The following is a 54,944-nucleotide window of genomic DNA, read 5'->3' on the forward strand; positions in this document are numbered from 1 at the left end:
CGTCCGGGCCGGTCCAGGTGTAGGCGGGGTGCGTGGGGGCGTGCGTCAGGGCGCTGTAGTGGAACTCGTGGCCGCGCACGTCGGTGCCCGCCGGGGCCAGCGGGGAGCCGGTCACCGCGCGGGCCTCCCGGTACCCGAGGGTGAGGCGCGGCTGCATGCGCGTGCGGTAGGGAATCACGCCGCACATCTCGTGCTGAGTGCCGTCCAGGTCTTCGAGGGTGTCACCCAGGTACATCAGGCCGCCGCACTCGCCGATCACCGGCCGGCCCGACGCCGCGAAGGCCCGCAGGCCCTCCCTCAGGCCGGTGTTGGCGCTGAGCTGGGCGGCGTGCACTTCGGGGTAGCCGCCGCCCAGCAGCACGCCCCGGGCACCTGCGGGCAGGCCAGCTTCCCGCAGGGGGCTGAAGGGCACGAGCTCCGCGCCGCACAGGCGCAGTTCGTCCAGCGCGTCCGGGTAGTAGAAGTGGAACGCCTCGTCCAGCGCGTACGCGATCCGCACCCGCTCCGCCGGGGCGGGCGAGGTGGTGGGCGGCGCCGGCAGGGGCGGGGCCTCGGCGGCGTCCAGCAGGGCGTCCAGCCGCAGGTGCGCGGCCGCGCGGAGGGCCGCGGCTGGGTCCCAGGCGGTCTGCTCGGCCTGCACCAGCCCCAGGTGCCGTTCCGGGAGGTCCAGCGCGGCGTCTTTGGGCACGAAGCCCAGCACCGGCAGCCCCACCTGACCCAGGGCCACCTCGCACAGGTCGGCGTGGCGGGCGCTGCCCACGCGGTTCAGGATCACGCCCGCGACGTTCAGGTCGGGCCCGAAGTCGCGCAGGCCGGCGGCGACGGCGGCGGCCGTGCGCGCCATGCCGGACGCGTCGATCACCAGCACCACCGGCGCCCCGAGCAGCCGGGCGAGGTCGGCGGTGCTGTGCTCGTCGGTGGTGGGGGTGCGGCCGTCGTAGAGGCCCATCACGCCCTCGATCACACTGATGTCAGCGGGCGCGGCGCTGCGCGCGAACAGGTCCCGGGTGCGCGCGGGGGAGAGCAGGAACGTGTCCAGGTTCCGGGCGTCCCGGCCGGCAGCGCGGGTCAGGTGCGTGGGGTCCAGGTAGTCGGGACCCAGTTTGAACGGCTGGACGCTCAGCCCGCGGTCCCGCAGGGCGAGGCACAGCAGCGACGCCACCGTGGTCTTGCCACTGCCGGACCCGGCGGCGGCCAGCACCAGCCGTTTAATACTCGATCCCCTGCTGCCCGCCGATGCCCTGCTCGTAGGCGTGCTTCACCGGCTGGATCTCGCTGACGGTGTCAGCGAGGGCCACCAGTTCCGGTATGGCGTCCCGGCCGGTGATCACCACGTGCATGCGGGAATCGCGGGCCTTCAGGACGGCCTCCACGTCCGGCCACGCCACCCACCCGTATTTGAGGGGATAGGTGAACTCGTCCAGCACGATCAGGTCGTACTCGCCGCCCTCGATGGCCTCCCTGGCCAGCGCCCAGCCGTGCGCGGCCATCTCGGCGGAGTTTTCCAGGTCCTTGCTGCGCCACGTCCAGCCGTCCCCGAGGCCCTGGTAGGGGATTTCCAGCATGTCCAGCGTGCGGTGCTCGCCGAACTTGGCGGTGTCGTGCTTCAGGAACTGGAACATCTTGACCTTCAGGCCGCGGCCGTGGGCGCGCAGCATCAGGCCCAGCGCGGCAGTGGTCTTGCCCTTGCCCTTGCCGGTGTTCACGATCAGCAGCCCGCGCCGGCCCTTGCTGATGCCTTCTTTCTTGCGGTAGTTGTCGCGCTGCTCGGTGAGTTCGCGCATGGCGGCCTCGCGGCGCTGGCGGGTCAGGTCGTCGGTCATTTCAGGGCCTCCGGGTGAATCATGCGGATCAGGGCGCGCAGGGCGACCGCCAGGCGCGGGCCGGGGCGGCTCAGGGCGTCCCGCTCCTCGTCGGTGGGTTTGTACACGCGCGCGGCGCTCACGGCGCGCAGGCCGGCCCAGCCGGGCCGGGCGCGGGCGTCCGTGAGCGGCAGGCCGATCATGACCTGCGGGTTGGCCTTCACGATCAGCTCCGGGTCGAGTTTCGGGAAGTCGCCCAGGCTGGCGGGCACGACCGTCTGCCCGCCGGCCTTGCCGATCAGCACGCCGATGAAACTGTTCGGGCCCACGCTGTACGGGGCGGGGTCCACCTCGTAGTACACGCTGACCTTGGGCCGGCGGGCCACGCTGGCCTGCAGGGCGTTCAGGTCGGCGCGCATGCCGGTCACCAGCCGGGTCGCCCCGGCCTCGCGGTTGGTGAGGCGGCCCAGCACGGCGATCTTCTCGAACACTTCGTTGTACGTCTGCCCGGTCCCGCCGTACACGGTGAGCCCGGCCCCGGCGAGCTTCTCCGTCAGGCGGCTGCTGGTGGACTCGTCGGCCAGCACCAGGTCCGGTTTCAGGGCCAGGATCGCCTCCAGGTTCGGCTGGAAGGCGCTGCCGACCTTCGGCAGGGCGTCCACCACGGCCTTCGGGAAGTTGCTGAAGCGGTCCACGGCCACCAGTTTGCTTCCGGCGCCGATGGCGACCAGCGTCTCGGTGTGGCTGGGCAGCATGGAGATGATGCGTTTCGGCTCCTGGCGCAGCGTGACCGTGCGGCCCAGGTCGTCCGTGAGGGTCAGGGGGTACTTCGTGGCGTGGGCGTGGGCGCTCAGCAGCAGCGCGCTCAGGGTCAGCAGGGTGCGGGTCATGTCGGTCTCCGGCGTGCGGGGCGGGAAGTGCGGCCGGAACGGGAGCGACGCAGAAAAAACGCCCGGTCCGGGCCGGGGGCCGGAGACGGGCGGGCAGGTTCAGGGGAACGGCTGGCAGCACGGTCGGACATGGCCCTCTGGCGGCGAGAGGTGCAGGCTGCGCGGCAGGGCGCGGGCGCTGCGTCCCTGAGAGGCATTCGGACTGATGGGCCAGGGCCCCATTACCGCTGCGCGACAGTGCCGGACTCTCACCGGACTTCCCCCGACTCAGGTGCCGCAAGCGTAGCAGAGGCCACGATTCCCCGCGCCGGGTGCCACGCCGCCTGCCGCAACCGGAACGGAGACAGGGCCGGGCAGCCCCGACCCTGTCCGCCGTCAGCCGCCCCTACAGCCCGATCAGGCCCTTATACCAGCCGACCAGGGCCGGGCCCCACAGCAGCGCCACGACCGCCCCGATCGCCAGGTACGGCCCAAACTTCAGGCGGTTGCTGCTGTGCAGCGCCATCTGAATCACGCCCAGCACCGCCCCGGCGAACACCGCCACGACCAGCGCCACCAGCAGCAGTTCCCAGCCCAGGAACGCGCCGATCACCGCGGCCAGCTTCACGTCCCCGAAGCCCATCGCCTGCGCGTCCACCGGTTCGTCCGTGTCGGCGGCGCCGTCGTCCTCGCGGTGGCGGCGCCAGTGCAGCCACCAGTACACGCCGCACACCAGGGCCACCGCGCCCGCCGCGCCCAGCGCGCCCACGACCATGGCCCCCAGGTCCCGGCCCAGGCCGCTGCCGCCCAGCATGACGCTGACCAGGAACCCGCCCAGCGTGAGCAGTTCGGGAATGCGAATCACCTTTTTCGCCAGGGCGTTCACCAGCGCAGAGAGCAGAGCCACGCCCGCGCCCCACCACGGGCCCAGCCACGCGCCGGCCAGCAGGCCCAGGCTGATCTGCTGGTACCCCAGCGGGAATTCCGGCCAGGACCGCTCCCGGAAGCGCCGCAGCACCCAGGCGCCCACGTTGTTGATCGTGACCAGCAGACCGGCGCCCAGCAATGCCCCCTGCACCGCCTCCGGGAAGGTGGGCAGGCCGCTGCCCTGGGCGTTCGCCAGGGCGAACAGCAGGCCCAGCCCCACGCCCGGCAGGGTCAGCTCGTCCGGGATGGTGTAGGTGTCCAGGTCGATGGCGCTGCCCACCAGCAGAATCGTGAACAGCACCATCAGGCCCAGCGCGCCCAGCCCGAACGTCAGCGGCGGGAACAGCCACGCGATCAGCCCGTATCCCAGGCCCGTCAGCGCCTCCACGACCGGGTAGCGCGCCTTGATGGGCGCGCGGCAGTAGCGGCACTTCCCGCCCAGCGCCAGCCAGGACCCCAGCGGCACCAGGTCCTGGACGCCCAGACGGTGGTCGCAGTGCGGGCAGTGGCTGGGCGGGAAGGCGATGTTCTCCCCGCGCGGCAGCCGCCAGATCAGGACGTTCGAGAACGACCCGACCAGCAACCCCAGGATGACGGCGAACACCACGAGCAAGGCGTCAGGACTCACCCACGAAGTGTAAGCGGTCTCACCTGACAGCCCGCTTTCGCCGGGCCGCTCACCCCGTTCATGGGTGTTGCACCGCGTTCAGACTCACGTCCCGTCAGGCGGGCAGGCGCGACACTGAACACTGCCCCCTTTCATCCTCTCCTGCGCACCCCCGGGGCCCGGCCATTCCCTTCCGCCACCCATCTTCACTGCTTCCCCGATCACACCGGCCTCCCCGCAGGCCCTGGAATCTGCACCATGACCACACCTTCAGACCCCCAACCCACCCCCGCCCCCGTGCCCGCCGTGCCCGTCACCCCGCAGCCGCAGATCATCCAGGGCGGCATGGGCGTGGCGATCAGCGACTGGAAACTCGCCCGCGCCGTGTCCCTGCAGGGGCAGCTGGGCGTGGTGTCCGGCACCGGCATCGACAACCTGCTCGTGCGCCGCCTGCAGGACGGCGACCCCGACACCCTGCGCGCCCTGGCGCACTTCCCCGACCAGACCCGCGCGCAGAAGATCATCGCCGACTACTTCATTCAGGGCGGCAAGCCTGCGGGCCAGCCTTACAAGCGCGTGCCGCTGCCCACCCTGACCAGACAGGACCCCGCCTGGGGCCTGGCCATCGTGGGCGCGTTCGTGGAAGTGTGGCTGGCGCGCGAGGGCCACGACCACCCGGTCGGCCTGAACCTCCTCACCAAGCTGCAGCTGCACACCATGCCCGCCATGTACGGCGCGATGCTGGCCGGAGTGGACACCGTGATCATGGGCGCCGGCATTCCCCGCGAGGTGCCCGGCGCGCTGGACGCCTTCTCCCACGGCCTGCCGTACACCTTCCGCGTGGACGTCAAAGGTGATGGCCCCGCCACCGCGCCCCTCACCCTGGACCCCGCCGACTACGGCTTCGGGGGCGTGGCGCTGCAACGCCCGAAGTTCTACCCGATCATCTCCAGCCACGTGCTGGCCGGCGTGCTGACCCGCAAGGCGACCGGCAGCATCCAGGGCTTCGTGATCGAGGGCCCCACCGCCGGCGGGCACAACGCGCCCCCGCGCGGACAGGTGACGTACGACGCGTCCGGGCAGCCCATCTACACCGAGCGGGACGTGGCTGACCTCGCGGAGATGCGCAAGATCGGCCTGCCGTTCTGGCTGGCGGGCGGCTCCGGCAGCCCCGAGGCGCTGCAATCGGCGCTCGCCGAGGGCGCGGCCGGCATTCAGGTGGGCACGCTCTTCGCGTACTGCGCCGAGAGCGGCATGCGCGACGAGACCAAGCAGCGCGCCCTGGCCGCCGTGCGGGACGGGCAGGCGGAGGTGTTCACCGATCCGCTGGCGTCCCCGACCGGGTTCCCGTTCAAGGTGGTGCAGCTCGAAGGCACGCTGAGCGAACCGGAACTGTACGCGCAGCGGCGCCGCATCTGCGACGTGGGCTACCTGCGCGAGTTCTACTGGGCGGGCGAGGGCAAGACCGGCCTGCGCTGCGCGGCCGAGCCGGTCGAGGACTACGTGCGTAAGGGCGGCACGCTGGAGGACACGGTGGGCCGCAAGTGCCTGTGTAACGCCCTGCTGGCCGACGCCGGGTACCCGCAGATGCAGAAGTGGGGCGACCTGGAGCAGCCCCTGATCACCAGCGGGGACGACGTGGTGAAGCTGTCCCACTGGAAGCCCGGGTACACGGCCGCGGACGTGATCGCGTACCTGCGCGGTGAGGCTGCCCCGCAGTAAGGGCGGCGTGCCGGGGCCCGGCCTGTCCCGTGTGGGGCGGCCGGGCCCGGCCTTTGCTCACAATTGTTTGACATAGAATCAATCGGTTGATAATTTAAAGCAGTCACCGGCGCCCTCCACCCCACTCCCCAAGGAGAACCACCATGACCACCACCGGCAACCCCCGCATCGGCATCATCATCAGCAGCACCCGCCCCACCCGCATCGCCGACCAGCCCACCCAGTGGTTCTACGACATCGCCCGGCAACGCACCGACCTCGACTTCGAGATCGTCGACCTGCGCGACCACCCCATGCCCTTCTTCGACGAGGTCGCCAGCAACGCCTGGGCCCCCAGCCAGAACCCCGAAGTCGTCCGCTGGCAGCAGCGCGTCGCCCAGTTCGACGGCTACGTCATCATCACCGCCGAATACAACCACGCCCCCACCGGCGTCCTCAAAAACGCCCTGGACAACGCCTACGTCGAATGGGTCCGCAAACCCGTCGCGTACGTCGGCTACGGCAGCGTGGGCGCCGCCCGCGCCATCGAACAGCTGCGTCTGATCGCCGCCGAACTCCAGCAGGTCAGCGTGCGCACCAGCGTGCACATCCAGGGCGCCGACTTCTTCGGCCTGATGCAGGGCCAGAAGACCATGAACGACATGCCCTACCTCAACGACGGCGCCCAGAACCTCCTGAACGACCTCGCCTGGTGGACCCGCGCCCTCAAGACCGCCCGCGACACCCAGAGCTGAAACAAATATAAATAGTGAAAGGCAGAGCTTTGAGGCTCTGCCTTTCACTATTCAATACCGTCCCGCCATTAAATGATCATAGGTCTATAGTTTTTTCAGGCGCTTGAAGAAGCAGTTTTCTGTATAAATCACCTCTTCCTTAAGTTGGACACTGCTCTTGTTACAACTGACGAGTTCCCAGCCGTTCTTCCCGAGAATGTTGAACAGGCTGATATAGCCTAACTCCGATTTATATTCCTGCTGCATCTTCAACTTTTTGATGAGATTGATCAGGCTTGAAGCGGAATATGACCCTTCCGGCGTGGTGATGCCTAGGATCACTCCCAGATCACCGGACGAGGAACCATCGTTGTTTATCGTCTCTACTGCGGAATACTGCGTGTATTCCCAGACCGGGCCTGTGGCGGTCTGTGCTTCTGCAAAAGATAGGGCAGTTGTAATACAAGCCAGGGGAATTACTCGTTTCATTACTCCCTGATTATATTCAACAACACCAAGACCGTTGCCTCAGTGCTTCGGGAAGTGGCCCAGCTGCGGCACGTTCGGTGCCCACACGGGCCGCTCCACAACCTCACCGAACAGGTCGTACTCGTCACTGTCCTCAATGCGGACGCGCACGATGTCCCCGATCTTCACCTGACCCGCGAACTCACCGGCGTACACGTACACCTGCCCGTCAATCCCGGGCGCGTCGCCCTTCGTCCGGCCGATCAGGCGCGTGCCGGGCTGGTCATCCTCGTCATCGTTGAACTCGTCGATGATCACCTCCATCACGCCGCCCACCTTCTCGCCCAGCTTCTCGGTGCTGATCCGCTGCGCGACCTCCATGAACCGCGCCAGGCGCGCCTGCTTCACGTCGTCCGGCACCGCGCCGGGCAAGCGGTTCGCGTCCGCTTCCTCCACGTCGCTGTACGCGAACGCCCCCACGCGGTCCAGACGCGCCTCCTCCAGGAACGTCAGCAGCTCCTGGAAGTCCTCCTCCGTCTCGCCGGGGAACCCCACGATGAACGTGCTGCGGATCACCAGCTCAGGACAGATCTCCCGCCAGCGGCGGATCGTCTCCAGCTGCTTGCCCGCCCCGGGCCGCCGCATCAGCTTCAGGATGCGCGGGCTGGCGTGCTGCAGCGGCACGTCCAGGTACGGCAGGATCTTGCCCTGCGCCATCAGCTCCACGATCCGGTCCACGTGCGGGTACGGGTACACGTAATGCATCCGCACCCACGCGCCCATCTCGCCCAGCTTCACCGCCAGGTCCGTCAGATGCGCCCGCACCTGCTCGCCCTGAAACTCGCTCTCGCGGTACCGCATGTCCACGCCGTACGCGGAAGTGTCCTGCGCGATGATCATCAGTTCCTTCGTGCCGCCCGCGACAAGGCGGAACGCCTCGTACAGCACCGCCCCGGCATCCCGCGACACCTGCAAGCCCCGCAGCTTCGGAATGATGCAGAACGCACACGTGTGATTGCAGCCCTCCGCCACCTTCACGTACGCGTAATGCCGCGGCGTGAGCTTCACGGTCGGCGCGAACACGTCCCCATGCTTCGTCACTTCACGCGCCGGCACGTCCGCCCGCATCCCCGGCGCCGCCACCGGCAGCAGGCCCGTGAACGCATCCTGCTCCATGGGCAGCAGCTCCCGCACGTGCCCCATCACGTCATCCACCGCCTCCGACCCCGTGATCGCCGCCACCTTCGGGTGCCGCTCCATGATCTTCTCCGGCCGCTCCCCCAGGCACCCCGTCACGATCACCTTCCCGGTCGCGTCCAGCGCCTCCCCGATCGCACTCAGGGACTCCTCGATCGCCGGCGTGATGAACCCGCACGTGTTCACGATCACCGCGTCCGCCCCCTCGTAACTCGCGGCGACCTCGTACCCCTCCACGCGCAGCTGCGTCAGAATCCGCTCGCTGTCCACCAGCGCCTTCGGGCACCCCAGACTGATGAACCCCACCTTTTTCACGCCGCTCTGCACGGCGGCCACCTCATTCGTCATACCCACTCCCCGGCCCACAAGAGCGGGGCCTCACGCACACACGCCCACCAGCTGGCAGCGCGGTTCACAGCCGGGCAGTCTAGCAGGGCAGAGCGAGGGAAATGGAGTGCTCGTTTCCGGGCTCGGCGGCCCACCCCCCATCCCTCCGGGATGGGGGGTGGGCCGCCGAGGATGTCGATGAGGTCGGGGCTCAGCTGGCCCAGCGTGGTGGTGTGCGGTGACCTGGGCTGTGGGTGCGAAGGGTCCGGGTTCGGTTTCTATGCCTTGACGCTGCGCGTCAAATGGCCGGCATCGCATCTGCCGTCCGGGGCAGGGTGGGCTGTTTAAAGAGCTGGGGCTGAATGCCAGTCTGAAGAATTCGATCTTCCGTTCCCATCAAGACTCCCGGCCCATTTATCGGCATGGCAACCCGGCCGTCGTGCGCGCAGAGCGCGGGCCCTCCATCGAACCCGGAGCATGGCGGCGAGGCCGGACCCGTGCCCGCCCAGCCACAAGTCCATCACATTGCTGATCTCTCTTGCCCAGTGCAACGCAAGCTCCCCCCGTCCCAGAGGGATGGGGGGCTGGGGGGTGGGCCGCCATAACGTCAGGACAGTCTGTTACAGCCGGCTTTCGATGGCCCGGGCGTGGGCTTCCAGCCCTTCGGCGCGGGCGAGCGTGGCGCCGGCCGGTCCGATGCGCCGCAGGGTGTCTTCGTTCAGGCCGACGACGCTGATGATGTTCTGGAAGTCGCGGACGTTGACGGGGCTCATGAAGCGGGCGGTGCCGCCGGTGGGCATGACGTGGCTGGGGCCGGCGACGTAGTCGCCGAGGGCTTCCATGCTGTGTTCGCCGATGAAGACGCCGCCGGCGCGTTGGACGTGGCCGAGGAGGGGCCAGGGGTCGCGGGTGAGGAGGCAGAGGTGTTCGGGGGCGTAGAGGTTGGCGAGGTCGAGGGCTTCTTGCAGGTCGCCAGCGAGGACGGTTTTCATGCGGGTCTGGATGCTGTCGCGGGCCCAGGTCCGGTTGGGTTCGGGGAGGGCGGTGAGTTGCCGGTCGAGTTCCTCGTTGACGCGGTTCAGGAGGTCGGGGCTGGTGGAGACGAGGACGGGTTCGGCGCCGTTGTGTTCGGCCTGGGCGAGGAGGTCGGCGGCGACGAAGCGGGGGTCGGCGCTGTCGTCGGCGACGACGAGGGTTTCGGTGGGGCCGGGGAGGCTTTCGATGCCGGTCTGGCCGTACACGAGGCGTTTGGCGATGACGACGAAGAGGTTGCCGGGGCCGGCGATCTTGTCGACGCTGGGGACGCTGGCGGTGCCGTAGGCGAGCGCGGCGATGGCCTGCGCGCCGCCCGCGCGGTAGACGTGCGTGATGCCGAGTTCGCGGGCGGCGACGAGGATGGCAGGGTGAACCGTGCCGTCCCGGGCGGGAGGGGTGGTGACGATGAGCTCGGGCACGCCCGCCACCTGGGCGGGCACGGCGGTGTGGATCAGGGTGCTGATCAGGGGGGCGAGGCCGCCGGGCACGTATACGCCGACCCGGCCCAGGGGCCGCACGAGCTGCCCGAGGGCGCCGTCGGGGCCGTGGTTCAGGAAGCCGTGGGCGGGCTGCTGCTGGTAGAAGGCGCGGACGCGGTGAATGGCGGTGCGGATGGCGTCGTGCAGGCCGGCGTCGATGCTGGCGGCGGCGATGTCGGCTTCGCTGACGCGCAGGTCGGTGGGTCGGTGGCCGTCGAGCCGTTCGGTCCAGTCGCGCAGGGCGTCGTCTCCGCGTTCGCGGACGTCGGCGATGATGCGTTCGACGACCTGCGTGGGCGTGAGCGCCTCGCCGAAGGTCTCATGGATGCGGGTGAGGACCGCGTCGGGGACGGGCGCGTCGTTGAAGCTGCGGGTCAGGGCGGCGCGGGCTTCGGGCCCCTGGAGCACTTGCATGCGTCCGAGCATAGGCGCGCCGCGCCCGGCGCGTCACGGGTCGTCTCGACCGTGATTCCGGGTGGGCCTGCCTAGCGCCGGCGGCGGCGTTCCCGGTCGGGCCGCGGCCGAGCGGCCTGCGTGCTGAGGTTCGCCTCGATGGGCCCGAAGTCGGTGGGCTGGATCAGGCGCAGCAGGGCGTGGGGCGGGGCGCTGTCCAGGTACACGTAGGCGTTCCCGGGCCGCAGGAAGTACCCGCAGGCGGGCGTGCCGGCCACGTCCACGTCCGGGAGACGCTGGATCAGCACGCGGCCGCCGGTGAGGTGGACGTGCTGCCGTTCGGGCAGCTGGTCCTGCCCGACGCCCTCGGCGCAGCGGGCGCGCAGCCACAGCAGCAGGCTGACCGGGTCGTGATGGTCGGTGGTGAGGGGCTGGGTGGCTTCCTCGCGGCCCTGGCGCAGGGTGATCAGGCCGGCGCGGCGGTCGAAGGTCGTCTCGAAGTGCGCGCGGCCCCGGCCGTCCCCCTCGCTGTACGACTGACTGGTGAGCCAGCGCGGGTGCATGCGGCTGGTCTGCACGCGCCGCACCGGGGGCAGCACCCCGCCGAAATCGGTCTGAACGCGGGCGACCAGCGAGCCGCGTTCCAGGTGCAGCGTCCAGTCCTGCGTGCCGGCGAAGCGGCCCCCCAGGGTCAGGGTGAACGCGAAGGTGTCCGGGGCAGGCACGGCGTAGGCCGCCCGCGTCCCCTCGGCGCCCGCGGGAGGCGCCCCGTCCGGAAGCGTCTCGTCCGCGCTGCCGGCGGGGTGGCCCGCCAGGGGATCTAGTTCAGCGGCGTCCAGAAGCTCTCACCCGGCCCTTCCCAGGTGGCGCCGAGCGCCTCGGCGACGGTCGCGCCGACGTCCGCGAAGGTCTCTCGGTCGCCCAGGCTCACGGGGGTCAGGCCGGGGCGGTAGGCGAGCAGCAGGCCGTGCTCGCGGGTGTGGTCGCTGCCGTGCCAGGTGGGGTCGTTGCCGTGATCGGAGAGGATCAGCAGCACGCCGTCCTGCGGCACGGCGGCCAGCAGCTCCGGCAGGGCGCGGTCGAACTCGGCCAGGGTGCGGCTGTACCCCTCGGGGTCGCGGCGGTGCCCGAACTTGCTGTCGAAGTCCACGAGGTTCGTGAAGATCAGCCCGCGGGTGCCGTCCTGCGCGGCCTGCCGCATGCGGGCCAGGGTCTTGCGGATGCCGTCGGCGTTGTCATCGGTGTGGATGCTCTCGGTGAAGCCCTGGTTGGCGTAGATGTCCGGGATCTTCCCGATGCCGATCACGGCCTGCCCGGTGGCCTTCACGGCGTCCAGCACGGTGGGGGGCGGGGTGAGGCTGAAGTCCTTGCGGTGCTCGTTGGCCCGCTCGAACGGGAATTCGCCCCGGAACGGCCGGGCGATCACGCGGGCCACGGCGTACTCGCCCTGCAGGATCTCGCGGGCGGCGCGGCACCACTCGTACAGCGTCTCCAGCGGCACGACGTCCTCGTGCGCGGCGATCTGGAAGACGCTGTCGGCGCTGGTGTACACGATGGGCGCCCCGGTCTTGAGGTGCTCCGGCCCGAAGTCGCGGATCACGTCCGTGCCGCTGTAGGGCCGGTTGCACAGGTGCCCCCGGCCGGTCGCGGCGTCGAAGCGGTCCATCACGGCGGGCGGGAAGCCGTCCGGGAACACCTGGAAGGGGTGCTCGAGCTGCACGCCCATGAACTCCCAGTGGCCGGTGCTGGTGTCCTTGCCGGGGCTGACCTCGCGCATGCGGCCGTAGGCGCCCTGCAGGTCGCTGGTGGGCACGGCGGGAATATGCGCGTCGCCGGTGTTCACGGTTGGCAGGTGCCCCAGGCCCAGCCGGGCGAGGTTCGGGAGCGGCACCGGGTGGCGTTCCAGCGTGTGGTTGATGGTGTGCGCGCCCCGGTCCCCGAACTTCTCGGCGTCCGGCAGTTCACCCATGCCCACGGAGTCCAGCACGATGATCGTTAGCAGCATCCTCCCAGTGTAGCCGGGCGGGGCAGCGCCTCCCAGGGACGCCGGACCGCGCGCCCGCAGCTCAGGGGCTTTGACGCGGTGCCGTCCGGGCGGGCGATGCCGCACCGGCTCACAGCGCGCCAAGGAACGCGTGCTACGCTGCTTTTCGTGACCGCGCCCACCACGGAAAACCCGACCCACACGGCCCCCGCCACGGCTGGCCTGCCGGCCGCCGTGACCGGTGCGGGCCGCCCGCACCTGACCGCGGAGCACCTGGGCAAGACCTACGGGCGCCGCGCGGTCGTGCGGGACGCGAGCTTCACCGTGAAACCCGGGGAGATCGTGGCCCTGTTCGGCCCGAACGGCGCGGGCAAGACCACCACCTTCTACATGCTGGTGGGCTTCGTGCGCCCCGGAGTTGGCCGCATCATGCTGGGCGACCGGGACGTGACCCGGCTCCCCATGCACGAACGCGCCCGGCTGGGCCTGGGGTATCTGCCGCAGGAACCCAGTGCCTTTCGCAAGCTCACCGCGCGCGACAACCTGCTCGCCATCCTGGAGTACCAGAAGCTCTCCCGCGCCGAGCAGGAAGCCCGCGCGGACGCGCTGCTCGCCGAGTTCGGGCTGACGCACCTGGCCGGCAGCTTCGCGTACCAGCTGTCCGGCGGGGAGCGCCGCCGCCTGGAACTTGCCCGGGCCCTGACCACCGACCCCGACTACCTGCTGTTGGACGAACCGTTCACGGGCGTGGACCCCAAGAGCATCCGGGAGATCCAGCGCCTGATTCACGAACTCCGTGACCGGCGCGGCATCGGCGTGTTCATCACCGACCACAACGTCCGCGAGACCATCGCCCTGACCGACCGCGTGTACCTGATGTACGACGGTGAGGTGAAGTTCGAGGGCACCCCGCGCGAATTCGCGCAGGACGACGACGCCCGCCGCCACTACCTCGGCGACGACTTCGAGCTGTAAGGCCAAGGGAGCGACTGACCCGGTGCTGTGGCTGTTCCTGCCGTTCGTGGTGATCCTGTCGGGCGTGGTCGCCTACGCCGCCGACACGGTCGCCAAGAAGGCCGGCCGCGCGCACTTGCGCTGGTTCGGGCTGCGGCCCAAGCAGACCGCCCTGATCGTGGCGGTCCTGGCCGGCATGGGCATCAGCGCCGCCAGCCTCGCGGCCTTCCTGTGGCTGAACAGCAGCGCCGTGAACACCATCGCGCAGGCCGACCAGCTGCGCCCCCAGATCGAGGCCCTGAAGGCCGACCTGAAAGGCGTGCAGGCCCAGCTGACCGCCACCAACCGCGAGCGTGACCAGGCCCAGCAGGAAGCCGCCCGCGCCCGCGCGCAGCAGCAGGAAGCGCAGCAGGATTACCGCGCGGCCGCCACGCAGCTCCGGGCCGCGCAGGCCGCCGAGGCCCGCCTGAAGGCCGAGTCCGGCACGCTGCAGCGCACCGTGACCACCCTGCAGGGCCGCGCGCAGGAAAGCCGCCGCAAGCTCGCCGCCAGCGAGGCCGCCCTGAAGGCCAGCCAGGCCCGCTCCCAGGCGCTGGACGCCCGCGTGCTGGACCTGCAGGGCCAGACCGCCCTGGCGCAGCAGGAGGTCAAGCTCGCCGAGACCGGCGCCGCCCGCGCCCGGCAGGCCGTGCAGGACGCCGAACTCGCCTCGCAGAAGGCCCGACGGGTCGCCCGCGACGCCGAGGCGAAGGCCGCGCAGGCCCAGCAGGCGGCGCAGGCCGCCCAGGACCGGGCCCGGACCGTGCAGGCCCAGGCGGCGCAGGCGCAGCAGAAAGTCACGGCCCTGAGCGCGCAGCTCAAACAGATCGAGGCGAGCCGCCAGCAGGCCGCGGCCGCCCTGAAGGCCGCGCAGCAGGCTCGCACGACCGCCGAGACGCAGCGGCAGGTCGCCACCACCGCCCTGAAGCAGCTCACGCAGGAGAAAGCCGCCCTGAGCGCCGAACGGGACCGCCTGGCCGCAGAGCGCAGCAAACTGGCCGCCGAACGTGACCGGGTGCAGCGGGACCTGAGCGCCCTGCGCACCCAGCAGGCGCAACTGCGGGCCAGCAACACCACCCTCAGCAACGACCTGGCCTCCAAGACCACCGAACTGCTCGCCACGCAGGCCCGCGTGAGCCAGCTGCAGGACGAGTACAGCAGCGCCCGCACCGAACTGAGCGTGAGCCGCAACAGCGACCTCGCCTACCCGAAGAACGAACTGGTGTACGCGGACGTGGTGCCCAGCGTGCGCAACCTGGACGCCTTCCTGAACGCCGCCTCGCGCGCCGCGCAGGCCCGCGGCGCCGCGGCGCGGGGCGCGGCGCGGGCGGTGGTGCTGCCGGCCTCGGCCCGCGCGAACCTGGAGACGAAACTCCGGGCGCTGAACTCCAGCACGTTCATGTTCTGCCGCGCCGCGCAGAACTCCGCGGTGGGCTTCCCGGTGGACCTCACCTGTGACGTCCGCCCGAACGTGACGCTGTACCGCGCGGGCGAGACGATCCGCAAGGCGACCGTGAACCCCCGCACGGACTCCCGCGTGTTGCAGCAGCAGATCAGCGACCTGGTGAAGGACGCGGTGCTGGACCTGAACGTGCGCGGCGTGCTGGCCGAGAACGTGACGAACCCGGGCCTGGACGTCACGGAGTTCGTCTCGCTGATCACGAAGCTGGGCAGCCTGCCGGGTCCGTCGGCGGTGGTGGTGATCGCCGCGCGCGAGGACGTGCGGCCAGGCACCCGCGTGAACCTGTACGCCCGCGTGCAGTGACGCCGGCCCGACCCTGAGGGGCGCGTGAACGGACGCCGGGCCCGGCGTCAAACGGCCGTCACATCCGCCCGGTACACTCCGCCGTATGCGTTTCCTTGCCCTGACCCTTCCCGCCCTGCTGCTCGCCGGGGCCGCGCACGCGCAGGCGCCCGTGAAGATCGAGTTCTGGCACGCCATGAACGGCGTGAAGGACCAGGTGGCCGGGTACGCCCGGGACTTCAACCGCTCGCAGAGCAGGTACGAGATCGTGCCCAGCGTGCAGGGCAACTACCGCGAACTGCTGCCGAAACTGCAGGCGGCGATCAAGGCCGGGAACCCCCCGGCGCTGGCACAGCTGGAATTCACGCAGGTGCCCGACGTGGCCGCGTCCGGCGGCCTGACCGACCTGAGCGGCTTCGTGGACGACCTGCCCGACGCCTTTCGGAATGACTTCGTGCCCGCCGCGTGGAAGGCCGGGGTGGTCGCCGGGAAGAACTACGGCCTGCCCTGGAACCTCAGCGTGCCGGCCCTGCTGTACAACGCCAACGTCCTGAAAAGCAGTCCGGAAGGCTGGACCTGGACGCAGATGGAAGCCGCCACCCGCAAGCTCGCCACCGGGGGCCGCAAGCCGCTGGTGGTGACGGCCGAAGCCTGGACCTTCGAGGCGAACGTGCTGTCCCGCGGCGGATCGCTGGTGGACGGGGGCAAGCCCGCCCTGAACAGCCCGGAGGCGGTGGAGGCCCTCACGCAGCTGACCCGCATGAGCGCGCAGGGCCTCGCGCAGCCGCGCGGCCTGAACGACGTGGCGGGCGGCGTGTTCGACTTCGCCCGCGGCAAGAACCTGTTCATCATGGCGAGCGTCGCCAACTGGATCGACGCCCGGCGCATCCCGCTGGTGAAGGTGGGGCTGGCGTCCTTCCCGTGCGAGAAGGCGGCCTCCTGCACCGTTCCGCTGGGCGGCGGGGCGCTGGTCGTCCCGAAGGGTGCCACGGCCACCGAACGGGCCGGCGCGCAGGCCTTCTGGCAGTACCTGATGGCGCCTGAACGTCTGGCCGACTGGGTGGAGGCCACCGCCTACGCCCCCCCGCGCCGCAGCGTGACGCAGCTGCTGGGCAAGTGGTACGGCCAGAACCCGCAGATCCGGGCGGTGCACGCGCAGATGAATCGCGCCGTGCCGCGCCCCACCCTGCCGCAGTACGCCGACTGGATTCCCCTGATCGAGAAGGCCATCGAGCAGGCTACCACCGGCAAACTCAGCGCCCAGGCCGCCCTGGACGCCGCGCAGAAGGCCGCGTTGAAGTGAGGCCGGGGCCGGGCGGTACACTCCGGCCGTGAGCGCCCTGCCGTCCCTGTACACCCTGCTGGCCCTGCTGTTCACCGCGGCGCTGCTGCTGCTGCTGTGGCGGCCCGGACTGGCCCGCCCGGTGACCGTGTGGGCCCTGGCGGCCGGCCTGCCGGTGCTGGCGGCGGTCGCGGCGGCCCTGACCGGGCAGGCGCGGGCCGACCGGGTCACCGCCGGGTACCTGCCGGTGCCGGTCACGGTGACCGTGAACGCCCTGGGCCGCACACGGACCCTGCAACTGACCGCGCAGGACGCCGCGTGCCTGACCCGCGCACGCATGAACGGCACCGATCAGACCCTGGTGCTGCCCGCCCCGGAAGCGCCGCTGCGCCTGCCGAAAGGCGCGGAGATCACGGGCGCGCTGCCCGCAGAACGGATAGTGCAGGCGCTGACGGTGCAGGGCCGGCTGCTGTGCCGGAACCTGCGCGTGGCGACCGAACGGGAAAAGGAAGACGCCGCGGCCCTGACCGACTGACGGCCGGAGCTCAGTCGCCGAGGTAGCGGCGCAGCTCGTCCAGGCTGTGGCTGGTGCCCACCACCACGAGCTTGTCGTGGCTGCGGATGTCGTGCTCGGCGCGGGGGCTGACCTCGACCTTCCCGGCGCGGCTCACGGCGATCACCTGCACCGCGAAGCGGCCGGTGAGATTCAGGTCGCGCAGGGTGCCCTTCAGGCGGTCGTTCGCCTCGATTTCCACGATGGCGTAGTCCCCGCCGAGGTCCAGGGTGTCCACGATGTTCGGCGTGGCGATCTGCCGGGCGAGGCGCACGCCCATGTCGTGCTCGGGCCGGATCACGAGGTCCGCGCCGATGCGTTCGAGCACGCGGCGGGCCATCTCGTCCACGGCCTTGCTGACCACGTAGGGGGCGCCCAGGCTCTTGGCGTTCATGGTCGCCATGATGTTCGCCTGGATGTCCGTGCCGATGGCGACGACCACCACGTCGAACTCGCCGGCGCCGATGGCCCGCAGGGCGCGTTCGTCGGCGGCGTCCACGATGGCGGCGTGCGTGACGAGGTTCATCACGCGCTCCACGTTCTCCTCGTTCTGGTCGATGGCGACGACCTCGTGGCCCATCTCGTACAGGGTGGTGGCGACCGCGGTTCCGAAGCGGCCCAGGCCGATCACGAGGCATTGTTTGGTCTTCATAGGAATTCCTCTGTGGGAGTGTACGTGACGGCGGCGCGCCCGGCCCGGGTCAGCCGACCAGGATGTCCGGTTCGGCCGGGTACTTGATCACGCCGCGCTTGACCTGCCGCTGGTTGAGCGCCAGGGCGAACGTGACCGGCCCGATGCGGCCCAGGTACATCAGGACCGTCAGGATGATCAGCCCGGCGTCGTTGAGTTTCGGGGTGGTGTTCATGCTCAGGCCCACCGTGGCGGCGGCGCTGACCGTCTCGAACAGCAGGTGCGTGAACCCCAGCTGCGGGTTGCTGACGACCAGCGCGAAGAACGCGCTGCCCACCAGCAGGGTGTAGATGGTCGTGACCGTGCCCGCCCGCACGACCGTGGAGGTGGGGATGCGGCGCTTGAAGGCGATCAGTTCCGTGCGGCCGCTGATCAGGTTCCAGGCGCTGCCCAGCAGGATCGCGAAGGTGCTGGTCTTGATGCCGCCGCCGGTGGAACCGCTGTTGGCGCCCACGAACATCAGCGCGGTCATCACGAACAGGCTGCCGTTGGTGAGCCGCTCCATATCCACCGTGGAAAAGCCCCCGCTGCGCGGCACCACACTCTGGAAGAACGCCGCCAGCACCCGCCCGGGCTCACTGAACGCCCCGAAGGTGCGGGCGTTGCCCCATTCCAGCGCCAGCAGCAGCACGAAGCCCAGCACCAGCAGCCCGGCGGTGGTGAGCAGCGTGAGCTTGCTGTAGGTCAGGAGCCGGTTGCGCCGCGGCCGCAGCAGGTGCGTCAGCACGTTCAGCTGCACCAGGAACCCCAGGCCCCCCAGGATGATCTGCACCGCGATCACCCCGCACACCAGCGGGTCCTCGGCGTAGGGGCCCATGCCGCGGGGCAGCACCACGAAGCCCGCGTTGTTGTACGCGCTGACCGAGTGGTACGCGGCCTGGTACAGCCCCTCCCTCCAGCCGAAGTCCGGCACGAACCGCAGCGCCAGCAGCCCAGCACCGACCGCCTCGGCCACCAGGGTGTACAGGAAGATGATCCGCAGCAGCGACAGCACGCTGCCCACGTTCAGGGCGTTCAGCTGCTCGGCGAGGTGCTGGCGCTCGGTGAAGTTCACCCGCCGGCCCGCCAGCACCGCGAACAGCGTCCCGAACGCGATGATGCCCAGCCCCCCGATCTGGAACAGCAGCAGCAGGATCAGCTGCCCCTGCCGCGTGAACGCCTCGGCCGTGTCCGCCACGACCAGCCCCGTGATGCACAGCGCACTGGTGGCCGTGAACAGCAGGTCCACGCTGCTGAGGTCCGCGCCCGGCGCCTGCACGCCCGGCAGGTGCAGCGCCGCGGTGCCCAGCAGGATGCCCAGCACGTACACCAGCGCGATCAGCTGCGGCGGCTCCACGCGGTCCAGCAGCTGCCGCCGCACCCGCGGCCGGGCTTCCGGGACCAGTTTCAGCAACCGGCGCGCCATGTTCGGGTCGCGGCTCATCCGATCAGGATGTCCCGTTCAGCGGGGTAGCGCACCAGGTCCCGGTGGTCCGGGCGGCTGAACGCCACAGCGAAGGTCAGCGGCCCGATGCGGCCCAGGTACATCAGCAGGATCAGGACCACGTGCTGGTCCGGGTGCAGCAGCGGCGTGGCGTTCATGCTCAGGCCCACCGTCGCGAACGCGCTGATCGCCTCGAACAGCAGATGGATGAACTGCACCTCCGGGTGCCCGGTGTTCAGCAGCAGCAGCAGGAAGAACATGCCGGCGATCAGCCCCAGGCTCAGCAGCGAGACCGTCATGGCCCGCAGGATGGTGTCCATGTCGATCCGCCGGCCGTACAGGTTCACGCTGCGCCGCCCCAGCACCATGCTCCAGGCGGACACCACGATCACGTAGAAGGTGCTGGTCTTGATCCCGCCGCCCGTGGAGCCCGGGTTCGCGCCGATGAACATCAGGATCAGGGTCACGAACAGGGTGGGCAGCGTCATCGCGCCGTAGTCCAGGGTGTTGAACCCGGCGGTGCGGGTCGTCACCGACTGAAAGAAACTCGCCAGCAGCTTCTCCCCGAACCCCAGCGGCCCCAGCGTCCGGGGGTTCGACCACTCCAGCGCCAGGTACGCCAGGGTGCCCACCGCCAGCAGGGCCGCCATGACGCTCAGCACCAGGCGGCTGTGCAGCATCAGCCGGTGCCGCCGCGGGTTGAGCAGGTGCGCCACGACGTTCAGCTGCACCAGGAACCCCGTGCCGCCCAGGATGATCAGCAGCGCGATCACGCCGCTCACCAGCGGGTCTCCCACGAAGCCCATCAGGTTGTCGCTGTACAGCGCGAACCCCGCGTTGTTAAAGGCACTCACCGCGTGGAACACAGCGTAGTACAGGCCCAGCCCCAGGCCGTGCCGGGGCACGAACGCGAACGCCAGCAGCAGCGCGCCCACGCCCTCGATCACGAAGGTGTACAGGAAGATGTTGCGGATCAGGCTCCGCACGTCCCCGATGTTCAGGGCGCTCACCTGCTGCGCCACCTGCACCCGCTCCGTGAACGCCATGCGCCGGCGCGTAATCAGCGCGAACGCCGTGCCGAACGTGATGATTCCCAGGCCCCCCACCTGAATGAGCAGCATGATCACCACCTGTCCCAGCCGGTTGAAGTCCCGGCTGGGGTCCAGGACGTTCAGGCCCGTCACGCACAGCGCACTGGTCGCCGTGAACAGCGCCTGCAGGAAATTCACCGGCCGGACCGTGCCGTCCGCGTTCACGCCGTGCATGACCGGCAGCCACAGCAGCAGCCCCCCCACCAGGATCGCCAGCGCAAACGACAGCGCGATCAGCTGCGGCGGACTGAACCGCGCCAGCAGCGGCAGCCGCACCCGGCGGCCCCCGCCCTCCGGCCGCCCACCCCCCTCGGCGGACGCTGAGGACGGAATCGGGCGCGCCGGAAGCGGGGTGCGGGGCATAACCGCCGGGATTCTAGCACCGCCCCACCGGCCCTCCAGGCCGCTATACTGCCCTGCTATGCCGCCCCGCACCCCGCGCTCCGACCGTCCCGGACGACCCAGTTCCGGGCGCAACGCTGCCTTCCCGGGCCGGGGCAAGAGCAGCCGCCCCAAGACCGACTACCGCACCCGCGCGCCCGCTCACGAGTACGAACTCGACGCCCTGCCCGGCCTGGAACACGTGGCCGCCACCGAACTCCAGGGTGTGCCGCTCGCCCGCGACGTGCGCGGCCTGCGCTTCTGGTACCCCGGCGACCCGGAACGCCTCACGCGCCTGCGGTCCGTCGTGGCCGCCTACCGCGTGCAGGCCTGGGACGTGCCCCGCCCCCGCGGCCTGCTCGGCAACCAGCAGCTCGGGGAACTCACCGACTGGCTGCGTGACGTCGCGGCCGTCGGCGGGCACACGTCCTTCCGCCTCAGCGCCGCCGGGAAGGACTCCAGCGTCATGCAGCGCCTCGCCGAGGAACTCCAGGGCAGTCTGGGCCTCCCGCACCAGCCCGAGGACGGCGAACTCCTCATCCGCCTGCGGCCCAGCGAGGTCGGCCCCGGCTGGGAAGTCCTGGCCCGCATCACCCCCCGGCCCCTCAGCGCCCGCGCGTGGCGGGTGTGCAACATGGGCGGCGGCCTGAACGCCACCATCGCCTACGCCACCCACAAACTCGCCGGGCAGCGCGACGTGGACCGCATCTTCAACCCCATGAGCGGCAGCGGCACCCTGCTCGTCGAACGCGCCCTGATGGGCCCCTCCGACGCGCTCGTCGGCGTGGACATCGACCCGGCCGCCGTCGCCTGCGCCCGGCAGAACCTCCAGGCCGCCAAGAAACAGGTCGAGGTCGCCTGCCTCGACGCGCTGCACACCGACCTGCCCGCCCGCAGCTTCGACCTGATCACCGCCGACCTTCCCTGGGGCGACGCCATCGGCGACCACCGCAGCAACGAGACCCTGTACCCCGCCTTCCTGCAGGAGATGCACCGCCTGAGCAGCAAACACGGCCGTCTGGCCGTCATCACGCACGAGATCAAGCTGTTCGAACGCGTCCTGGCCGGGCAGCAGAAATGGGAAGGGCACGAACTCCTGCAGGTGTACAGCGGCGGCCACTGGCCCAAGGTCTACCTGCTGCACAAACGCTGAGATCCGCCCCGCTGCCGTACCCTGGAGCATGACCACCTTCCGCTGGGGCATCCTCGGCGCGGCCCGCATCGCCCGCGCCCTCATTCCCGCCATCCGCGCCAGTGGGGGAGAGGTCGTCGCGCTCGGCGTGCGCGACCCCGCCAGCGACCACGCCCGGACCTTCTCCCAGGAATGGGACGTGCCCCTCGTGGGCGGTTACCAGGACGTCATCGCGGCGGACGTGGACGCCATCTACAACCCCCTCCCCAACGACCTGCACCTGCCCTGGACCCTCGCGGCCCTGCACGCCGGGAAGCACGCCCTGACCGAAAAACCCCTCACGCTGAACGCCGCCGAAGCCACGCAACTCGCCGACGCTGCCCAGCAGACCGGGCGCACCCTGCTGGAAGCCTTCGCGTACCGCTTCCAGCCGCACGTCACCCGCCTGCGCGAGATTGCCCAAAGCGGCGAACTCGGCGAGCTCCGCGCCGTCACCGCCACCTTCGGCTTCCACATGACCAACCCCGACGACTTCCGCTGGACCGCCGAGAAGGGCGGCGGCGCCCTCTACGACGTCGGCACCTACCCCGTGAACCTCACCCGCCTCCTTCTCGGCGAACCCCGGGCCGTCACCGCCCAGGCCCGCTGGACCGGGGGCAGCCCCGAGCACGGCGTGGACGCCGGCCTCAGCGGCCTGCTGCACTACCCCCAGGCCCTCGCCACCATCAGCTGCGCCTTCGACTGGACCGAACCCTCCACCCAGCGCCTCACCCTGACCGGCACCCGCGGCACCGTGGACGTGGACGGCGTCTTCCACAGCCACACCCAGCACCCCACCCGCCTGCGCATCACCGACGCCACCGGAGAGCGCACCGAGGACTTCCCCCCCTTCAACGCCTACGCCGCCATGGTCAGCCACTTCCAGCGCGCCGCCCGCGGAGAGGAAACGCCCCTCTACCCCCCCACCGAGGCCGTCGCCCACGCCCGGGTGCTCGACGCCCTGCTGGACTCAGCCAGAAAGGGAAGCGAAGTGAAGATCCAGCGCTGAGCCCCCCCTACGGAATCGGCCAGCGGATCGTCCCGACCTGATCGGTGCGCCAGACCTTCGTGCCCGCCGTCTGGAGGCGGTTCAGCACGTCGGGGTGGGGGTGGCCGTAGGTGTTGCGGCCCACGCTGATGACCGCGTCCCGGGGCGTGGCCTGGGCGAGCAGGGCGTCCCCGGTGCTGTGGCGGCTGCCGTGGTGCGCGGCCTTCAAGAGATTCAGAGGACCAGTGCCCAGAATGCCCTCGGTCGCCGAGGGCAGGTCACCCAGGAACGCCGCGTGCCAATGGCCGGTGTCCAGGCGCAGGGCGACGCTGTTCTCGTTGTCCTCGGTGCTCCACACCCTTCCCTCCGGCCACAGGACAGTGAGGGCCACGCCGTCTGAGGTGACCTGATCGCCACGGCGGACCTCGCGCACGGGGACATCCCGGTCGCGGGCGGCGTTCAGGACAGCGGTCAGGACCGGATCGTCGGTTTTGCGCTGCCCGATCCACAGTTCGCCCACGGGCAGGCCGCGCAGGACGCTGCTCAGGCCCTCGATGTGGTCGGTGTCGGCGTGCGTGGCGACGACCAAGTCGAGTTTGCGCACGCCCAGGGCCCGCAGGGCCGGCAGGACGGTGCGGCCGCCGACGTCGTAGTCGCTGCCGACCGATCCGCCCGCGTCGACCAGGACGGTCAGGTGCGGCAGGCGGACCAGGGTGGCGTCCCCCTGCCCGACATCCAGGTACACGAGTTCACGTGGGGGGTGCAGACGTGCGGGGAGGAAGGTGAGGGCCATGCACGCCAGCGCCGCGGCGAGCAGGGCGGGGGTCCGGAGGCGGCCCAGCAGCCACAGCAGGCCGGCGCCGAGGACGGTGTAGTACGCGGCGAACCCGGCGGGGGAGATCAGGCCCCAGGTGAGGACGGGGGCCCGGCCGAAAGTCTCGGCGACGGCCAGGAGCGCCCCGGCCAGCAGGCCGTTCACGAGGTTCAGCGGGGCGGCGAGGGGGCCGAGCAGGCCGGCCAGGAAGCCCAGGGGGACGAGGGCGGCCATGACCGTGCCGGCCAGCAGGTTGGCGGGCAGGCCCACCAGCGGCAGCTGCCCGAAGGTGTGCGCGATGACCGGCAGGGTCGCGAGTTCCGCCAGGACGGTCGCGGCGATGCCCAGCCGGAGGGCGTGGGGCCAGCGGGCCGGGAGCCGGTCGGCGACCCGGGCGGTCTGCGTGAGGCCCAGCACGGCCAGGAAGGACAGTTGAAAGCCGACGTCCAGCAGCCACAGGGGAAAGGCGAGCAGGCACGCCAGCGCCGCCAGGGCGATCAATGCCAGCGGGTCGGGTTTCCCGCGGCCGAGCATCAGCCCGGCGAGCACCGCGAAGCCCATCAGGACGGCGCGGGTGATACTGGGGGAGGGCCCCACCAGCCACAGGAAGCCCAGCAGGGCAGCGGCCGTCAGGGCGTAACGCCAGGGGGTGGGCAGGGGCGTCCAGCCGAGCAGGAACAGCAGCAGGCCCGTGATCAGGGCGACGTTCTGCCCGGAGAGCGCCATCAGGTGCGCCAGGCCTGCGCGGCTGAAGGCGTCTCGCACGGCGTACCCTTCCTGGAAGTCCTCCTGGCCGATCTCGTTGCGGTCCCCAAGCTGGATGGCCTGCATCAGCGCGGCCTGTCGCGTATTCAGGCCGGCGGTCACGCCCGTCCGGAACCAGCCGCGCACGCCGCCTTCCCGAGTGCTCTCGCGCACCCGGGCGGCGACGAGCACCGCGGACGGGGTGGGCACCAGCAGGCCGCCCTGGCCGCGCAGCCACGCGGCCTGATCGAAGCCCCCGGGAATCCGGCGGCCTTCGGGGCGCACGAGGCGGCCGCTGACCGTGAGCGGCCCGGGGCGCGCGGTGGGCTTCGGGGCCAGCGCCACCCGGGCGCGCGGCTCGCGCAGGGTCAGGAACTGCCCGTCCCAGCGGCCCTGCAGGGTCAGCTGGGCGCCCATCCACGGGGCCAGGACGTCCGGCTGGCGCTGCACGGCGCTCAGGGAGGCGAACCCGGCCAGGGCGGCGAGGCCGGTCAGCACCGTCAGCCATGCGCGGCGGTCCAGCAGGCCGAGCGCCGCACCCAGCCCCAGGACCAGGGCGCCCCATCCGGCCCCCAGGCCCAGCAGGATGCCGCCGATCACGCCCAGGGCGGCCGGCACCGGCCACGCCAGTCGGCCCGGTGGCCGGGGCTCCGTGGGCGTCATCAGAAGGTGACCAGCGGCCCGAGTACGTTCAGGGTGCCCGGGCCCACGCCCTTCACGCGGTCCAGGTCGGCCAGGGAGCGGTAAGGGCGGCCGGCGATGATCCTCTCCGCCAGGGCCGGCCCGACCTTCGGCAGGGCCTCGAGCTGTTCGCGGGAGGCGGTGTTCAGGTTCAGCCGCCCGGAGATCAGGGGCGTGACGCTGGCGGTGGAGGGGTAGACAGGGGCTGGGTCGGTAGCCACCTGGACTGGAGTCAGGGCGGCACGGGTCACAGCCGGGGCGTGCGGGGCGGCGAACAGCGTGGGCTGGAGGCTCAGTCCGCCGACCAGCAGGGTGCCTGCGGCGAGCAGCGCGGTCCAGGGGTCGGGCCGGGCGGTCATGCGGGGATTGTAAAAAGCGCCTGGGGTGTCCGGGCGCAGATTTGACGTACGACACCGGACGGCCCCGGCCTTTACCGTTGCTTGAAATCTCTTGGGGAATGGGGTACCCTGGCAAGTCGGTGCGTCTGAGGTCCTGGACCCAACACGGGAGATCAGCGCAACGTGCCAGCTTGGCGGGACACTGCCCTGGCGAGAATCAACCCAATGTGGGATGCCACCAAAACCCTGCGGCATGCGCGGGGGAAGCCCGATCAAAGGGGCATTTTGGCGTGTAACCCCACCGCTTGGAGGGAGAAAGAGTTATGGCTAAAGGAACGTTTGAGCGCACGAAGCCGCACGTGAACGTGGGGACCATCGGACACGTCGACCACGGGAAGACCACGCTGACCGCCGCGATCACCTTCACGGCCGCCGCCGCCGACCCCACCATCGAAACGCTGGCCTACGACCAGATCGACAAGGCGCCCGAAGAAAAAGCCCGCGGCATCACCATCAACACCGCGCACGTCGAATACCAGACCCCCGCGCGCCACTACAGCCACGTGGACTGCCCCGGCCACGCCGACTACGTCAAGAACATGATCACCGGCGCCGCGCAGATGGACGGCGCGATCCTGGTGGTGTCCAGCGCCGACGGCCCCATGCCCCAGACCCGCGAGCACATCCTGCTCGCCCGCCAGGTGGGCGTGCCCTACATCATCGTGTTCATGAACAAAGTGGACATGGTCGACGACGAAGAACTGCTCGAACTCGTCGAAATGGAAGTGCGCGAACTGCTCAGCAAGTACGAATTCCCCGGCGATGACCTGCCGGTCGTCAAGGGCAGCGCCCTGCAGGCCCTCGAAGCCCTGCAGGCCAACCCCAAAATGGCCCGCGGCGAAAACCAGTGGGTGGACAAGATCTGGGAACTGCTCGACGCGCTCGACAGCTACATCCCCACCCCCGAACGCGACACCGACAAGCAGTTCCTGATGCCCGTCGAAGACGTGTTCACCATCACCGGCCGCGGCACCGTGGCGACCGGCCGCGTGGAGCGCGGGATCGTCAAGGTGCAGGACGAAGTGGAAATCATCGGCCTGCGCGACACCAAGAAGACCACCGTGACCGGCGTGGAAATGCACCGCAAACTGCTGGACAGCGGCATGGCCGGCGACAACGTGGGCGTGCTGCTGCGCGGCGTGGCCCGTGACGACGTGGAGCGCGGTCAGGTGCTGGCCAAGCCCGGCAGCATCAAGCCGCACACCAAGTTCGAAGCCAGCGTGTACATCCTGAGCAAGGACGAAGGTGGCCGTCACAGCGCGTTCTTCGGTGGGTACCGCCCGCAGTTCTACTTCCGCACGACGGACGTGACGGGGATCGTGGAACTGGCCGAAGGCGTGGAAATGGTGATGCCCGGTGACAACGTGACCTTCACGGTGGAACTGATCAAGCCGATCGCCATGGAAGAAGGCCTGCGCTTCGCCATCCGCGAAGGGGGCCGCACCGTCGGCGCCGGCGTCGTCGCCAAGGTCCTGGAGTAAGCCATGGTCGCCCCGAAGATCCGTATCAAACTGCGTGGCTTTGACCACAAGGCGCTGGACCAGTCCGCCAGCAAGATCGTGGACACGGTTCGGCGCACCGGGGCGGAAGTGAGCGGTCCCGTGCCGCTCCCCACCCGCATCCGCCGCTTCTGCGTGCTGCGCTCCCCCTTCGTCAACAAGGACAGCCGCGAGCACTTCGAGATCCGCACCCACAACCGCCTGGTGGACATCACCAACCCCACCAAGAAGACCATCGACAGCCTCATGACCCTGGACCTCCCCACGGGCGTGGACATCGAGATCAAGACCGTCGGGGGCCGCGCATGAAAGGCATCCTCGGCACCAAGGTCGGCATGACCCAGATCTGGAAGGGCGACCGCGCCGTTCCCGTGACGGTCGTGCTCGCCGGCCCCTGCCCCGTCGTGCAGCGCAAGACCGCCACGACGGACGGCTACGAGGCCGTGCAGATCGGCTTCGCGCCCAAGAGCGAGAAGCGCGTCAGCAAGCCTGCCGCTGGTCACTTCAAGAAAGCCGGCGTGAGCCCCGTGCGTTTCCTGCGCGAGTTCCGCGGCTTCGCCCCTGAGGGTGACACCGTGAACGTGGACATCTTCGCCGAAGGCGAGAAGATCGACGCGACCGGCACCAGCAAGGGCAAGGGCTTCCAGGGCGTCATGAAGCGCTGGAACTTCGCCGGTGGTCCCGCCAGCCACGGCTCCAAGAAGTGGCACCGCCGCCCCGGCTCCATCGGCCAGCGCAAGACCCCCGGCCGCGTGTACAAGGGCAAGAAGATGGCCGGACACATGGGCATGGAACGCGTCACCGTCCAGAACCTGGAAGTCGTGGAAGTCCGCGCCGACGAGAACCTGATCCTCGTCAAGGGCGCGATCCCCGGCGCGAACGGTGGTCTCGTTGTTCTCCGCCAGGCCGCCAAGGGAGGCAGATAACACATGGCGCAGATCAACGTCATCGGCAAGAACGGGGGCCGCACCATTGACCTCGACCTGCCGGAAGTGAACACCGGCGTCCTGCACGACGTGGTCACCTGGCAGCTGGCCAGCCGCCGCCGCGGCACCGCCAGCACCAAGACCCGCGCGCAGGTCAGCAAGACCGGCAAGAAGATGTACGGCCAGAAAGGCACCGGTAACGCCCGTCACGGCGACCGCAGCGTCCCCACCTTCGTGGGTGGCGGCGTGGCCTTCGGGCCCAAGCCCCGCAGCTACAGCTACACCCTGCCCCGCAAGGTCCGCCAGCTGGGCCTCGCCATGGCCCTGGCCGACCGCCAGGAAGGCGGCAAGCTGCTGGCCGTGGACGGCTTCGACCTGGCCGACGCGAAGACCAAGAGCTTCGTGAAGTGGGCCAAGGACAACGGCCTGGACGGCACCGACCGCGTGCTGATCGTCACCGACGACGAGCAGACCCGCCTCGCCGCCCGCAACGTCGCCTGGGCGACCGTGATGCCCGTCATGGGCCTGAACGCCTACGACATCCTGCGTCACGACCGCCTCGTGATCGACGCCGTGGCCCTGGAACCCGCTCAGGATGAACTGGAAGGGGAAGAACAGTGAGCCACTACGACATCATCCAGGCGCCCGTGATCAGCGAGAAGGCCTACGCCGGCATGGAACGCGGCGTGTACTCCTTCTGGGTCAGCCCCAAGGCCACCAAGACCGAGATCAAGACCGCCATCCAGAAGGCGTTCGACGTGACCGTGGTCGGCATCAGCACCATGAACGTCCCCGGCAAGCGCAAGCGCGTCGGCAAGTTCATCGGCCAGCGCAACGACCGCAAGAAGGCCATCGTGCGCCTCGCCGACGGCCAGACCATTGCTGCCCTTGAGGGCCAGGCCTAAAGGGGAGACTGAACATGGCCGTCAAGAAATACCGTCCGTACACCCCCAGCCGTCGCCAGATGACGACTGCGGACTTCAGCGGACTGACCAAGAAGCGCCCCGAGAAGGCGCTCACCGAAGCCCTGCCCAAGACTGGCGGACGCAACAACCGCGGCCGCATCACCAGCCGCTTCATCGGCGGCGGGCACAAGCGCCTGTACCGCATCATCGACTTCAAGCGCCGCGACAAGTCCGGCGTGCCCGCCAAGGTCGCCGCGATCGAGTACGACCCCAACCGCAGCGCCCGCATCGCCCTGCTGAACTACGCCGACGGCGAGAAGCGCTACATCCTGGCCCCCGAAGGCCTGACTGTGGGCGCCACCGTCAACACCGGCCCTGAAGCGGAGCCCAAGCTCGGCAACGCGCTGCCCCTGCGCTTCATTCCCGTGGGCGCGGTCGTGCACGCCCTGGAACTGGTCCCCGGCAAGGGCGCCCAGCTCGCCCGCAGCGCCGGCACCAGCGTCAGCGTGCAGGGTAAGGAAAGCGACTACGTGATCGTGCGCCTGCCCAGCGGCGAACTGCGCCGCGTGCACAGCGAGTGCTACGCCAGCATCGGTGCTGTCGGCAACGCCGAGCACAAGAACATCGTGATCGGCAAGGCCGGCCGCAGCCGCTGGCTGGGCCGCAAGCCCCACCAGCGCGGCAGCGCCATGAACCCCGTGGATCACCCCCACGGCGGTGGTGAAGGCCGTACCGGCGCCGGGCGTCAGCCTGTCAGCCCCTGGGGCCAGCCGGCCAAGGGCCTCAAGACCCGCAAGAAGCGCAAGAACAGCGACCGCTTCATCATCACCCGCCGCGGCGGGAAGTAAGGAGGGGGTTAGATGCCTCGCAGCCTGAAGAAAGGCCCGTTCGTGGACGACCACCTCCTGAAGAAGGTCGACACCCAGAACGAGACCAAGAGCAAGAAAGTCATCAAGACCTGGAGCCGCCGCAGCACCATCGTCCCCGAGATGATCGGTCACACCATCGCCGTGCACAACGGCAAGCAGCACGTGCCCGTCTTCGTGAACGAGCAGATGATCGGCCACAAACTCGGCGAATTCAGCCCCACCCGCGCCTACCGCGGCCACGGCGCTGACAAGAACGCCAAGGGGAGCAAGAAGAAATGACCGCTTCTGACACCCGCACCCGCCGCGTCAGCCTGCCCGCGCACGCCGTCCTGGTCGAGCGTCCCACCGAATTCGGCAAGGACTACGACACCAAGAAGGCCCGCAAGCAGAAGTACGTGATCCGCCGCCCCGGGTACGCCATCGCCAAGTACGTGCGCATGAGCCCCCGCAAGGTGCGCCTGGTCGTGGACCTGATCCGCGGCAAGAGCGTCACCGAGGCCGAAGCCATCCTGCGCTTCCTGCCCCGCGCCGCCTCCGAGCCCGTCGCCAAGGTGCTCAACAGCGCCAAGCACAACGCGCTGCACAACGACGAGATGCTCGAAGACCGCCTGGTCATCACCGCCGCCTACGTCGACGCCGGCCCCACCCTCAAGCGCCTGATCCCCCGCGCGCGCGGCAGCGCCAACATCCTGAAAAAGCGCACCAGCCACATCACCATCGTCGTGGGCGAGAAGGGAGCGAAATAATGGGTAACAAGATCAACCCCAACGGCTTCCGCCTGGGCATCACCCGCGGCTGGAACAGCCGCTGGTACGCCGGCAAGAAGCAGTACGCCACCTTGCTCAAGGAAGACGAGAAGATCCGCAAGCTCGTCGACCGCAAGCTCAGCGCCGCCGGCATCGCCCGCGTCGAGATCGAGCGCGCCGGCCAGCAGGTCAACGTGATCATCAGCGCCGCGAAACCCGGCATCGTGATCGGCAAGGGCGGCGACAGCATCAAGCAGCTGCGCGGCGACATCGAGAAACTCGTGTCCGCCGGCACCGTGGCCGTGAACGTCGCCGAGATCCCCAACCCCAACATCAGCGCCCCCCTGGTCGCCCTGCGCATCGCCGAGCAGATCGAACGCCGCTTCGCGTTCCGCCGCGCCATGAAGCAGGCCGCCCAGCGCGTGATGGAATCCGGCGCCCGCGGCTGCAAGATCGTGCTCTCCGGCCGCCTCGGCGGGGCTGAACAGGCCCGCACCGAAATGGTCCGCGAAGGCCGCGTGCCCCTGCACACCCTGCGCGCCGACATCGACTACGGCACCGCCCGCGCTGAGACCACCTACGGCAGCCTGGGCATTAAGGTCATGGTCTTCAACGGCGAAGTCATCGGTGGCCGCACCGAAACCATCGCCCGTCCCCAGCGCCGCGACCGCGACGAGCGCCGCCCCGAAGGTGGCGACCGCCCCAACCGCCGCCGGCCCACCGCGCGCCGCCGCACCGGAGGTGAATGATGCTTCTCCCGAAGCGCACCAAATTCCGTAAACAGCACCGTGGCCGGATGACCGGCGACGCCAAGGGCGGCGACTACGTGGCCTTCGGCGACTTCGGTCTGATCGCCCTGGAGCCCGCCTGGATCAAGAGCAACCAGATCGAGGCCTGCCGCATCGTGATGAGCCGCCACTTCCGCCGCGGCGGGAAGATCTACATCCGCATCTTCCCCGACAAGCCCGTCACGAAAAAGCCCGCCGAAACCCGAATGGGGAAAGGTAAGGGTGCCGTGGAGTACTGGGTCAGCGTCGTGAAGCCCGGCCGCGTGATGTTCGAGGTCGCTGGCGTGACCGAAGAACAGGCCAAGGAAGCCTTCCGCCTGGCCGGTCACAAGCTGCCCATCCAGACCAAGATGGTCAAGCGCGAGGTCTACGATGAAGCCCAGTGACATGCGGAACCTGACGGACGCCGACTTCCAGAAGGAAATCGACGCCCGCAAGAAAGAACTGATGGAACTGCGCTTCCAGGCGGCCATGGGTACCCTCGCCCAGCCGCACCGGGTCACGCAGCTCCGCCGTGAAGTGGCCCAGCTCAACACGATTCGCCGTGAGCAGGTCGTGGCGAGTCTCAAAGGAGAGCAGGCATGAAAAAGACCTTCACCGGCGTCGTCGTCAGTGACAAGGCCGACAAGACCGTCAGCGTCAAGGTCGAGCGCAAGTTCGCCCACCCGCTGTACGGGAAGGTCGTGACCCGCAGCCACAAGTACGCTGCCCACGACGAGAACAACGAATTCCGCATTGGTGACCGCGTCGAGATCATCGCCGTGCGCCCCATCAGCAAGACCAAGACCTGGAAGGTCACCAAACTGGTCGAGCGCCCCCGCGGCATTGAAACCACCGCCGTGGAAACCGAAGGAGGCCAGGCATGATCATGCCCCAGAGCCGCCTGGACGTGGCGGACAACAGCGGCGCGCGCGAGATCATGTGCATCCGCGTGCTCAACAGCGGCATCGGCGGCAAGGGCCTGACCACCGGCGGCGGCGGCAACAAGCGCTACGCCCACGTGGGTGACATCATCGTCGCTTCCGTCAAGGACGCCGCCCCCCGCGGCACCGTGAAGGCCGGCGACGTCGTCAAGGCCGTGGTCGTGCGCACCAGCCACGCCATCAAGCGCGCCGACGGCAGCACCATCCGCTTCGACAAGAACGCGGCCGTCATCATCAACAACCAGGGCGAGCCCCGCGGCACCCGCGTCTTCGGGCCGGTCGCCCGTGAACTGCGCGACCGCCGCTTCATGAAGATCGTGTCCCTGGCCCCGGAGGTGCTGTAATGCCTAAGCCCAGCGCCGGAAGCCACCACAACGACAAGCTGCACGTCAAGAAAGGCGACACCGTCGTCGTTCTGAGCGGCAAGCACAAGGGCCAGACCGGCAAGGTCCTGCTCGCCCTGCCCCGCGACCAGAAGGTCGTCGTGGAAGGCGTGAACCTGGTCACCAAGCACGTCAAGCCCAGCGCTGCCAACCCCCAGGGCGGCGTCGAGAAGCGCGAGGGTGCGCTGCACGCCAGCAAGGTCAGCATCGTCGACCCTGAAACCGGCAAGGCCACCCGCATCCGCAAGCAGATCGTGGACGGCAAGAAAGTGCGCGTCGCGGTCGCCAGTGGCAAAGTCATCGACTGAACCTCTCCGGGTCACCCCCGCCTTTGCGCGGGGTGACCTGGGCGGCGCTCTCTGAAAAACTGGGAGACCGCTCGAAGGATACCCACCATGCAGACCCTGAAAGGCAAGTACAACGAGCAGGTGCGCCCCGCCCTGATGCAGCAGTTCGGCTACTCCAGCGTGATGGCCGTGCCCCGCATCGAGAAGATCGTGATCAACGAGGGCCTCGGCAGCAGCAAGGAAGACAGCAAGGCGATCGACAAGGCCGCCAAGGAACTCTCCCTGATCACCCTGCAAAAGCCCATCATCACCAAGGCCAAGAAGAGCATCAGCAACTTCAAGCTCCGTCAGGGCATGCCCGTCGGCGTGAAGGTCACGCTGCGCGGCGAGCGCATGTACGTGTTCCTGGAGAAGCTGATCAACATCGGCCTGCCCCGCATCCGTGACTTCCGCGGGATCAACCCCAACGCCTTCGACGGCCGCGGGAACTACAACCTGGGCATCAAGGAACAGCTCATCTTCCCCGAAATCACCTACGACATGGTCGACAAGGTGCGCGGCATGGACATCACCATCGTGACCACCGCCAAGACGGACGAAGAAGCCCGCGCTCTCCTCCAGGCCATGGGCCTGCCCTTCCGCAAGGCGTAAAGGGAAAGGACTACATCATGGCGAACACCTCCAAAGTCGTGAAGGCCGCCCGCGGACACAAGTTCGCGGTGCAGAACTACAACCGTTGCAGCCGCTGCGGCCGTGCCCGCGGGTACTACCGCTTCTTCGGCATGTGCCGCATCTGCATCCGCGAGATGGCGCACAAGGGCGAACTGCCCGGCGTGAAGAAAGCCAGCTGGTAATCCAAACAGTGTATGCAGCCCCCCGGTGACGGGGGGTTTTTCGTTGCTTTTTCTGGATTGGAAGGGTTACTCCTGATCTGGAGTGGAGGGGTTCCGGTTGCCTGGAGGCAAGGGGAATTGCTTTGATGTGGGGTGCTTCGTTCGGTGCGGGTGGACGCCCTGACCGGCCGGAAAGCAGGGGGCCGGATGGCCTAGCGGAGGACGGGTGGGAGTGCGTACAGAACAGGGTTTCTGCACCTTCCCTTCTGGGTAGCCCTGGGGACTATGGCGCGTGTGTGATTTTCTTCTCTTGTGGACGCCGGGGTCCAGTTAAGGGTATGGTGAGCCTGTCTAGAGCCCCCTACGCCACTCCAAAGTAAAGGTGAGCCATGCACAACCGCCCTACCCCCCCGATCCCATGGAGGACCAGCACGTGCCCCGCACCCTCATCCTGATCGCCGTCGCCCTGGCGTCCCTGGTGGCCGGGCTGGGGGCGTTCACGTTCACGCACGCCAAAGGCTGGTCGTACCTCTCCAAGGACCCCAAATCCTGCATCAACTGCCACGTCATGAACCCCCAGTGGGACTCCTGGCAGCACAGCAGCCACAAGAACGTCGCGGACTGCATCACCTGCCACATGCCGCACACCTTCGTGAACAAGTGGTACACCAAAGCCCTCAACGGCTGGAACCACGGCAAGGCCTTCACCACCGGGAACTTCCCCGAACCCATGGTGATCACAAAACGCAACAAGGAAATCGTGCTGGAAAACTGCGTGGAATGCCACAAGACCACCGTGAGCACCATGCACGTCTCCATGTCCAAGAAACACGAGGCCGACGAGCCCACCTGCACCACCTGCCACGGCAACGTCGGGCACCAGGGCAACAAGTAACCGGCCGCCCCCGCGCCCGCCTTCCCGCCCCATTCCCCAGGAGGAACCCCCGCCCATGACACGACCCGGAACCCGCCCCCGCCCCGCCGTCTGGCTGCTCCTGATCGCCCTGTTCGCCGCGGTCGGCGTGGCCGTGGGCATGCTGCTCACCAACATCCAGCAGCGGCACGACGAGGCCGCGACGCAACCCGCGCAGTTCGTGACCATCCCCGACTTCGAGACCGACCCGGCCGTGTGGGGCAAGAACTGGCCCCGGCAGTACGACTCCTTCATGAAGACCAAGGAGACCGGCGTGCGCACCCCCTACGCCGGGAACGAACCCTTCGACAAACTGGCCGCCAACCCCCTGCGCAAGAAATTCTGGGCCGGGTACGCCTTCGAGGTCGAGTACAACGAGGATCGCGGTCACTACTACTCCCTGATTGACCAGCGCGAAATCCGCCGCGTGAAGGAACGCAAGCAGCCCGGCACCTGCGCGAACTGCCACAGCGCCGATGTGCCGCGCCTGATCAACACCATGGGCTGGGCGAAGATGAACAAGACGCCCTACAACGACCTGAACAAGGCCGAACTGCACCAGGGCGTGTCCTGCGGCGACTGCCACAGCAACAAGGACATGAGCCTGACCATTACCCGCCCCGCCTTCGTGAACGCCATGGCCAAACGCGGCGTGGACGTGAAGGAAGCCACCCACCAGCAGATGCGCACCTACGTCTGCGCGCAGTGCCACGTCGAGTACTACTTCGAGAAAGACAGCAAGGAACTCATCTTCCCCTGGAGCGAGAGCAAGAAACTCGAGGACGGCATCACCATCGAGAACATCAGCACCTACTACCAGAAAGACGGCCACACCGACTGGAACCACACCCAGACCGGCGGCCCCATGATCAAGATGCAGCACCCGGACTACGAGATGTACTCCACCGGCATCCACGCGAAAAACGGCGTGGCCTGCGCCGACTGCCACATGCCCTACACCCGCGAGGGCGCACAGAAGGTCAGCGACCACTGGGTGCGCAGCCCCCTGCAGAACCTGAACAACGCCTGCCAGACCTGCCACAAGTCCAGCTCCGACGAACTGCGGAACCGCGTGGTCACCATCCAGAACCGCACCCGCGACATGCAGGCCAGCGCCGAAGCCGCCATCAGCGACGCCATCGACGCCATCGTGGCCGCCAAGGACGCCGGCGCCACGCCCGAACAGCTGAAGAAAGCCTACGACCTGCACCGCGAAGCGCAGCTGCGCTGGGACTTCGTGGACGCCGAGAGCAGCATGGGCTTCCACAGCCCGCAGGAGGCCACCCGCGCCCTCGGGCACAGCGCCGACATGGCCCGCCAGGCGCAGCTGGAAGCCACCCGCCTCCTCAACCAGCAGTAACCCGCGCCTCCCAGGGGACCCCGGCCACGCGCCGGGGTCTTCCACCGTTCAGGCGCCCACCGGCAACCAACCCCGCGCGGTTCCCGTACCGGAGGCATGGCAGACCTCCACGGACGCATCGGCGGGACCCTCACCGGCTACGACCTCAAGGCGCGCTGGAACGGCCAGACCCTCGACGGCCGCATCGGCGGGGTGTTCGACGGCAAGGATATTCACCTCACCGTGGCGGCCGGGGAGGTGGACGGCCGCGTCGGTGGGACCTTCGCGGGCTTCGACGCCGACGGCCAGCTCAGCCCGCAGGGCGTGCAGGTCCGCCTGGGCGGCCACGTGGTCGGTGACGACGTGCACCTCCGCGTTCAGGGCGACCGCGTCACCGGCCGCTACTCCGGGCGCATCGACGGCAAGGACGTGCACCTCGTGCGGGACGGCGACCAGCTCACCGGCCGCATCGGCGGCACCTTGGAAGGCAAGGACGTGCACCTCCATGTCGGGCCGGTGCCCACCGAACTGGCCGCGCTCGCGGCCGTGTGCGCCTACAAGGCTCTGGAAGACGAGCAGAGCAGCCAGGCCGCCAGTTCTGCCAGCAGCGGCAGCTGACCCGCGCGTCGCGCGGGCCGTTCACGCCCACAGTTGCGCGCTGGAACGCGTGCTACGTTCCGCAGCAGCATGGAAACGAAACCGCGCACGCTGGGTGAACTGCTCCAGACGACGGAGTACGCAGGCCGCCGGCCCTTCGACAACCAGATCAGACTGGTGCAGGACGAGGTCCGCGCCAACCTGACCCGCAAACTCCGCAGCGGAGAGCCGCTGTTCCCCGGCGTGGTCGGGTACGACGACACCGTCATCCCCCAGCTCGTGAACGCCCTGCTCGCCCGGCAGAACTTCATCCTGCTGGGCCTGCGCGGCCAGGCGAAAAGCCGCATCCTGCGCGCCATCACCGACCTGCTCGACCCGGAAGTCCCGGTCATCGCCGGCGTGGACATGCCCGACGATCCCCTCAACCCCGTCGGCGCCGAAGGCCGGCACCTGCTCGAAGCGCACGGCCTGGACCTCCCCATCCGCTGGCTGCCCCGCGCCGAACGTTACGTGGAGAAACTCGCCACGCCGGACGTCACGGTCGCCGACCTGATCGGCGACGTGGACCCCATCAAGGCCGCCCGGCTGGGCACCAGCCTGGGCGACACGCGCAGCATGCACTTCGGCCTGCTGCCCCGCGCCAACCGCGGCATCTTCGCCGTGAACGAACTCGCCGACCTGGCCCCCAAGGTGCAGGTCGCCCTGTTCAACATCCTTCAGGAAGGCGACGTGCAGATCAAGGGCTACCCCATCCGCCTGGAACTGGACGTCATGCTGGTCTTCAGCGCCAACCCTGAGGACTACACCGCCCGCGGCAAGATCGTCACGCCCCTCAAGGACCGCATCGGCAGCGAGATCCGCACCCACTACCCCACCGACGTGCGCCAAGGCATGGAGATCACCGCGCAGGAAGCCGTCCGCGCCGAGGGCGTCGTGGTGCCGGGCTTCATCGCCGAACTCATCGAGGAGATCGCCTTCCAGGCCCGTGAGGACGGCCGAGTGGACAAACTCAGCGGCGTGTCCCAGCGCCTCCCGATCTCCCTGCTGGAAGTCGCGGCCGCCAACGCCGAACGCCGCAGCCTCACCACCGACGACGCCCCCGTCGTGCGCGTCAGCGACGTGTACGCCGGCCTGCCCGCCATCACCGGGAAACTCGAACTGGAGTACGAGGGCGAACTCAAGGGCGCCGACAACGTCGCCCGCGACGTGATCCGCAAGGCTGCCGGCGCCGTGTACGCCCGCCACTACGGCAGCGCCGACACCAAAGCCCTGGAAAAATGGTTTGACGCCGGGAACGTCTTCCGCTTCCCGCAGGGCGGCGACGCTGCCAGCGCCCTGAAGGCCGCGCAGGACGTCCCGGACCTCCCGGAACTGGCCGCCACCGTCGCCGGCAGCAGCGACGACGCCGTGCGCGCCGCCGCGGCCGAATTCGTGCTGGAAGGCCTGTACGGCCGCAAGAAACTCTCCCGCGCCGAGGAGCTGTACGCTGCGCCGGAACCCGAAGTGAAACGCGAACGCGGCGGCCGCTGGAACTGAGCGCCGTCAGGTGAGGGCCGGGCAGGGGAGAGCATCCCCGCCCGGCCCTGGCCCTCTTCGTTGGATCAGTCCTGCTCGCCGGTTGCGGCGGCCTGCTGCCGGTCCAGGCACTCGATCATGGACACGGCCACGGCCGCCACCTGCACCAGTTCCCGGCGGTAGTCGTCCAGCGTGCGCGGGCCACGCTCGGGCGCGGCCTTGTCGAACTGGTGAAAGTGGTACTCCAGCGCCGCCTGGTTCACCTCGCCGACCTCCTCGCCCAGAATCATCAGCCAGGTGGGCGGGTCGTGGTTCTGCACGCCCCACTTCGCGTCCTGCCGCAGTCGTTCCTCCAGGACCTCTTCCAGCACCCGGCGCGTGCCGGCCGCGTCCAGGGTGCGGCTCACGCGAGGGCGTCCCGGAGGGTGCCGGCCAGCGCGTGAATGCCCTCGCGGATCTGGTCGGGGGTGGCGCTGGTGTAGCTCAGGCGCATGGTGTTCTTCCCGCCGCCGTGCGCGAAGAAGGGACTGCCGGGCACGTACGCGACCTTGCGTTCCACGGCCCGGGCCAGCAGGGGCGTGGTGTCGATGTCGCCGGGGACCGTCACCCACAAGAACATGCCGCCCTTCGGCCGGGTGAACGCCACGCCCTCCGGGAACTCGGCCTCCAGGCGGGAAATCATGAACGCCGCGCGTTCCCCATACGCTTTTTTCACCACGTCCACCTGCCGGGGCAGGATGGGCAGCAGTTCCGTGATGATCATCTGGTTCAGGGTGGGCGTGTGCAGATCCGCGCCCTGCTTCGCCGTGATGAGTTTCAGGATAACCGGGCTGGCCGCCTGTACCCACGCGTCCCGCAGACCGGGCACCAACGTCTTGCTGAAACTGCTGCAGTAGATGACGTGGTTGCCCTCCACACCCCCAGCCCGTTCCAGGCCCAGCTCGTACAGGCTGGGGTAGGTCTCCCCGGTGAACGTGAGCTGACCGTACGGGTCGTCCTCGATGACCGGCACGCCGTGCCGCGCGGTGATCTCCACCAGACGGCGGCGGCGTTCCAGGCTCAGGGTGCGGCCGGTGGGGTTCTGGAAGTTCGGGATGACGTACATGACCTTCACGCTCGTGCGGGCCAGCAGGGCCTCCAGGGCGTCCACGTCGATGCCCTCGTCGTCGGTGGGGATCTCCTGGTAGGTCGGCAGGTACGGCTGGAAGGACTGCAGCGCGCCCAGGTACGTGGGCGCCTCGACCAGCACGGTGTCGCCCTCGTCGATCAGGACCTTGCCGAGCAGGTCCAGCGCCTGCTGGCTGCCGGTGGTGATCTGCACGTTCGCGGCCGGAATGCTGTGCCGCGCCGCGATCCATTCACGCAGCGGCGGGTGGCCCTCGGTGGTGCTGTACTGCAGGGCGGCCGGGCCGTACCTCGTCAGGACGGCGTCGGCGGCGCGGCGCACGTCTTCCAGCGGGAACAGTTCCGGCGCGGGCAGCCCCCCGGCGAAACTGATCACTTCGGGCCGCTGCGTGACCTTCAGGATCTCGCGGATGGCGCTGGCACTCATGGTCTGCGCCCGGCGCGAGAGCCGCGACGTGAAATCGAAGGCAGGAACGGCGGAGGCAGGCACGGACATGACTGCATGCTACGCCCGGGCCGCCTGTCCGTGCCTTTTCAGGTCCAGCCGGGTAAAGTGAGGCGGTCACCTTTTCGAAGGTCCCGGCCCAGAGCCCCAGTTCACCCAGGAGGAACCCCCATGCTCGTTACCGGTAATGACATCCTCGTGCCCGCCCGCGCCGGCAAGTACGGCGTCGGCGCGTTCAACACGAACAACATGGAAATCACCCAGGCGATCATCCACACCGCCGAACGCCTGCGCAGCCCCGTGATCGTCCAGATGAGCGAGGGTGCCATCAAGTACGGCGGGCAGGACCTCGCCAACATCGTCATCGACCTCGCGACCCGCGCCACGGTGCCCGTCGCCCTGCACCTCGACCACGGCAGCAGCTACGCCTCGGCGCTCAAGGCCATCAAGATGGGCTTCACCAGCGTCATGATCGACGCCTCCCACCACCCCTTCGAGGAAAACATTCACGAGACCCGCCGCGTCGTGGAAGCCGCGCACGCCATGGGCATCAGCGTGGAAGCCGAACTCGGCCGCCTGGGCGGCATCGAGGAGCACATCGTCGTGGACGAGAAGGACGCCTTCCTCACCGACCCCGAGGAAGCCGTGAAGTTCATCGAGCAGACCGGCACCGACTATCTCGCCATCGCCATCGGCACCAGCCACGGCGCGTACAAGGGCAAGGGCCGCCCCTACATCGATCAGGCCCGCATCCGCAAGATCGGCGAACTGACCAGCATTCCCCTCGTCGCGCACGGCAGCAGCGGCGTGCCCGCCGAGATCGTGCAGCGTTTCCGCGCGGGCGGCGGCGAGATCGGCGATGCGGCCGGCATCGCCGATGACGACCTGAAGGAAGCCACCCAGCACGGCATCGCCAAGGTGAACGTGGACACCGACCTGCGCCTGGCGAGCACCGTCGGCATCCGCGAGGTGCTGCGCGACACGCCCAAGGAATTCGACCCGCGCAAGGTGTTCGGCAAGGCGCGCGAGGTCATGGCGACCATCGTCGAGCACAAGATGGGCGTGCTCGGCAGCATCGGCAAGGCCTGAGACTGGCCTCGGGTCCTCCCCCCAACCGGGGGGGCTGCCCTGACCGGCAGCTGACCTGAAAAAGCGCCTTCCTGAGGCGCAAACCACCACAATTCTCACCGTGCCGCCCTAAGCTTTAGTCGCGATGAAGGCGGCACCCGTCCTGTTTCCCCTGCTGACCCTGACGGCCCTGGCCGCCACGGCACCCAGTCCCCTGCCCGGCGGCTGGCAGGGCAAACTGGCCGCCATGCTGCCCCTGCCCGGGCAAAGCGCCACCGTGCTCACGCGCGGCGTGACGCTCGCCAGCGTGGAACTCGGCCGGCGGGTCGCCACGGTCGGCGGGGACCGCGCCGCCTACGAGGACCTGATTGCCGAGGTGTCCCGCGGCGCTACACCTGAGTACAACGAACGCCTGGGCATCTCCCGCGAGGAGTTCAAGCGGTACCTGGTGTTCCAGCCCACCCTGGTCGCCACCGCGAAAACCGTGCGGCTGCCTGTGACCCGCGACAGCGCCCGCGTGATGTTCGGGGACGTGGCGGGCCTGGGCGGGGTGCTCAAGGGCGTGAGCATCGACCTGCGGAGCGGGGACATGACCACCCCCGAGGGCTTCACGGCGAAGATCGCGGCCTTCAAACCCAACCCCACCGACCGGACCCTGGACGTCCGCAGCGGCTTCCAGTGGAAGATCCGCGGCAACGACATCAAGACGTTCAGCGGCATCAACGGCACCCTGAACCTGTGGCTGCTCGGCAGCGGCCAGATCGTCCTGACGTACGAGCGCAACAGCATGATCCGCAACGTGACCAGCAAGGGAGAAATCATGCTGGGCTACACCCGCTGACCTGTCCGCCCTGTCTGCAAGACGGAAGAACGCCGCCCCTGCCAGTGCAGCGGGCGGCGTTCGCGTGAGCGCGTCTTACATGTGCAGGGCGCGTTTGTCCGCGGCCAGCGCGGCTTCCTTCACCACTTCACTCAGGGTGGGGTGGGCGTGGATGGTGCGGGCGAGGTCCTCGCTGCTGCCGCCGAACTCCATGATCGCCACGACCTCCGCGATCAGCTCCGACACGTTCCCGCCGACCATGTGCACGCCGATCAGGCGGTCCGTCTGCGCGTCCGCGACGACCTTCACGAAGCCGCGCGGGTCGCCGTGGCCCAGGGCGCGGCCGTTCGCGCTGAACGGGAACTGCCCGGTCTTCACCTGCAGGCCCTGCGCCTTGGCCTGCTTCTCCGTCAGGCCGGCCCAAGCGATCTCGGGGCTGGTGTAGATCACCCAGGGAATCACGTCGTAGTTCACGTGCCCGGCCTGCCCGGCCAGCATCTCGGCCAGGGCCACGCCCTCTTCCTCGGCCTTGTGGGCCAGCATGGCGCCGCCGATCACGTCGCCGATGGCGTACACGCCCGGCAGGTTGGTGCGGTAGTGGCTGTCCACCTTCACGAAGCCCCGCTCGTCCAGCGCGAGGCCCACGCTGTCCGCGCCCAGACCGTCGGTGTTCGGCACGCGGCCGATGCTCACGATCAGCTTGTCGAAGGTCACCGTGACCTCCTGCTCCTTCTCGGTGTACGTGACGCTCACGCCACCGTCACTCTGCTCGACCTTGCTGATGTTCACGCCGAAGTGGAATTCCAGGCCCTGCTTCTGGAACTGCTTGAGGGCCTCTTTCGCCACGGCGTCGTCGGCGGCCATCAGGAAGCCGGGCAGGGCCTCCAGGACCGTGACCTGCGCGCCCAGGCGGCGCCACACGCTGCCGAGCTCCAGGCCGATCACGCCCGCGCCGATCACGCCCAGTTTCGTCGGCACCTGCTCGAAGGCCAGCGCGCCGCTGTTCTCCACCACGTGCCCGCCGAAGGGCGCCAGCGGGAGCGCGCGGGGGTTGCTGCCGGTCGCCACGATCACGTGCTTTGCCTTGACTTCCGTGCCGGCGGCGTCCACCACCCAGGCGTCGCCGTCCTGCCGCACGAACTGGCCGTACCCGTGGAAACTCGTGACCTTGTTCTTCTTGAACAGGTACGCGATTCCGCCCGTGAGCTTATCCACCACGCCCGCCTTGCGGGACAGCATCTTCCCGAGGTCCACGCTGGCGCCCTGCACCGTGATGCCGTGGTCTGCGAAGTCGTGCTGAAGCATCTCGTACTTCTCGCTGGAATCCAGCATGGCCTTGCTGGGAATGCAGCCCACGTTCAGGCAGGTGCCGCCCAGACTGGCCTTTCCGTCACGGGTAAAGGCGTCCACGCACGCGACCCTGAACCCCAGCTGAGCTGCCCGAATTGCCGCCACGTAGCCCGCCGGGCCGCCGCCGATCACCAGAACGTCAAACGTCTCCATAACCACCACCGAGCGTACCACCCGCCCCCCGCACCGACTGTCGCCGCGCGCGCCTGCGTTCCCCGCACAGGAACAGCCCGCGTCCAGAACCCCCGACCTGCGTGGGTGAAGTTCTGCCCAAGCCCCACTGCCCGTTCAGCCCGCTTGCCCTGACTACGCTGGGGCATGACGACCCAAGCCATGAAAGACCTCGCCCGGCGCATGCGCGGCATGGACCTGTGCATGCTCACCACCGTCAGCAGCTACGGCCGCCTCGCCAGCCGCCCCATGAGCAACAACGGCGAGGTCGAGTACGACGGCACCAGTTACTTCTTCACCTGGGCGGACTCCCGCATGGTCAGGGACATCAGCGAGAACCACCACGTGCAGCTGAACTTCCGTGCCGACAAGGGATTCCTGTTCGTGGCCGTGCAGGGCGAGGCGCGCGTGCTGACCGACCGCCGCGTCATGAAAGACCACTGGCACGACGAACTGCGCCAGTGGTTCAAGGACGGCCTGGACACCGAGGGTCTCGTGATGCTGGTCGTGGACGCCAAACGCATCCAGTGGTGGGGCGAGGACGACGGCCACATCGAGCTCTGAGCACCGCAGCCATGAAGAGAGGCGGCCTGCCCCACCGGGGGACAGGCCGCCTGACGTTCAGTGCGTCTCCCTCAGGGCGTCTGAGGGGCGGTGGGGGGCGCCGCAGGATCGGTCGGCGGCGTGGCCGGGTCCGCCGGAGCAGCCGGGTCGGCCGGCGCGTCGGAACCGGGCTCGGCAGGCTCTTCCGGCTCGGCGGGGGCCGCGGGCTCCGTCTCGGTGGCCGGGCTGGCCGGCTCCCTGGTCGGTTCCGCGCTGGTCGGCGCCGCACCGGCAGAGGCCAGCGCCCGCGACAGGCTGACGGTCACCACGCCCAGCTGCTGCCGCACGCTGAGCTGCACGGTCTGCCCGTCCTTCTGCAGGGTGGCGCCGGTGTCCGTCTGGCTCTGCACGGTGTACCCCTCGGCCTTCAGCTGCTCCAGCGTGCGGGGCAGCACGTCCTTCACGGTCCCGGCGTAGATCACGGCCTGGCCCAGCACGGTGGTGACCGTCTTCAGCGGCTGCTCGCCCGTCAGTGGGGCCAGGGTAGGGGAGGCGGGCGCGGCCGTGGCGGGCGCCGGTTCGGCCGGGGTGGTCGGAGCTGGGTCCGTCGCGGGCGGGGTCTCCGTGGGCGGGGTGGGCGGCGGCGCCGGCTCGGTGGGGGGCGTGGTGGGCGGAGGTGTGGTCGGCGGGGTGTCCTGCGCCAGAGTGGCGCCGCTCAGCAGCAGCAGGCCCAGGGAAATGGTCCGGAGAGCAGTGGCGGTTCGGTTCATGACGTTCCTCCAGGTGGTCGACCCGGCCCCAGGTGGGCCGCGTGGGCCACTTTGTTCGGGCGGGGCCGGGTGATGGCCGCTCCTGCCGCCGCAGCGACCGTGCCGCACCTTGCGGTGCGGGCCGGTGGGCTGGGCGGAGCGGACCTGAGAAAACCTTAACTGCGCTTCCTGTGGGCCTTCCCACCAGAATCTCAAGAGCGTCTTGGGCGGCCTGAAGGCAAACCCGCATGGAGGGGCCATCGGATTCAGCAGCCACTCATGCAGATCTCAGCAGGCGGGAGGAACGCACACCCTCAAACGTGACCTGATGGCCTTTCCATACTCCGCCGGCCCCAAGCTTGAATGAGAACTTCACCTCATGCGTGGCGCGCACGGGCACGACAGGGACAGGCCGCCCTCTCATTTTCACCTGAGCGGCCGGCTCATCCGCTTCGGTTCCGGGCACAAAAGAAGGCGGGCGGCTCCCTAAGGAAGCCGCCCGCCCGGACCCGCACGACGATCAGGCCGCGCCGACCTTCTCCGCGATGATCCCCTCGATGTACTTCACGACGCTCTCGAGCGGCACCCGGGACAGCACGTCCTCCAGGAACGCCGTGACCAGCATTTTCTCGGCAAGTTCCTTGCGGATGCCGCGCGAGCGCAGGAAGAACAGCGCCTCCTGGTCCACCGGGCCCGTGGTGCTGCCGTGGCTGCAGCGCACGTCGTTCGCGTTGATTTCCAGCTGCGGCACGCTGAAGTTCCGCGCCTCGCTGCTGAGCATCAGGGTGCGGTGCTTCTGGTACGCGTCGGTCTTCTGGGCGTTCAGGTCCACCTTGATCATGCCGCTGAACACGCCCACGGACTCGTCGCTGTTCACGCCCTTGTACAGCAGGTCGCTGTGCGCGTGCGCGGCCGCGTGGTGCTGCAGGGTGTAGTGGTCGAAGTGCTGGTCGTCCGACGCGAAGTACAGGGCCAGCATCTCGCTGTCCGCCCCGGTGCCGCGCAGGTACGACTGCATTTCCGTGCGGGACAGCGTGCCGCCCATGGTCACGACCAGGCTGTTCAGGGTGGCGTCCTTCTCCACGTCGCCGCGCTGGCGCTGGATGTGCGTCACGCCCTTGCCCCAGTTCTGGATGGATACGTACCGCAGGCGGGCGCCGGTCTTCACGACGAGTTCCACCGCGCCGATCGCGTACGTGCCGGGCAACTCCTCGCTGTCCTGCTCGTCGATGAACGTCACCTGGGCGTTCTCCTCGGCGACCACCAGCGTGCGGGTGGCGGTGTACGTGCCGGCCTCGCTCATCACGCGGAAGGCGCCCAGCGGCAGGTCCACTTCCACGCCGCGCGGCACGTACACGAACGCGCCGTTCGTCCACAGGGCCGCGGCCAGGGCGCTGAACTTGCCCTCGCTGGGGTCGGGGCTCTTGCTGGGCGTGGTGCCGGGCGCGGCGATGGTGGTGTCGTCCGGCACTTCGGCCGGCACCACGCTGTACAGGTACTGCTGCACCTTGTCGGCGTGCTGTTCCACGGCCGTTTTCAGGTCCGTGAAGATCACGCCCTGCGCGGTCAGGGCGGCCGGCAGTTCGGTGCGGTACACCACGTCCGGCCCGTCGAACACCAGGAACGCTCCGGCGTCGGTGCTGCTCAGGCGCTTCTGCACGCTGGCCGGCAGGCGGGCCGTGTCGGTGATCACGTCACGCTTGGCGTGGGGGCGGAGGTTCTCGAAGTCCACGTCCACGCGGGTGTACTTCCAGGCTTCGACCTGTTCGGTGGGCACGCCCAGCGTGTTGAACAGGTTCAGTGCCTCGCTGCGCTTTGCGGTCAGCCACTCGGGGCCGCCGGCCTGCGCGAGTTGTTCGTTGAATTTGGTCATGCCTTACCCGACGCTCCCTTCCATTTCCAGTTCGATCAGGCGGTTGAGTTCCACCGCGTACTCCAGGGGGAGTTCCTTGGCGATGGGTTCGATGAAGCCGCGCACGATCAGGCCGGCGGCCTCGTCCTCGCTCAGGCCGCGGCTCTGGAGGTAGAGGATCTGCTCGTCGTTGATCTTGCTGACGGTCGCCTCGTGGCCCACGCTGGCGTCCTTCTCCTCGATCTCGATGTAGGGGTAGGTGTCGGTGCGGGCTTCCTCGTCGAGCAGCAGGGCGTCACATTCCACGTTGGTCTTGCTGCCGCGCGCGCCTTCGTAGATCTTCACGAGGCCGCGGTAGCTGCTGCGCCCCGAGTCCTTGCTGATGCTCTTGGACACGATGGTGCCCGAGGTGTAGGGCGCGAAGTGCACGATCTTCGCCCCGGCGTCCTGGTGCTGACCGCGGCCGGCCATGGCGATGCTCAGCACCTCGCCGCGGGCGCCTTCTTCCAGCAGGTAGCAGGCCGGGTACTTCATGGTGACCTTGCTGCCCAGGTTGCCGTCCACCCACTCCATCACGCCGTTGCCATACACCGCGGCGCGCTGGGTCACGAGGTTGTACACGTTGTGCGACCAGTTCTGGATGGTGCTGTACCGGAAGCGCGCACCTTCTTTCACGACGATCTCGATCACGCCGCTGTGGAAGCTGTCAGAGCTGTACGCGGGGGCGGTGCAGCCCTCGATGTAGTGCGCCTGCGCGCCCTCGTCGATGATGATCAGGGTGCGTTCGAACTGCCCGCTGCTCTCGGCGTTGATGCGGAAGTACGTCTGCAGCGGGATGTCCACCTTGACGCCCTTGGGCACGTACACGAAGGACCCCCCGGACCACACGGCGCTGTTCACGGCCGCGAACTTGTTGTCCTCGGGCGGCACGATGGTTGCGAAGTGCTCGCGGAAGAGCTCCGGGTACTCCTTGAGGCCGTCCTCGATGCTGAGGAACACCACGCCGAGCTTCTCCCACTCCTCCTTGAGGTTGTGGTATACCATTTCCGATTCGTACTGCGCGCCCACGCCGGCCAGCGCGGCCCGTTCGGCCTCGGGGATGCCCAGGCGCTCGAAGGTCTGCTTGACGTCCTCGGGCACGTCGTCCCAGTTGCGGGCGTTGAAGCCTTCGGGCTTGATGTAGTAGTAGATCTCGTCGAGGTTCAGGCCGGAGAGGTCCGCGCCCCATTCGGGCATGGGCTTGCTGTAGAAGATGTCCAGCGCCTTGAGGCGGAAGTCGAGCATCCACTGCGGCTCGTCTTTGGCCTTGCTGATCATCTCGACCACTTCGCGGCTCAGGCCCTTGGGGGCCTTGATGGCGTACTTCTCGGGGTTGCTCCACCCGTACTCGTACGTCGTGTTGATTTCACTGGCTTCAGGATTGACGGTCATGTGCTCTCCTTGGGGGTGGGCGGAAGGCGAGATCGGGCCGGGGCGCGGTCACGGGACGCGGGCGGGCCGCTTTCACCTGCCGCCGCGTGCGCCTCAGGCGGTCGCCAGTTCCTTGACCCAGTCATAGCCCTGGGTGTCGAGTTTCTTGGCGAGTTCGGGGCCGCCGGATTCCACGATGCGGCCGTTCAGGACGATGTGGACCTTGTCGGGGACGATGTAGTCCAGCAGGCGCTGGTAGTGGGTGATGATCAGGCCGCCCAGGCTCTCGCCGCGCATGCTGTTCACGCCCTTGGCGACGATCTTCAGCGCGTCCACGTCGAGACCGGAGTCGGTTTCGTCCATGATGATGTAGTTGGGTTCCAGCATCAGCATCTGAAGGATCTCGTTGCGCTTCTTCTCGCCGCCGGAGAAGCCCTCGTTCAGGTAGCGCTCGACGATGCTCTCGTCCCATTCCAGGGTCGCGAGGGCCTTCTGGAGCTTGCCGTAGAACTCGGTGAAGGAGACTTCCTCGCCTTCGGCCTTGCGGGCCTGCATGGCCAGGCGCAGGAAGTTGGCGATGGTCACGCCGGGGATCTCGACGGGGTACTGGAAGGCCAGGAAGACGCCCAGGCGGGCGCGTTCGTCGGGTTCCATCTCCAGGATGTTCTGGCCGTCCACCAGGATCTCGCCTTCGGTGACGGTGTACTCGGGGTCGCCGACGATGACTTTGGCCAGGGTGCTCTTGCCGTTGCCGTTGGGCCCCATGATGGCGTGCAGTTCGCCGCGGGGCACCACGAGGTTGATGCCGCGCAGGATTTCGGTGTCGCCGACTTTGGCGTGCAGGTTGCGGATTTCGAGCTGGTGGGTCATGCGCTCTCCTTGGGGGGGTTGGGGTTTCAGGCCGCTTCCTTTTCAGGAATGGTTCCTGTTTTGCCTTCACATCTTAGCCGAAACTTGAGTACCCCACTGTGGATTGCCCCCGGGTGTTCCTGCCCCAGTCGCACCCTGGGACAGCAGCCCCGGCCGCGAAGCCTATGCTCCAGCCACATCGATCAGGCCGACCTGATCGCGCAGCGGGCCCACCAGAACTCTGTCGCCCGGCGACCCTCCTCGGCCCCGATGACCAGAGGAGTCGTTTATGGTTCTGTTGCAGGTCGTGGTCGTACTGGGCGCCATTCTCATCGGCGCGCGTCTGGGTGGGGTCGGTCTGGGGGTCATGGGCGGCCTGGGCCTGGCGCTGCTCACCTTCGTGTTCGGACTCAACCCCACCTCCCCCCCCATCGACGTGATGCTGATGATCGTGGCCGTCATCACGGCCGCCGCCACCATGCAGGCCGCCGGCGGCATGGAATGGCTGGTCCGCATGGCCGAGATGCTGCTGCGCAAGAACCCCTCGCGCATCACCTTCATGGCCCCGCTCGTCACCTATCTGTTCACGCTGTTCGCCGGGACCGGCCACACCGCCTACTCGGTCCTGCCGGTCATCGCCGAGGTCTCCCGCGAGGCCGGCATCCGCCCCGAACGCCCCATGAGCATCGCCGTGATCGCCTCGCAGCAGGCCATCACCGCCAGCCCCATCAGCGCCGCCACCGTCGCCCTGCTGGGCCTGCTCGCCGCGCAGAACCCTGAGATCAGCCTCTTCGACATCCTCAAGGTGTGCGTGCCCGCCACCCTGGTCGGCGTGATGGCCGGCGCGCTGGCCGTGTTCCGCAAGGGCCGCGAACTGAACGACGACCCCACCTACAAAGAGCGCCTGGACCGCGGTGAGATCGAACCCGTCGCCCCGCACACCCAGAAACCCGCCCTGCCCGCCAGCGCCCGCACCAGCGTGAGGATCTTCCTGGCCGCCGCGCTCGCCATCGTGCTGGTCGGCTCGGTGCCCGCCCTGCGCCCCCTGGTCCCTGACCTGAAGGACCCCACCGCCCTGGTGCCGCTGGGCATGCCGTACTCCATCGAGATGATCATGCTCAGCGCCAGCGCCCTGATGCTGCTGCTGTGCCGCGTGAAGGCCGAGGACGTCGTCAAGGGCAGCGTGTTCCCCGCCGGCATGGCCGCCGTGATCGCCATCTTCGGGATCGCCTGGATGGGCGACACCTTCATCGCCGCGCACATCGACTCCCTCAAGGGCGCCGTGGAAGGCCTCGTCAGGACGCAGCCCTGGGTGTTCGCCATCGCCCTGTTCGTCATGAGCATCCTGCTCTACAGCCAGGCCGCCACCATCCGCGCGCTCGCACCGCTGGGCATCGCCCTGGGCATCCCGGCACCCTTCATGATCGCCATGTTCCCCGCCGTGAACGGGTACTTCTTCATCCCCAACTACCCCACCGTCGTCGCCGCCATCAACTTCGACCGCACCGGCACCACCGGCATCGGCCGGTACCTCCTGAACCACAGCTTCATGCTCCCCGGGCTGGTCGCCACCGTCGTGACCATCAGCACCGGCTTCCTGCTCGCCACCCTGCTGTTCTGACCCGCCCCCGCCGCACCGGAGCTGCCGCGGCCCACCCCCCGCTCCAAAGGAAGACAGATATGACCTACCGCCTCGAAAAAGACTTCCTCGGTGAAAAACAGGTCCCCCAGGACGCCCTGTACGGCATCCAGACCCTGCGCGCCATCGAGAACTTCCCCATCACCGGCCTGCGGCTGCACCCCTCCCTCATCCGCGCCATGGCCCTGGTGAAAAAAGCCGCCGCACTCGCCAACGCCGAAACCGGCAACCTGGACGCCGGACTCGCCGACGCCATCGCCCGCGCCGCCGACGAGGTCATGGCCGGCCAGTGGCACGCGCACTTCCTGGTGGACCCCATCCAGGGCGGCGCCGGCACCAGCATCAACATGAACACCAACGAGGTCCTCGCCAACCGCGCCCTGGAACTCCTCGGGGACCACAAAGGCCACTACGCGCGCCTGAGCCCCAACACGCACGTGAACATGGCCCAGAGCACCAACGACGCCTTCCCCACCGCCATGCACATCGCCGTGCTGGACGAACTGAAAAACCTGCTCGCCAGCATGCGCGACCTCGAAGCCACCTTCGCCCGCAAGGCGAAGGAGTTCGACCACGTCATCAAGATGGGCCGCACCCACCTGCAGGACGCCGTGCCCATCCGCCTCGGCCAGGAATTCGAGGCGTACCGCCGCGTGCTCGCCCGCGACATCGACCGCATCGCCCTGACCGGCGCGCACCTGCGGCAGGTGAACATGGGCGCCACCGCCGTCGGCACCGGCCTGAACGCCGACCCCGCCTACATCCGCGCGGTCGTGCAGCACCTCGCCGACCTCAGCGGCCACCCCATCACGTCCGCCGACGACCTGATCGACGCCACCCAGAACACCGACGGCTACACCGAGGTCAGCGCCATGCTCAAGGTCTGCATGATGAACATGAGCAAGGTCGCCAACGACCTGCGCCTGATGGCCTCCGGCCCCCGCTGCGGCTTCGGGGAACTGCACCTGCCCGCCCGGCAGCCCGGCAGCAGCATCATGCCCGGCAAGGTCAACCCCGTCATCGCCGAGGTCGTCAACCAGGTGGCCTTCCAGGTCATCGGCAACGACACCACCGTGTGCCTCGCCAGCGAAGCCGGGCAGTTTGAACTGAACGTCATGGAACCCGTGCTGATCTTCAACCTGATCCAGAGCATCACCATGATGACCAACGTCTTCACCGTGTTCCGCAAGCACCTCCTCGAAGACCTCAGGGCCAACGAGGACCGCCTGCGCGCCTACGTGGAAAGCAGCGTCGGCGTGGTCACCGCCATCAACCCCCACGTCGGGTACGAAACCGCCGCCCGCCTCGCCAAACAGGCCATCGACACCGGCCGGCCCATCCGCGACGTCGTGCTGGAAAGCGGCGCCCTGACCGCCGCCGAACTGGACGTCATCCTCAACCCCTACAACATGACCAGCCCCGGCATCAGCGGCGCCGAACTGCTCCAGGCGCGCCAGGAACCCGCCAGCACCCACTGAGCCCCCCCACGCAGGGCCGCGCCGCACTGGGGCCGCGCGGCCCTGACCCGTTCCCCGCGCGCCACATGAGGGCGCCGCACGGTCCTTTCACGCTTGCCACCCCCGCCCGTGTTACCCGTGAACGGTGAACGTCCTGGACCTGATCCGCGCCGCCGGACCGCTGTTGTGGGTGCTGCTGGCCCTCTCCCTGTACGTGGTCTACCTGAGTGCCCTGCGCGCTCAGGCCCTGGCGCGCCTGAGCGCCGACCCCCGCACCCTCACCGAACGGGCCCGGGCCGTCACCGCCGAAAGCGGCCCCCACGCCGCGCTGGCCGAAGTGGACCGCAGCGGCAACCACACCCCCGCCGCCAACGTCCTGCGCGCCGGCCTGAGCCGCGCCGACCGCGGCCCCGACGCCGCCGCCTCCGCCATGACCTCCACCCTCCTCGCCGAGGAAGGCCGCCTGTACGCCGGCCTGAGCGCCCTCGGCACCGCCGCCCAGGTCGCCCCGCTGCTGGGCCTGCTGGGCACCGTGATCGGCATGGTCCGCTCCTTCCTGGTGTTCGGCCAGACCGCCAGCCCCACCCCCGCGCAGCTCGCCCAGGGCATCAGCGAGGCCCTGATCAACACCGCCGGCGGCCTGATCGTCGCGATCCTCGCGTACGTCGCCCGCGGCGCCCTGCGCGCCCGCGCCGACCGCATCGCCCTGCACGCCGAACAGGTCCGCGAGGACCTCCCCACCTGGCTCGCCGCGCCCCACCCCGAGCCCGCCCGGGCCGCCGCACCCCTGCGCCCCGCCGTCCTGGAAGGCGCCGCCCGATGAGCGCCCGCCGGCGCCGCATGCGCGACGGCGGCGAGACCGTCACCTTCGACTTCGCGCCGATGGTGGACATCGTGCTGCTCCTGCTGATCTTCTTCTTCCTCACCAGCAGCCTCGGCGCCCGCCAGACCGCCCTGCCCCTGGACCTGCCGCGCGCCAGCAGTGCCGTGAAGGAAAGCCCCGCCCTGCCCATCGTGAGCGTGGACCCCGCCGGCAAGGTCTACCTGAACGGCGAGGCCACCCCCCTGACCAGCCTCGGCGCCCGCCTGCGGCCCCTCGCGCAGGCGTCCGGCGGCGTGGTCGGCCTGCGCGCCGACGAGAACGGCCAGTACGGCACCGTCGTGGAAGTCATGGACGTGATCCGCCGCGCCGGCGGCACCCGTCTCGCCCTCGGCACCCGCCTCCCCGCCGCCAGCGGCGCCACCCCATGACCCGCCCGCCCCGGACCCCGGCCCGGCCGGACCCGGACCCCCAGGCCCGCCGCGACCGGCAGCGGGCCGCCGGCGCCAGCGTGGCCCTGCACGCCCTGCTGCTCCTGGGCCTCCTCACCCGCCTGGACCCCCAGGCCCGCACGGCACCCAAACCCGCCACGCCACCCCGCCCGCCCCTGGAGGTCGTGGCGCTGCTCCCCCCGGACCCGCCCCCGGCACCCATCCCAGAGGCGCCCACGCCCGAACCGGACCCGGCCGATCCCCCGCCCGAACGGCCGACGCCCACCCCGCCGCGCCCCACCACGCCTCCGCCGACCCCTGCACCAGCGCCCCGCCCCAACCCAGCGCCGGCCCCGCAGCCCGCCGCCGCAGCGCCCGGCGGACGTCCCGGCACCGCCCGCAGCGCCACGCCCGCCGGCAGCGCCCCTGCGCCCTCCGCCGGCCCCACCGGCGCCCGTAACCCCGCCCCGCAACCCCCGGCCACGCCCGCGCCCGCCGCAGCCCCCACCCCGGCCACAGAAAGCAGCCCGGCAGCCCCCACGGCGCCGGCCGTCCCGGCCCCGGAGCCCGTCCCGGAGCCCGTCCCGGAGCCGCTGCCCGACCTGCCCGCCGACCCCACACCGGAACCCGAGGCTGTGCCAGAGCAGACCTTGCCTGAGGCCACGCCGGACCCCCTGCCGACGCCCGAGGAGTCCCTGCCGGACCCGGAGCCAGCCGGCGACCTGGCCTCCCTGCCGCCCCCGCCCGAACCCGATCCCCCCGCCGAGCCGACCCCCGCACCCCTGCCGGACCCCGAACCGGAGCCGGCGCCCACCCCTGACCCTGAGCCGACCCCAGAACCGACTCCCACCCCGGCACCGGAGCCGGCCCCCGAGCCCACTCCGAATCCCACGCCTGCTCCTTCGCCGGCCCCGACGCCAGCACCGGCCCCTCCCCCCGTACCAGCGCCCTCTCCCACGCCCTCACCAACGCCAGCCCCCACCCCGGCGCCGACGCCAGCACCTGCCCCCACTCCTGTGCCCGCCCCATCGCCCTCGCCCGCCCCGGACCCGGATCCCCCCGGCGACGCCGGAGGCCCCCCGGGCGGGGCCGACCCGTCCCCCACGCCGCCCGGTCCAGGCACCGGAGACCCAGGCGGCGGGTCCGGAGGGGGAGGTGCGGCCCCGGGCGACGCGCCGGGCACGGGCACCGGCGGCACCGGCAATGGCGGCGGAAGTGGCTCCGGGCCGGCCGGTCCGGGCAGTGGTCCCGGAGGACCGGGCGGCACCGGCGACGGAGACGGCAGTGGTGACGGCTCCGGCAGCGGGGGAGGGGGCAGCCCCGCCCCGGCGCCCCCGGCCGCGGCCGAACCGGAGCCCGGGAAGTGCGCGGTGATCGTGGACGTGCGCGGCCTGGGGAATTTTCAGCGGGACATGAGCAACTCGATCTTCGCGGAGGGCCAGCCGGGCACGCCGCTGTGGCCGGACCCGGAGAAGGTGCGGGGCGTGAGTTCCGCGCTGGTGAACGAACTGGGCCTGAGCGAGTCGTACACCACGGACGCCGCCATTCAGGCCCGGCTGCGGGACCTGGGCGTGCTGGCGGCGGACGTGACGCGCGTGAAGGCCAGCCGCGTGCAGGCGAGCCGCTTCGCGCCCCAGTCGGGGGTGCTGGTGGACGCCACACTGAACGCCGCGGCGGCTCGGGCGTTCCTGGCGGCAGGGGACGCCTGCCGCGTGATCTTCCTGAAGAACTGAGGCGTGCAGGGGCCCCTTTACGCGGGTGGGCCAGCCCGCCGGTAGACTCCGGGCATGCCTGCGTTTCCTCTCCTGGCCGTGGATATCGGCAACACCAGCACGGTCCTGGGCCTCGCCGACGAGTCCCTGACGCTCACGCACTCGTGGCGGATCCGCACGAACCGGGAGGAACTTCCGGACGACCTGGCGCTGGAACTGCACAGCCTGCTGTCCATGAGCGGCGCGCCGCGCCCGCACGCGGCGGTGCTGAGCAGCGTGGCGCCGCCCGTGGGGGAGAATTACGCGCTGGCGCTGCGCAAGCACTTCGGGCTGGAGCCGTTCACGGTGTCGGCCGCGAACCTGCCGGACGTGCGGGTGGAACTGGACCAGCCGGACGCGGTAGGCGCCGACCGGCTGTGTAACCTGTTCGGTGCGGAGCGCTACATGGCGGAGCACGAGTTCGCGGTGGTCGTGGACTTCGGGACAAGCACGAACTTCGACGT

General features: G+C 69.3%; 58 protein-coding genes and 1 riboswitch (2 of these 59 cut by a window edge). Of the genes, 37 read left to right on the plus strand and 21 right to left on the minus strand.

Annotated features, from left to right (window positions below):
• The 4 genes from DFI_RS02055 to DFI_RS02070 form a co-directional block, all read right to left on the minus strand.
• Nucleotides 1-1,213, minus strand: the 5' portion of a protein-coding gene (locus DFI_RS02055) for a cobyrinic acid a,c-diamide synthase CobB (protein ID WP_027463942.1). The gene continues 116 nt to the left of window position 1, outside the view; 1,213 of the gene's 1,329 nt are visible here — the first part of the coding sequence; its start codon is at nt 1,211-1,213; the stop codon falls past the left edge of the window.
• Nucleotides 1,209-1,823 carry a cob(I)yrinic acid a,c-diamide adenosyltransferase gene (gene cobO, locus DFI_RS02060; RefSeq protein ID WP_081425970.1) on the minus strand — a complete coding sequence of 205 codons (615 nt, stop codon included), beginning with the start codon at nt 1,821-1,823 and terminating at the stop codon, nt 1,209-1,211. The genes DFI_RS02055 and cobO overlap by 5 nt, the downstream gene beginning before the upstream one ends.
• Complete coding sequence (locus DFI_RS02065; protein ID WP_027463944.1) at nt 1,820-2,692, minus strand: ABC transporter substrate-binding protein; 873 nt, start codon at nt 2,690-2,692, stop codon at nt 1,820-1,822. The genes cobO and DFI_RS02065 overlap by 4 nt, the downstream gene beginning before the upstream one ends.
• A gap of 172 nt (nt 2,693-2,864) precedes the next feature.
• A riboswitch (cobalamin riboswitch) is annotated at nt 2,865-2,979 on the minus strand.
• Nucleotides 2,980-3,077: 98 nt separating this feature from the next.
• A complete protein-coding gene (locus tag DFI_RS02070; RefSeq protein ID WP_027463945.1) occupies nt 3,078-4,226 on the minus strand; it encodes a prepilin peptidase in 1,149 nt (382 codons plus the stop codon).
• Nucleotides 4,227-4,463: 237 nt separating this feature from the next.
• Between DFI_RS02070 and DFI_RS02075 the strand changes: the two genes are divergently transcribed.
• Together DFI_RS02075 and DFI_RS02080 are read left to right on the plus strand one after the other, a co-directional pair.
• Nucleotides 4,464-5,927, plus strand: coding sequence for a nitronate monooxygenase (locus tag DFI_RS02075; protein ID WP_027463946.1), 1,464 nt, complete (start codon nt 4,464-4,466; stop codon nt 5,925-5,927).
• A gap of 143 nt (nt 5,928-6,070) precedes the next feature.
• Entirely contained in the window at nt 6,071-6,661 is a 591-nt protein-coding gene (locus DFI_RS02080) for an NADPH-dependent FMN reductase (RefSeq protein WP_027463947.1), read from the plus strand.
• Nucleotides 6,662-6,745: 84 nt separating this feature from the next.
• Here DFI_RS02080 and DFI_RS20055 read toward each other — a convergent pair whose 3' ends face one another.
• From DFI_RS20055 to DFI_RS02100, 5 genes are all read right to left on the minus strand, one after another.
• Nucleotides 6,746-7,129, minus strand: coding sequence for a hypothetical protein (locus DFI_RS20055; protein WP_155864593.1), 384 nt, complete (start codon nt 7,127-7,129; stop codon nt 6,746-6,748).
• 39 nt (nt 7,130-7,168) lie between these two features.
• Nucleotides 7,169-8,653, minus strand: a complete 1,485-nt coding sequence (gene rimO, locus DFI_RS02085; protein ID WP_027463948.1) for a 30S ribosomal protein S12 methylthiotransferase RimO — start codon at nt 8,651-8,653, stop codon at nt 7,169-7,171.
• 599 nt (nt 8,654-9,252) lie between these two features.
• Nucleotides 9,253-10,560, minus strand: coding sequence for a histidinol dehydrogenase (gene hisD / locus DFI_RS02090; RefSeq protein WP_027463949.1), 1,308 nt, complete (start codon nt 10,558-10,560; stop codon nt 9,253-9,255).
• 71 nt (nt 10,561-10,631) lie between these two features.
• The gene (locus DFI_RS02095; RefSeq protein WP_043779271.1) at nt 10,632-11,264 is read right to left on the minus strand and encodes a hypothetical protein; all 633 of its coding nucleotides are present in this window, start codon (nt 11,262-11,264) and stop codon (nt 10,632-10,634) included.
• A 95-nt stretch (nt 11,265-11,359) separates the two neighbouring features.
• Nucleotides 11,360-12,544 (minus strand): phosphopentomutase, encoded by a 1,185-nt coding sequence (locus DFI_RS02100; protein ID WP_027463950.1) that lies wholly within the window; start codon nt 12,542-12,544, stop codon nt 11,360-11,362.
• Nucleotides 12,545-12,691: 147 nt separating this feature from the next.
• Here DFI_RS02100 and lptB point away from each other — a divergent pair, with 147 nt between their 5' ends.
• The 4 genes from lptB to DFI_RS02120 all read left to right on the plus strand — a co-directional run bounded on the left by lptB (nt 12,692) and on the right by DFI_RS02120 (nt 17,077).
• Nucleotides 12,692-13,498 (plus strand): LPS export ABC transporter ATP-binding protein, encoded by an 807-nt coding sequence (gene lptB, locus DFI_RS02105; RefSeq protein WP_420810874.1) that lies wholly within the window; start codon nt 12,692-12,694, stop codon nt 13,496-13,498.
• Between the two features lie 22 nt (nt 13,499-13,520).
• On the plus strand, nt 13,521-15,281 hold the full coding sequence (locus tag DFI_RS02110; RefSeq protein ID WP_027463952.1) for a DUF3084 domain-containing protein: 1,761 nt from the start codon (nt 13,521-13,523) through the stop codon (nt 15,279-15,281).
• An 85-nt stretch (nt 15,282-15,366) separates the two neighbouring features.
• Nucleotides 15,367-16,563: an ABC transporter substrate-binding protein gene (locus tag DFI_RS02115; protein WP_027463953.1), complete on the plus strand. Its 1,197-nt coding sequence runs from the start codon at nt 15,367-15,369 to the stop codon at nt 16,561-16,563.
• 28 nt (nt 16,564-16,591) lie between these two features.
• Nucleotides 16,592-17,077 (plus strand): hypothetical protein, encoded by a 486-nt coding sequence (locus DFI_RS02120; protein WP_229829639.1) that lies wholly within the window; start codon nt 16,592-16,594, stop codon nt 17,075-17,077.
• Between the two features lie 10 nt (nt 17,078-17,087).
• On the opposite strand, the gene DFI_RS02125 is transcribed toward DFI_RS02120, so the two are convergent.
• Genes DFI_RS02125 through DFI_RS02135 form a run of 3 tightly spaced genes read right to left on the minus strand, consistent with a single transcriptional unit; the run spans nt 17,088 to nt 20,663 of the window.
• Nucleotides 17,088-17,747 carry a potassium channel family protein gene (locus DFI_RS02125; RefSeq protein WP_022800330.1) on the minus strand — a complete coding sequence of 220 codons (660 nt, stop codon included), beginning with the start codon at nt 17,745-17,747 and terminating at the stop codon, nt 17,088-17,090.
• A gap of 49 nt (nt 17,748-17,796) precedes the next feature.
• Nucleotides 17,797-19,209 carry a TrkH family potassium uptake protein gene (locus DFI_RS02130; protein ID WP_244940299.1) on the minus strand — a complete coding sequence of 471 codons (1,413 nt, stop codon included), beginning with the start codon at nt 19,207-19,209 and terminating at the stop codon, nt 17,797-17,799.
• Nucleotides 19,206-20,663: a TrkH family potassium uptake protein gene (locus tag DFI_RS02135; RefSeq protein ID WP_081425971.1), complete on the minus strand. Its 1,458-nt coding sequence runs from the start codon at nt 20,661-20,663 to the stop codon at nt 19,206-19,208. Before DFI_RS02135 ends, DFI_RS02130 begins: the two co-directional genes overlap by 4 nt.
• Before the next feature lie 58 nt (nt 20,664-20,721).
• Here DFI_RS02135 and DFI_RS02140 point away from each other — a divergent pair, with 58 nt between their 5' ends.
• Both DFI_RS02140 and DFI_RS02145 read left to right on the plus strand, forming a co-directional pair.
• Nucleotides 20,722-21,834, plus strand: a complete 1,113-nt coding sequence (locus tag DFI_RS02140) for a methyltransferase domain-containing protein (protein ID WP_027463956.1) — start codon at nt 20,722-20,724, stop codon at nt 21,832-21,834.
• 28 nt (nt 21,835-21,862) lie between these two features.
• On the plus strand, nt 21,863-22,861 hold the full coding sequence (locus DFI_RS02145; protein WP_027463957.1) for a Gfo/Idh/MocA family protein: 999 nt from the start codon (nt 21,863-21,865) through the stop codon (nt 22,859-22,861).
• A gap of 7 nt (nt 22,862-22,868) precedes the next feature.
• On the opposite strand, the gene DFI_RS02150 is transcribed toward DFI_RS02145, so the two are convergent.
• Together DFI_RS02150 and DFI_RS02155 are read right to left on the minus strand one after the other, a co-directional pair.
• Nucleotides 22,869-25,061: a DNA internalization-related competence protein ComEC/Rec2 gene (locus tag DFI_RS02150; RefSeq protein WP_051308188.1), complete on the minus strand. Its 2,193-nt coding sequence runs from the start codon at nt 25,059-25,061 to the stop codon at nt 22,869-22,871.
• The gene (locus DFI_RS02155) at nt 25,061-25,438 is read right to left on the minus strand and encodes a ComEA family DNA-binding protein (protein WP_027463959.1); all 378 of its coding nucleotides are present in this window, start codon (nt 25,436-25,438) and stop codon (nt 25,061-25,063) included. The genes DFI_RS02150 and DFI_RS02155 overlap by 1 nt, the downstream gene beginning before the upstream one ends.
• Nucleotides 25,439-25,740: 302 nt before the next feature.
• Between DFI_RS02155 and tuf the strand changes: the two genes are divergently transcribed.
• From tuf to DFI_RS02255, 20 genes are all read left to right on the plus strand, one after another.
• Nucleotides 25,741-26,958: an elongation factor Tu gene (tuf, locus tag DFI_RS02160; protein WP_022800164.1), complete on the plus strand. Its 1,218-nt coding sequence runs from the start codon at nt 25,741-25,743 to the stop codon at nt 26,956-26,958.
• Between the two features lie 3 nt (nt 26,959-26,961).
• A complete protein-coding gene (gene rpsJ, locus DFI_RS02165) occupies nt 26,962-27,285 on the plus strand; it encodes a 30S ribosomal protein S10 (protein WP_022800323.1) in 324 nt (107 codons plus the stop codon).
• A complete protein-coding gene (rplC, locus tag DFI_RS02170; protein ID WP_027463300.1) occupies nt 27,282-27,902 on the plus strand; it encodes a 50S ribosomal protein L3 in 621 nt (206 codons plus the stop codon). The genes rpsJ and rplC overlap by 4 nt, the downstream gene beginning before the upstream one ends.
• A 3-nt stretch (nt 27,903-27,905) precedes the next feature.
• Nucleotides 27,906-28,523, plus strand: coding sequence for a 50S ribosomal protein L4 (rplD, locus tag DFI_RS02175; protein ID WP_022800321.1), 618 nt, complete (start codon nt 27,906-27,908; stop codon nt 28,521-28,523).
• Complete coding sequence (locus DFI_RS02180; protein ID WP_022800320.1) at nt 28,520-28,807, plus strand: 50S ribosomal protein L23; 288 nt, start codon at nt 28,520-28,522, stop codon at nt 28,805-28,807. The genes rplD and DFI_RS02180 overlap by 4 nt, the downstream gene beginning before the upstream one ends.
• 14 nt (nt 28,808-28,821) lie before the next feature.
• Entirely contained in the window at nt 28,822-29,655 is an 834-nt protein-coding gene (gene rplB / locus DFI_RS02185) for a 50S ribosomal protein L2 (protein WP_022800319.1), read from the plus strand.
• A gap of 12 nt (nt 29,656-29,667) precedes the next feature.
• The gene (gene rpsS / locus DFI_RS02190; protein ID WP_022800318.1) at nt 29,668-29,955 is read left to right on the plus strand and encodes a 30S ribosomal protein S19; all 288 of its coding nucleotides are present in this window, start codon (nt 29,668-29,670) and stop codon (nt 29,953-29,955) included.
• Entirely contained in the window at nt 29,952-30,422 is a 471-nt protein-coding gene (rplV, locus tag DFI_RS02195) for a 50S ribosomal protein L22 (RefSeq protein ID WP_022800317.1), read from the plus strand. Before rpsS ends, rplV begins: the two co-directional genes overlap by 4 nt.
• Nucleotides 30,422-31,171, plus strand: a complete 750-nt coding sequence (rpsC, locus tag DFI_RS02200; protein WP_022800316.1) for a 30S ribosomal protein S3 — start codon at nt 30,422-30,424, stop codon at nt 31,169-31,171. The genes rplV and rpsC overlap by 1 nt, the downstream gene beginning before the upstream one ends.
• Complete coding sequence (gene rplP / locus DFI_RS02205) at nt 31,171-31,596, plus strand: 50S ribosomal protein L16 (protein ID WP_027463302.1); 426 nt, start codon at nt 31,171-31,173, stop codon at nt 31,594-31,596. The genes rpsC and rplP overlap by 1 nt, the downstream gene beginning before the upstream one ends.
• Complete coding sequence (rpmC, locus tag DFI_RS02210) at nt 31,583-31,795, plus strand: 50S ribosomal protein L29 (protein WP_027463303.1); 213 nt, start codon at nt 31,583-31,585, stop codon at nt 31,793-31,795. Before rplP ends, rpmC begins: the two co-directional genes overlap by 14 nt.
• Complete coding sequence (rpsQ, locus tag DFI_RS02215; protein ID WP_022800313.1) at nt 31,792-32,076, plus strand: 30S ribosomal protein S17; 285 nt, start codon at nt 31,792-31,794, stop codon at nt 32,074-32,076. Before rpmC ends, rpsQ begins: the two co-directional genes overlap by 4 nt.
• On the plus strand, nt 32,073-32,477 hold the full coding sequence (gene rplN, locus DFI_RS02220) for a 50S ribosomal protein L14 (protein WP_022800312.1): 405 nt from the start codon (nt 32,073-32,075) through the stop codon (nt 32,475-32,477). The genes rpsQ and rplN overlap by 4 nt, the downstream gene beginning before the upstream one ends.
• Entirely contained in the window at nt 32,477-32,824 is a 348-nt protein-coding gene (rplX, locus tag DFI_RS02225) for a 50S ribosomal protein L24 (RefSeq protein WP_022800311.1), read from the plus strand. Before rplN ends, rplX begins: the two co-directional genes overlap by 1 nt.
• 87 nt (nt 32,825-32,911) lie before the next feature.
• Entirely contained in the window at nt 32,912-33,454 is a 543-nt protein-coding gene (gene rplE, locus DFI_RS02230) for a 50S ribosomal protein L5 (protein ID WP_022800310.1), read from the plus strand.
• 17 nt (nt 33,455-33,471) lie between these two features.
• Nucleotides 33,472-33,657 (plus strand): type Z 30S ribosomal protein S14, encoded by a 186-nt coding sequence (locus tag DFI_RS02235; protein ID WP_022800309.1) that lies wholly within the window; start codon nt 33,472-33,474, stop codon nt 33,655-33,657.
• Between the two features lie 412 nt (nt 33,658-34,069).
• Nucleotides 34,070-34,531 (plus strand): cytochrome c nitrite reductase small subunit, encoded by a 462-nt coding sequence (nrfH, locus tag DFI_RS02240; RefSeq protein ID WP_027463304.1) that lies wholly within the window; start codon nt 34,070-34,072, stop codon nt 34,529-34,531.
• A 55-nt stretch (nt 34,532-34,586) separates the two neighbouring features.
• On the plus strand, nt 34,587-35,909 hold the full coding sequence (locus tag DFI_RS02245; RefSeq protein ID WP_051307920.1) for an ammonia-forming cytochrome c nitrite reductase subunit c552: 1,323 nt from the start codon (nt 34,587-34,589) through the stop codon (nt 35,907-35,909).
• A gap of 96 nt (nt 35,910-36,005) precedes the next feature.
• Nucleotides 36,006-36,506 (plus strand): hypothetical protein, encoded by a 501-nt coding sequence (locus DFI_RS02250; protein ID WP_027463306.1) that lies wholly within the window; start codon nt 36,006-36,008, stop codon nt 36,504-36,506.
• Between the two features lie 69 nt (nt 36,507-36,575).
• Nucleotides 36,576-38,021, plus strand: coding sequence for a sigma 54-interacting transcriptional regulator (locus tag DFI_RS02255; RefSeq protein WP_027463307.1), 1,446 nt, complete (start codon nt 36,576-36,578; stop codon nt 38,019-38,021).
• A gap of 65 nt (nt 38,022-38,086) precedes the next feature.
• On the opposite strand, the gene DFI_RS02260 is transcribed toward DFI_RS02255, so the two are convergent.
• Nucleotides 38,087-38,407 (minus strand): MazG-like family protein, encoded by a 321-nt coding sequence (locus DFI_RS02260; protein ID WP_022800304.1) that lies wholly within the window; start codon nt 38,405-38,407, stop codon nt 38,087-38,089.
• Nucleotides 38,404-39,621 (minus strand): aminotransferase-like domain-containing protein, encoded by a 1,218-nt coding sequence (locus DFI_RS02265; RefSeq protein ID WP_027463309.1) that lies wholly within the window; start codon nt 39,619-39,621, stop codon nt 38,404-38,406. Before DFI_RS02265 ends, DFI_RS02260 begins: the two co-directional genes overlap by 4 nt.
• Before the next feature lie 120 nt (nt 39,622-39,741).
• On the opposite strand from DFI_RS02265, the gene fba reads away from it, so the two are divergent.
• A complete protein-coding gene (fba, locus tag DFI_RS02270; RefSeq protein WP_022800302.1) occupies nt 39,742-40,659 on the plus strand; it encodes a class II fructose-1,6-bisphosphate aldolase in 918 nt (305 codons plus the stop codon).
• A gap of 124 nt (nt 40,660-40,783) precedes the next feature.
• Nucleotides 40,784-41,479 (plus strand): hypothetical protein, encoded by a 696-nt coding sequence (locus DFI_RS02275; RefSeq protein WP_027463310.1) that lies wholly within the window; start codon nt 40,784-40,786, stop codon nt 41,477-41,479.
• 75 nt (nt 41,480-41,554) lie between these two features.
• Here DFI_RS02275 and lpdA read toward each other — a convergent pair whose 3' ends face one another.
• Nucleotides 41,555-42,961, minus strand: a complete 1,407-nt coding sequence (lpdA, locus tag DFI_RS02280) for a dihydrolipoyl dehydrogenase (protein ID WP_027463311.1) — start codon at nt 42,959-42,961, stop codon at nt 41,555-41,557.
• A gap of 165 nt (nt 42,962-43,126) precedes the next feature.
• On the opposite strand from lpdA, the gene DFI_RS02285 reads away from it, so the two are divergent.
• On the plus strand, nt 43,127-43,543 hold the full coding sequence (locus DFI_RS02285; protein WP_027463312.1) for a pyridoxamine 5'-phosphate oxidase family protein: 417 nt from the start codon (nt 43,127-43,129) through the stop codon (nt 43,541-43,543).
• A 71-nt stretch (nt 43,544-43,614) separates the two neighbouring features.
• On the opposite strand, the gene DFI_RS02290 is transcribed toward DFI_RS02285, so the two are convergent.
• From DFI_RS02290 to sufC, 4 genes are all read right to left on the minus strand, one after another.
• On the minus strand, nt 43,615-44,292 hold the full coding sequence (locus DFI_RS02290; protein WP_027463313.1) for a hypothetical protein: 678 nt from the start codon (nt 44,290-44,292) through the stop codon (nt 43,615-43,617).
• A gap of 499 nt (nt 44,293-44,791) precedes the next feature.
• The gene (gene sufD, locus DFI_RS02295; protein WP_027463314.1) at nt 44,792-46,144 is read right to left on the minus strand and encodes a Fe-S cluster assembly protein SufD; all 1,353 of its coding nucleotides are present in this window, start codon (nt 46,142-46,144) and stop codon (nt 44,792-44,794) included.
• Between the two features lie 3 nt (nt 46,145-46,147).
• Nucleotides 46,148-47,554 (minus strand): Fe-S cluster assembly protein SufB, encoded by a 1,407-nt coding sequence (sufB, locus tag DFI_RS02300; RefSeq protein ID WP_022800296.1) that lies wholly within the window; start codon nt 47,552-47,554, stop codon nt 46,148-46,150.
• A gap of 93 nt (nt 47,555-47,647) precedes the next feature.
• Nucleotides 47,648-48,403, minus strand: coding sequence for a Fe-S cluster assembly ATPase SufC (gene sufC, locus DFI_RS02305; protein WP_022800295.1), 756 nt, complete (start codon nt 48,401-48,403; stop codon nt 47,648-47,650).
• 268 nt (nt 48,404-48,671) lie between these two features.
• On the opposite strand from sufC, the gene DFI_RS02310 reads away from it, so the two are divergent.
• The 6 genes from DFI_RS02310 to DFI_RS02335 form a co-directional block, all read left to right on the plus strand.
• The gene (locus tag DFI_RS02310) at nt 48,672-50,003 is read left to right on the plus strand and encodes an anaerobic C4-dicarboxylate transporter family protein (RefSeq protein WP_027463315.1); all 1,332 of its coding nucleotides are present in this window, start codon (nt 48,672-48,674) and stop codon (nt 50,001-50,003) included.
• Between the two features lie 59 nt (nt 50,004-50,062).
• Entirely contained in the window at nt 50,063-51,499 is a 1,437-nt protein-coding gene (gene aspA / locus DFI_RS02315) for an aspartate ammonia-lyase (protein ID WP_022800293.1), read from the plus strand.
• 124 nt (nt 51,500-51,623) lie between these two features.
• Entirely contained in the window at nt 51,624-52,301 is a 678-nt protein-coding gene (locus DFI_RS02320) for a MotA/TolQ/ExbB proton channel family protein (RefSeq protein WP_043778484.1), read from the plus strand.
• The gene (locus DFI_RS02325; protein WP_043778486.1) at nt 52,298-52,729 is read left to right on the plus strand and encodes an ExbD/TolR family protein; all 432 of its coding nucleotides are present in this window, start codon (nt 52,298-52,300) and stop codon (nt 52,727-52,729) included. The genes DFI_RS02320 and DFI_RS02325 overlap by 4 nt, the downstream gene beginning before the upstream one ends.
• Nucleotides 52,726-54,462, plus strand: a complete 1,737-nt coding sequence (locus DFI_RS20920; protein WP_162899069.1) for a hypothetical protein — start codon at nt 52,726-52,728, stop codon at nt 54,460-54,462. The genes DFI_RS02325 and DFI_RS20920 overlap by 4 nt, the downstream gene beginning before the upstream one ends.
• Nucleotides 54,463-54,516: 54 nt before the next feature.
• Nucleotides 54,517-54,944, plus strand: the 5' portion of a protein-coding gene (locus DFI_RS02335) for a type III pantothenate kinase (RefSeq protein ID WP_022800288.1). Its footprint extends 358 nt past the window's final position; only the first 428 of its 786 coding nucleotides appear in the window; its start codon is at nt 54,517-54,519; the stop codon falls past the right edge of the window.

The sequence above is a fragment of the Deinococcus ficus genome, assembly GCF_003444775.1.
Classification (GTDB): Bacteria; Deinococcota; Deinococci; order Deinococcales; family Deinococcaceae; genus Deinococcus; species Deinococcus ficus.

Coding starts and splice junctions, on each gene's coding strand:
- DFI_RS02325 (WP_043778486.1), top strand. CDS start 52,298: ATGAGCGCCCGCCGGCGCCGCATGCGCGACGGCGGCGAGACCGTCACC.
- rplP (WP_027463302.1), top strand. CDS start 31,171: ATGCTTCTCCCGAAGCGCACCAAATTCCGTAAACAGCACCGTGGCCGG.
- rpsQ (WP_022800313.1), top strand. CDS start 31,792: ATGAAAAAGACCTTCACCGGCGTCGTCGTCAGTGACAAGGCCGACAAG.
- DFI_RS02265 (WP_027463309.1), bottom strand. CDS start 39,621: ATGTCCGTGCCTGCCTCCGCCGTTCCTGCCTTCGATTTCACGTCGCGG.
- cobO (WP_081425970.1), bottom strand. CDS start 1,823: ATGACCGACGACCTGACCCGCCAGCGCCGCGAGGCCGCCATGCGCGAA.
- DFI_RS02130 (WP_244940299.1), bottom strand. CDS start 19,209: ATGAGCCGCGACCCGAACATGGCGCGCCGGTTGCTGAAACTGGTCCCG.
- rimO (WP_027463948.1), bottom strand. CDS start 8,653: ATGACGAATGAGGTGGCCGCCGTGCAGAGCGGCGTGAAAAAGGTGGGG.
- DFI_RS20055 (WP_155864593.1), bottom strand. CDS start 7,129: ATGAAACGAGTAATTCCCCTGGCTTGTATTACAACTGCCCTATCTTTT.
- sufB (WP_022800296.1), bottom strand. CDS start 47,554: ATGACCGTCAATCCTGAAGCCAGTGAAATCAACACGACGTACGAGTAC.
- DFI_RS02275 (WP_027463310.1), top strand. CDS start 40,784: ATGAAGGCGGCACCCGTCCTGTTTCCCCTGCTGACCCTGACGGCCCTG.
- rpsC (WP_022800316.1), top strand. CDS start 30,422: ATGGGTAACAAGATCAACCCCAACGGCTTCCGCCTGGGCATCACCCGC.
- DFI_RS02075 (WP_027463946.1), top strand. CDS start 4,464: ATGACCACACCTTCAGACCCCCAACCCACCCCCGCCCCCGTGCCCGCC.
- hisD (WP_027463949.1), bottom strand. CDS start 10,560: ATGCAAGTGCTCCAGGGGCCCGAAGCCCGCGCCGCCCTGACCCGCAGC.
- DFI_RS20920 (WP_162899069.1), top strand. CDS start 52,726: ATGACCCGCCCGCCCCGGACCCCGGCCCGGCCGGACCCGGACCCCCAG.
- DFI_RS02115 (WP_027463953.1), top strand. CDS start 15,367: ATGCGTTTCCTTGCCCTGACCCTTCCCGCCCTGCTGCTCGCCGGGGCC.
- fba (WP_022800302.1), top strand. CDS start 39,742: ATGCTCGTTACCGGTAATGACATCCTCGTGCCCGCCCGCGCCGGCAAG.
- aspA (WP_022800293.1), top strand. CDS start 50,063: ATGACCTACCGCCTCGAAAAAGACTTCCTCGGTGAAAAACAGGTCCCC.
- rplV (WP_022800317.1), top strand. CDS start 29,952: ATGACCGCTTCTGACACCCGCACCCGCCGCGTCAGCCTGCCCGCGCAC.
- DFI_RS02150 (WP_051308188.1), bottom strand. CDS start 25,061: ATGACGCCCACGGAGCCCCGGCCACCGGGCCGACTGGCGTGGCCGGTG.
- rplN (WP_022800312.1), top strand. CDS start 32,073: ATGATCATGCCCCAGAGCCGCCTGGACGTGGCGGACAACAGCGGCGCG.
- rpsJ (WP_022800323.1), top strand. CDS start 26,962: ATGGTCGCCCCGAAGATCCGTATCAAACTGCGTGGCTTTGACCACAAG.
- DFI_RS02135 (WP_081425971.1), bottom strand. CDS start 20,663: ATGCCCCGCACCCCGCTTCCGGCGCGCCCGATTCCGTCCTCAGCGTCC.
- rplX (WP_022800311.1), top strand. CDS start 32,477: ATGCCTAAGCCCAGCGCCGGAAGCCACCACAACGACAAGCTGCACGTC.
- DFI_RS02255 (WP_027463307.1), top strand. CDS start 36,576: ATGGAAACGAAACCGCGCACGCTGGGTGAACTGCTCCAGACGACGGAG.
- rplD (WP_022800321.1), top strand. CDS start 27,906: ATGGCGCAGATCAACGTCATCGGCAAGAACGGGGGCCGCACCATTGAC.
- rpmC (WP_027463303.1), top strand. CDS start 31,583: ATGAAGCCCAGTGACATGCGGAACCTGACGGACGCCGACTTCCAGAAG.
- DFI_RS02245 (WP_051307920.1), top strand. CDS start 34,587: ATGACACGACCCGGAACCCGCCCCCGCCCCGCCGTCTGGCTGCTCCTG.
- DFI_RS02235 (WP_022800309.1), top strand. CDS start 33,472: ATGGCGAACACCTCCAAAGTCGTGAAGGCCGCCCGCGGACACAAGTTC.
- rplE (WP_022800310.1), top strand. CDS start 32,912: ATGCAGACCCTGAAAGGCAAGTACAACGAGCAGGTGCGCCCCGCCCTG.
- tuf (WP_022800164.1), top strand. CDS start 25,741: ATGGCTAAAGGAACGTTTGAGCGCACGAAGCCGCACGTGAACGTGGGG.
- DFI_RS02250 (WP_027463306.1), top strand. CDS start 36,006: ATGGCAGACCTCCACGGACGCATCGGCGGGACCCTCACCGGCTACGAC.
- DFI_RS02145 (WP_027463957.1), top strand. CDS start 21,863: ATGACCACCTTCCGCTGGGGCATCCTCGGCGCGGCCCGCATCGCCCGC.
- DFI_RS02100 (WP_027463950.1), bottom strand. CDS start 12,544: ATGCTGCTAACGATCATCGTGCTGGACTCCGTGGGCATGGGTGAACTG.
- rplC (WP_027463300.1), top strand. CDS start 27,282: ATGAAAGGCATCCTCGGCACCAAGGTCGGCATGACCCAGATCTGGAAG.
- sufC (WP_022800295.1), bottom strand. CDS start 48,403: ATGACCCACCAGCTCGAAATCCGCAACCTGCACGCCAAAGTCGGCGAC.
- DFI_RS02155 (WP_027463959.1), bottom strand. CDS start 25,438: ATGACCGCCCGGCCCGACCCCTGGACCGCGCTGCTCGCCGCAGGCACC.
- DFI_RS02140 (WP_027463956.1), top strand. CDS start 20,722: ATGCCGCCCCGCACCCCGCGCTCCGACCGTCCCGGACGACCCAGTTCC.
- lpdA (WP_027463311.1), bottom strand. CDS start 42,961: ATGGAGACGTTTGACGTTCTGGTGATCGGCGGCGGCCCGGCGGGCTAC.
- DFI_RS02290 (WP_027463313.1), bottom strand. CDS start 44,292: ATGAACCGAACCGCCACTGCTCTCCGGACCATTTCCCTGGGCCTGCTG.
- DFI_RS02285 (WP_027463312.1), top strand. CDS start 43,127: ATGACGACCCAAGCCATGAAAGACCTCGCCCGGCGCATGCGCGGCATG.
- DFI_RS02125 (WP_022800330.1), bottom strand. CDS start 17,747: ATGAAGACCAAACAATGCCTCGTGATCGGCCTGGGCCGCTTCGGAACC.
- sufD (WP_027463314.1), bottom strand. CDS start 46,144: ATGACCAAATTCAACGAACAACTCGCGCAGGCCGGCGGCCCCGAGTGG.
- DFI_RS02065 (WP_027463944.1), bottom strand. CDS start 2,692: ATGACCCGCACCCTGCTGACCCTGAGCGCGCTGCTGCTGAGCGCCCAC.
- DFI_RS02310 (WP_027463315.1), top strand. CDS start 48,672: ATGGTTCTGTTGCAGGTCGTGGTCGTACTGGGCGCCATTCTCATCGGC.
- rpsS (WP_022800318.1), top strand. CDS start 29,668: ATGCCTCGCAGCCTGAAGAAAGGCCCGTTCGTGGACGACCACCTCCTG.
- rplB (WP_022800319.1), top strand. CDS start 28,822: ATGGCCGTCAAGAAATACCGTCCGTACACCCCCAGCCGTCGCCAGATG.
- DFI_RS02080 (WP_027463947.1), top strand. CDS start 6,071: ATGACCACCACCGGCAACCCCCGCATCGGCATCATCATCAGCAGCACC.